This is a genomic window from Mucilaginibacter sp. RCC_168, from assembly GCF_041355315.1.
Lineage (GTDB): Bacteria > Bacteroidota > Bacteroidia > Sphingobacteriales > Sphingobacteriaceae > Mucilaginibacter.
Genome location: NZ_JBFUPN010000026.1, coordinates 1 through 57671 on the forward strand (window position 1 = coordinate 1; position 57671 = coordinate 57671).

The following is a 57671-nucleotide window of genomic DNA, read 5'->3' on the forward strand; positions in this document are numbered from 1 at the left end:
CAGGGTTCGAATTTATAGGTTCATCCATTTCGCAAAAATCGAACTTTTATAGCATACTTGTGTCCACACAGTAGCCCAACGGGAGGGTGTAGGGAGGGGTTTATTTGCCATACTTGTCGCGGAAACCCCTCCCTGCCATTACACATCCCCGCTGCACCCCTCCCGTGGGGAGGGAACAAAAACGGAAAGTTTACGCCGCGTTCGAAATATATTTTACCAGGCATCTTTTGGCTATCGGTAACAAGGTTTGCTCCAGCGGAAAAGTAATATCGCAATGCATATAATATACCGCCGGATTGGGTAAAAATTTGTTACGGTTGATCAGGCTCAGCTTCATAGCCTCGGGCGTGTTAGTGATGCTGTGCTCGTAGGTGTCAATAAACGATATGTTGATGCCCCGGTACTTATCATCTTTATCCTCGAAAATAGTAAGGTGATATTCATATATCCGGTTGGTGCGTTCCTTGCCATTCCGTAACGAAAAATAACCATGATAGGGCATCAGGGGCACAATACCCACCGGGTCGATATTAAGGCGACTCTCCACAAAGTCATATATCTCTTTGCCGGTTTGTATCGCAGGATCCATTTTTGACAGGGCATAGGCAATAATCTGTTCAATCTCCTGCATGTTTTGATCGTCTTGAACGATCTTTTGGTAGGTGAGCTTTACCGCGTCGATATCTGCCTGCGTTAAGCGCTGCGGGAAGGCCTGTTGCAACACCGTTTTGTTCTTTCTAAAATCAATCAGGTTGTTGTAATGAAAAATAAGATCGGCCAGGTTGGGATACAGCCGGCTCTTATCAAAATGGCGGTTAATTTCCTGTAAGTAACTTAGCAGGACATACTTTTTTTGCTCAAAATCAATATATCCCTCAATAAACCAGTTTACGCCTAATGAATTCATTTTTTTCAGGCTCCTTTCAATAGCTTAAATTAAACAAAAAACACCAACTTTGCAATATGCCCTATGGAACCCTTTTTTTAATACCCGTACCGCTGGCCGAAGAAACGGCTGCCCAATCATTTACTCCTTACCTGGTTGATACTATTAACAGTATCAAAGAGTATATTGTGGAGAATGAAAAAACCGCCCGCAAATTTTTAAAGCTGGCCGGTTTAAAAACGCCGCAAAGCGAGCTACTCATTCACGACTACAGCAAACATAACCGCGATATGGGTAAGGCTGACTTTTTTAAAGGTCTGCAGGCCGGTAATGATGTGGGGCTAATGAGCGAAGCAGGCTGCCCCGGCATAGCCGATCCTGGCGCTGAAATTGTTGATAAAGCACACCGCATGGGTATTAAAGTGGTGCCCCTGGTAGGCCCAAGTTCTATTTTGCTGGCACTGATGGCTTCTGGCTTTAATGGGCAAAGTTTTACTTTTCACGGCTATTTGCCCATTGATAAAGTGCTACGCAGCAAAAAGATCAAAGAACTGGAAGCTGCAGCCATTAAACTTGATCAAACGCAGTTGTTTATTGAAACGCCGTTCCGCAATAACCCTATGCTGGAAGAAATATTAAAGACCGCCAACCCTAAAACAAAACTCTGTATAGCCACCGATTTGACAGCTCCTACAGAATTTGTACAAACCAAAACCATCGCCGAGTGGCAGAAAAAAGTACCCGAGTTGCATAAACGGCCAACAATTTTCCTGCTTTTTCATCCATAAATAAACAATGACGGTTACGCAGCAGCATACCAGCGTATTGATAGTAGGATCGGGCCCATCGGGTTTAATGATGGCCGCCCAGTTATTGCGTTATGGTGTGCAGCCGGTAATTATTGATAGTAAACAGGGGCCAACCACCCATTCCAAAGCCTTGGCTGTGCAGGCCCGTTCGCTGGAGATCTACCGGCAAATGGGCGTTATTAATACCATTATAAAAGGGGGCAAACAAGCTTCAGGGGTTGCATTCAACCAGGAAGGTAAAGAGGTAGCCTCCTTATCATTAAGTAATGTGGGCCAGGGGCAAACCGCCTTCCCATTTGTGCATCTGTATCAGCAAAACAAGAACGAACGCCTTTTGCTTGATTTTTTAACATTGAATTGTTGCCCGGTTTACTGGAATACATCGTTATTTACGATTGAACAGCAGTCTGGTAAAGTGTTGGTGCAATTACAAACTGGTGAGGAAACCCGGTACATGACCTGCGACTGGCTCATCGGCGCCGATGGGGCACATAGCTTGGTGCGTAAACAATTAAACATACTATTTAATGGCGATACCTATCAGCACCAGTTTTACCTGGCCGATGTGAAAATAGCCAACCCTTTTGGCGATAAGGTGAATTTGTTTTTAGCTCAAAAAGAGTTCGCGGCGTTTTTCCCAATGCCCGAGGAGCCGTGCTATCGCATTGTTGGCCAGTTACCCGTAGGACTCGATCAACATGAAGATTTACAGATAGAAGAGATATTGCCCTTTCTGAATACTATTACCGGGCAAACTATCGAAGTAGAACAAACCAACTGGTTTACTACCTATCAGTTGCATCACCGTATGGCCGATAGTTTTAAGAAAGACAGGTGCTTTTTAATTGGTGATGCAGCGCATATCCATTCGCCGGTAGGCGGGCAGGGCATGAACACCGGTTTGCAGGATGCCTATAACCTGGCCTGGAAACTGGCAGGCGTAGTAAATAACCAACTGCAGGAAAAAATATTGGACAGCTATGCCGTCGAGCGGATGCCTGTAGCCAAAGACCTGCTGAACACCACCGATCGTATTTTTAAATTGATACTATCGCGAAATTGGTTTGTGGGCCTGTTCAAAAAATGGGCATTGCCGGCTATTCTGAAGAATGTTTGGGGCAAACCTGCCTTACGTGAAGCTTTTTTTAAGCGGATATCTCAAACCGGTATCAACTATCGCGAAAGTCAGATCAATTTACACCTGAGTCATGACTCACCCGTAAAAGCAGGCGACAGGCTGCCGTACCTCAAAGTGTTCGACGAAAAGAAACAGCAGGAAACCGATCTGCATGAGTGGTGCAGTAAGCCTGGTTTTACCATGATAACCTTGGGTAAATTACAAGAGCTCGATCTGTTTACCCTGGCCAAATGGATCACCCAAAACTATACGGGAACCCTTAACTTTTTTTACCTGCCGCCATCAGCTAAAAATCAGCACGTATTTGACGCCTTTGGTATTAAAGAGAAACAGAAGAAAGCCATCATCGTTCGCCCGGATATGCATATCGGCTTTATTAATGATGTGGTAGATATTGATATGATGGATAACTACCTGCAGAACGTGGTAGGCTTTGTAAAAGCATAACAAAAAAGCGCCTGCATGTAAACACACAGACGCCAACCTGACATGATGAAAAAAGGGGATAAATAAGATTAAACCTGTTGAAAAGTATCTTTAAACATAGGCTCGGGTTGATATTCCTGGTAGCTGGTGATGGAAAGCCCCTGCTGCATTTTTAATATAAAGGTATCGGTCACAAACTTTTCGGATACATCACCCTCCGCCAATACCATAAACTCCGCCAGTTGATTGACCAGTGTTAAAATACCGGTGGTATAAATGATAGCCACCTTGTGCGATGAAATATCATCGATGTGCGATTCAATCAGTTCAAATTGCGGCTGCTCAAATTTGACTGGATTACCCAGGTTATCGGTCAATTCGGGTATCTTATTATCCAGAGCCTGTATAAAATGTCCAACCGCGAAACTCAATTTATAATGCAACGAATTGGCCCGGCCATCATGTGCCTTTAACGCGGTAAAAGTTTTAAACTCCCGATTGGGGTTGTAAGTCTGCATTTTGAGTAAAAACTCCTGATATGATGCCTGTAATATGCTTTTTTCAAACCGGCCCTGCGCCGATGCATCAATGATCTGTTTGTATGCTAATTTGATGAGTGCCATTTTCTTTTAGTTTGAGTTATAAGTGATGAGTTTTGAGTTGGGTTTGTTGGAGATTGAGTAGAAATTTCTTTTTATACTCAAAACGCACTACCCACAACTCATTACTTTAAAGTGCTACACCAATAGTATAGGTTCCGGAATAGCCGGCAGAGACACTACCTGTTAAGGCGATGGTTTCATTGGCCAGGTCGGTCGCTGAATCACCGAAAACCTGATCGGTAGCATTTCGGGTGGTATTTATACCATGCGCGGCGTACAGCGTTGAGACATGTACCGCGTCAGATATGGTTTCTGAAAAAGCCATCTGCGTTATTTTCTTGAGCACGTTATTGATAAATACCTCCATGTGGATGTGGGTGGCCCGCCCGGAGTACCATCCCGGGTAAATGGTGGTAAATTTGGCCACACCAGAAGTATCAGTAAGCTGATAACCCCTTAACCAGGTTTCGCCAATGTAACTTTTGGTGCCAAGTACACCGGGTTGGTTACCATAACCAGAATAATAACCATCTTTATTACAATGCCATATGTCGATACGTGCCCCGCTTACCACGTTACAATTGTCATTGGTGTTCACCACCACAAAGCTGATAGATAAGGGCACACCGGTTTGCCCGCCGGTAACATCTACCCGGTTAAGCGGATTGTTGATCTCACCGCTTGGATAAGGAAAGGGGCCTTCTTCCTCTGTTGCCGTAGTAATGCACGTAGTGCCATTAGTTGATGTGGTAGTTGTGGTGGTTTCTGTTTGGGTTGATGAGGCGTCTTTTTTACAGGCTTCAATAAGCAAAGGGCCAGCTGCTGCGGCTACTGCAAAGGTGCGAAGAAAGCTTTTACGTTCCATGATCTACAGGGATTAATAAGGGGTTAAACAATGTGTTTTATTAACTCCAGTAAATGTAGGTGACGAAGCTATCTGGAGGCGAAATGTATCGGTAAATGGAGGTTTTGTGCCGATAGATACGTTTTTTTCATCTGAATTTCATCCAGTTACGGATGGTTTCATGATAGCTGTCGCTTACGGGAAGCTCTACGTCGGTTAGTTTAATTTTGCGGTTCTGGATAGAACGGATCTTACCGAGCGGTACAATATAGCTGCGGTGTATGCGCTGAAATTTATCGGCAGGCAGTTTTTCAAGTACTTTTTTTAATGACAATAGTGTAAGTACCGTTGGTGCATTGGTTTGATGTATCTTGATATAATCTTCCATACTTTCAATATATTCAATGGCGCTCAGGTCAATTTTTACCATGCGGTATTCTGAATATACATACAGGCTCTCCTCGGGCTGTCCGGTGTCTGTCTGACTCTTGTAACGGTGATAATCAATGGCCTTTTCTACTGCTTTTTCAAAGCGTTTAAAATCAATGGGTTTCAGGAGGTAATCCAACGCTTCCAGTTCAAAGCCTTCGTAAGCAAAGTTTTTATAAGCGGTGGTAAATATTACCATGGGTTTTACCTGTAGGGACCGCACCAGGTCGATACCAGTAATATCGGGCATATTAATATCGATGAAAAGCAGATCGATTGGTTTGGTCTTTAAAAACTCGGCGCCGGATATGGCATCATCAAATGTTTTGATCAGCTGCAATGCCGGAAAACGTGATACATATTCGCTTATGAGCCGTAAGGCCAGTGGTTCATCATCAATAGCTATACATTGCAATGTCATAACTATATTTGATTAATTATTAGCTGTACCGAATACTCATTATCCTCATTCCAAATATTGAGTAAATGCTTGTCTGGGTATAAATGATTTAAGCGCAGTTGCGTATTCCTGATGCCTATTCCACCACGCTGATTTGCCTCTCGATGCACAAAAATGTGGTTTCTGCAGAAGAAAGAAATATCCGTATCACTTACGCCGATCTTAATATCGATGGTTGTTTTTTCATGTTTACTTACACCGTATTTAAATACGTTTTCAATAAAGGTCATCAGAACAAGTGGCGCTATTTTTTTGTTCTCAACATCGCCCGTCACAATAAAATTTACCCTGGTATTACTACCAATACGTAAACGCTGTAATTCAATATAGTCACTGATACAATCCACTTCGTTTTGCAGTGGTACCTGATCGGCCACTACATCATCGGTTACGTAACGCATAATGTTTGATAGTTTCATGATGCTATCGGCAGCATGATCATCCTTTATAACGGCAAGCGTGTAAATATTGTTGAGCGTATTGAATAAAAAGTGCGGATTGATCTGGGCCTTTAAAAAGGAAAGCTCGGCGGTGGTTTTATCGGCCTCGGCTTGTATGGCGCGTCGTTCGGTGAGCCGCCATTGCTGTATGATCCTGATAGCGGTACTTAGCGCCATGATCATCATAAATATGAACAGACTGATGCTATCCATTGGTCGTAAGTGCAGTAAACGATGCTTACCGGGGCCTTGCCCATTGAAGGGTGTGGGTGGAGGGAACTGCCCCGGCCTATCGGCCTGAGATCTTGCGCGCGGCTCCATTTTTCCATCAGGGGGCGGAGTCCCGGGGTCTGGATAACCTGGGGCTAATGATTCAAATGGTGGTCGGTTGTTTCTGTAAAAGCCTCTTTCCCGGTTTCCTATACTGTGCAATAGCTTGTCAAATGGTTGCAGATAATACACCGCGCCAAATAGCAGCAGTACAATAACGCTGTATAACACGTACTTCCTTTTTAAAAAGAACTGAGGGATAAAAAAGTAAGCGTTGCTGTAAAAAAGAAAAATATAGGTATAGCAAAACAACCAGTAACTGTGCTTTTGCAACAACGACCAGGTAATATCATTTTGCCCACGGTTATTTAGGAACAACAGCGGGAAGGCCATGAACAGCAGCCAGCCGGCAATATGTATAATAACAGAAAAAGCTTTAAAGCGCGACATACATAAAGTAACGCATTCAAAGCCAGTAATAAAAAATGTATCGGTATTTAGCCTGTTTGTATAGATGAATTACCCGTGTATGGTTTCACTTTTACCGTAATTCTGAATTACTTGTGCTTCATATTCCAGAAATTCTTTCCAGCGTTTTTCCACATCTATCTCAACAGCATATTTTTTAGCCAGGCGAATAAACATGGCATAGTGTGTGGCTTCGCTTACCATCAATTCGTGATAAAACTCAGATAAATAAGCGTCGCCTATATTTTCTGATAGTACCTTGAACCGTTCGCAACTACGGGCCTCGATCATGGCCGAAAATAATAGCCTATCGATCAATTGAGCTTCACGACCGCCACCTATGATGATGAATTTACGAAGCTCGTTCACATAATTATCTTTGCGCTCGCGGCCCAGCACAAAACCGCGTTGTAGTATAATATCGTGTACGCGTTTAAAATGATCCATTTCTTCCTGAACCAACAGGGCCATTTCCTGGACCAGATCATTCAGGTTGGGGTTTTGCACAATAAGGGTAATGGCATTGCTGGCTGCCTTTTGCTCACAAAAAGCATGATCGGTCAGTAGCTCCTCAATATTGCTTTCCACCACGTTTTTAACCCAAAGCGGATCGGTAGGCAGCTGTAGTTTAAGTATGGTTTTTTCGCTCACGGAGCAAAGATAGGGGGAAAAAGCTTAAAGCTGAAGGCTCAAAGCCGAAAGCGATAAAAAGACAGGAAAAAGCTTAATACAGGAAAAAGCTTTAAGCTTTCTGCTTTAAGCCTTCAATTCATCTATATAGTCCCTTGCTTTCAATAAAATTTAAAACTGGGTCTGGTACAAAATATTGCACGTTCTTTTTTTCGGCGATAGATTTGCGGATAAAGGTTGCCGATAGCTCCATTTGCGGTGTCATGGTAATGGTGACCGCGGGATGATCGGCCAGTTCGGCATTTTCATAGCCCGGGCGTGGGTACACAAATATTTTGTAATCGCGCAATATCAGCTTATAATTTTTCCATTTGTGCAGTGTTCCCAGGTTGTCTGATCCCATAATGAGGGCAAAGTCATGTTCCGGATACTTTTCTTTCAGATGGGCAAGGGTATCAATGGTGTAGGATGGTTGAGGCAGTTTCAGTTCTACATCGCTTACGCTGATATTGGTAGCATGGTCTGTAGCCAGTTTAGCCATTTCCAGCCTGTCGTAAGTATTAATCAGGTCGCCATACTTTTTAAGCGGGTTTTGCGGCGATACCACCAGCCAAACTTTATCCAGTGTGGTATGGTTGGCCATATAATTGGCAATAATCAGGTGCCCAATATGTATGGGATTAAATGAACCAAACAGTAAGCCTATTTTCATAATGTGCCCCTTAACCCCCTGAAAGGGGAATAATTAAAAGTGTTTTTGTAGGGCCCCGCCCTGAATGAGTTATCCAGAACTCCCCCTTTAAGGGGCTGGGGGGCTAATAAAATCTCTTACCAGTTGTTCAGCTTCCTTGCAAGCCGTATCAAGATCGTAATTTTTAAGGATAATATCAAACTGAGGGGCGTACTTTAGTTCTTTTTCGGCTTTGGCAAAGCGTTCTTTTAGTTTTTCTTCACTATCAGTACCCCGGCCGGTAAGGCGTTCTATCAAAACCTCCAATGATGGCGGTTGTACAAATATAGCCAGTGCCTGCCCGTCGTATTTACGTTTCAGGTGCATGCCGCCTTCAACGTCGATATCGAATATCACGGTTTTGCCTTTTTCCCAGATGCGTTCAATTTCTGTACGCAGTGTGCCGTAAAATGTACCGGAGTAAACTTCTTCAAACTCCACAAACTGCTTTTTGGCAATACGGTGCAAAAACTCTTCTTTGCTGATAAAGTAGTAATCTTTCCCGTTCACCTCTTCGCCGCGGCATTCGCGGGTAGTTGCCGAAATGGAAAATTCCAACTCGGGCATTTTGCCAAGTAAGTGATGTACTATAGTGGTTTTACCCGCTCCGGACGGGGCTGAGAATATAATGAGTTTACCTTCTTTGGCCATTAGTTCATTAGTTCATTTGCTTATTAGTTCATTGGTGCAGTTTTCCATCAGCATGAAACCAATGAACTAATGAACCAATGAACCAGTAAACTATAAAACGTTTAACAGTTGTTCTTTAATTTTTTCGAGCTCTTCTTTCATGCCTACTACCAGCTTTTGAATGTTGGCATCATTGGCTTTGGAACCCAGAGTATTTATTTCGCGACCGATTTCCTGTGAGATAAAACCGAGTTTTTTACCATTGGCGTCGGCATTTTTCAGGGTTTCGATAAAATATTCACAATGTGTTTTCAGGCGTATTTTTTCTTCGGTGATATCCAGTTTATCAATATAATAAATCAGCTCCTGCTCAAAGCGATTTTGGTCGATAGCTTCCCTGTCGGCAGCTTCACTTAAAAAAGTATTCAGGCGCTCGCGTATAAGGGGTACGCGTTTAGGGTCTTCCAATTCTACCAGTTCCAGGTTTTTCAGAATGATATTGATGCGGTGTTTTACATCGTTTTCGAGCACATTTCCCTCATCTGCGCGGAATTGCTGAAAAGCAGCCAAAGCCTGCTGAAAGGTTTTTTCAACCAACTTCCATTCATCTTCTGATGCGGTTTCATCATCATATTTTACCACTTCTGGTAAGCCCAAAGCAAGTTGCAACAGGTTGGTGGTGGGTTCATTAAGCTCCTGACTTACCTCTTTTAACTGCAGATAATATTGTTTAAGCAGATCTTTATCAATACCTGCAGCCTTTACCGCGGCATTTACCTGCTCAATATTGATAGACAGGTTTACTTTACCACGCTCAATTTGCTTACTGCAATCATTACGCAGCTGAAACTCCTTTTCGGAGAATATTTTGGGCAAGCGGAGAGATAACTCAAGAAATTTGCTGTTCAGGGATTTGATCTCAACGGTATATTTAGTATTACCGGAGTCAAAACTGGCAATTCCATACCCTGTCATGGATTTTATCATGTGCAAAGATAGGGTTTTTGTTTTGAAGTTTGAAAGGGGAGGGAGAAGTCCGAAAGTCGGGAAAGCTGAAATATATTTAGCTGGAATAATACCTAAATGTTAAAACTTCCGGACTTTACTGACTTTCCCGACTTTCGGACTCCTTCTATCACAGAACTTTAACACTTTTTTACATTTGGTGTAAAATACTGTTGGTATCTTTGCGTTCAATATCACACATGCATTATCGTTTTCCCCTGCTTCTTATTGCCTGTATTTGTTCTGCTTTAATAGCCTCAGCTCAGGAATTTACGCTCAAAGGAGTGATCTCAAAAAAGAACACGCCCGAACGTATGGGGCAGGTTTTGATCAAAAATCTCAAAACAAGCAGCCTGATGATCAGCGATGACCTGGGTTGGTTTTCGATAAAGGCCTCTGCCGGCGATACCTTGCTTTTTACTAAAGATGAGTTTACCCCGCAAAAAATTGTAGTGTTGAATAACAGCGATATGCCGGTATATATGCAGCCGGTTATTAAGCTGGCCGAAGTAAAAGTGCTTGGCCAAACCAAAAAGCAGGAACTTAATGATGTGATGAAGGATTACCGTAAACAGGGTACTTATTACAATGGTAAGCCCCCTGTACTCTCATTTTTAAGCAGTCCGATCACGGGGCTTTATGAACTTTTTGGCAAAACCCCGGGCCGTGCACGTCGTTTTGCCAACTTTGCCAAAGGCGAGGCCGAGCAGGCCGAAATTAACAGACGGTACAATATTTATTTTGTGAAACAGTATACCAAATTGCCAACTGACAGCGCTGCCCGCCGGTTTATGAATTACTATACCCCATCATACGAAGACCTGAAAGGCTGGACTGATTATGACTTGATCAAACACATGCAAAAGTCGTATGAGTATTATAAAAACAGCGGCGAAAAAGATATGCTTGAAGGATTGAACTCACCAACATTTATCAAAAGGGACAGCACACTGCAACTGTCACAGCCCGGTGAAACCTTGAAAAAAGAAAAACATTGATTTTGGGAGTAAGGATTTGGGAACAAAGAGCAAGGATGCGATAGAACAAAGATCTTTAGAGCAAAGAGTAAGGATAGAAAAAGAAGAGGAATAATTAATTAAAGGTTTTTAGACGAGGGTTTCTTAATCCTAAGATTGATCTAAAAGTCCTTAATCCCAAAGTCTTTGCTCCCAAGTCCCTTAAATCCCCAAGGATTCACAGGCTTTTTCTGCGGCCAGTTTTTCGGCGTTCTTTTTACTGAATTCCTTGCCTTCACCTACTACTTCGCCATCAACACTGGCTTGTACGGTAAAAAGTTTGGCACTTTCGCCAAACTGGTTGGTCACTAATTCAAAAAGAATGTCGCGGCCATGGCGCTGGCACCATTCAATCAGCTTACTTTTGAAATTAGTTTCAGTTTGCTCCAGTTTATGAATATCAATATGCGATTTGATGATGTGGTTAATCAAAAAGCTTTTGGTAAAATCATACCCTTTATCCAGATAAACGGCACCAACCAGTGCTTCAAAGGCATCGCCCAGCAATGATCCCTGCCGACTTGAGTTAAGCATGCGGCTATCATACTCAATCAGTTTATCAAAACCCAGTTTTCGGGCAAGCTGGTTAAGGTTTACCCGGCTTACTATTTTGGAGCGAAGTTCGGTCAAAAAGCCTTCATCTTCATAAGGATACAGCTTAAAGAGCACTTCGGCCACTACACTGCCCAGCACGGCATCACCCAGAAACTCCAGGCGTTCGTTACTGTTTTTTACCCCTTTTTTTACATTTTGGGCAACCGACTTATGCCGGAAAGCCAAACGGTATAAAGACAAATTGCCCGGCACAAAACCGAGCAAATTCTTTAAAATCTTAACGTATTTCCTGTTGGGGGATAGATATAGCTTATAAAACTGACTGATAGGCATTCACAACCACAATTAATCTTCGTACTTTTTAAATATAACAGAAGCATTATGGCCACCAAAACCAAATCCGTTGCTTTGAACTATCCTTATTTCGCGCTTTTGGGCGGTGTTAAAGGTAAAGTTGATTTTGGGGTCAAAAGCAGGATCGTCTGTAAAATGGTTAATAGTAGGGGGGATGATACCATTTTTTAAAGCTAATATTGACGCTATCGCTTCAACTGCGCCAGCCGCGCCTAACAGGTGACCTGTCATTGATTTGGTTGAGCTGATATTGATACGATAAAGATCATCGCCAAAAACATCATGTATAGCCTTAATCTCCTGCGGGTCGCCAATTGGTGTAGATGTTCCGTGAACATTTACATAATCAATATCTGCAGGGGTAAGGTTGGCATCTTCTAAAGCGGCACGCATAACCAACGCGGCGCCAAGCCCCTCGGGATGTGGTGCTGTCATGTGGTAAGCATCTGCGCTCATGCCTCCGCCCATCATTTCGGCATAAATTTTAGCGCCACGGGCTTTTGCATGCTCCAGTTCTTCTAAAATTATGGTACCTGCACCTTCGCCGGCCACAAAACCATCCCTGTCCAGATCAAACGGACGTGATGCCGTTGCCGGATCATCATTACGGGTTGATAAAGCGTGCATGGCGTTAAAGCCTCCGATACCCGCTTCGTTAATAATAGCTTCAGAACCACCACTGATGAACATATTGGCTTTACCCAGACGGATATAGTTAAATGAATCGATCAATGAATTGTTTGATGAAGCACAGGCAGAAACGGTTGAGAAATTTGGCCCGCGTAAACCATATTTGATAGAAATATGGCCTGGAGCAATATCTGCTATCATTTTAGGGATAAAGAAGGGGTTAAAACGGGGTGAACCGTCGCCTTTGGCAAAGTTAACTACTTCATCCAAAAACGTTTTTAAACCACCAATACCTGACCCCCAGATAACTCCTATACGGCTGGTATCTAATTTTGTAAAATCCAATCCCGCGTCTTTTACGGCTTCCTCAGTTGAAAAAAGAGCGTATTGAACAAAGGGATCTAATTTACGGGCGTCTTTACGGCCCAAAAAACCATCCGCATCAAAGTTCTTTACTTCGCATGCGAATTTAGTTTTGAACTTTTCAGTATCAAAACTTTTGATTAAGGCAGCGCCACTTACCCCATTGATCAAACCGTTCCAGTACTCTGAAACCGTGTTACCAATTGGAGTAAGTGCTCCAAGCCCGGTTACTACAACTCTTTTAAACTCCATTTAATCCAGTTAGGGAGTCTTATTTAACGTTTTTTTCAAGATAAGCAACTGCCTGGCCAACAGTACCAATAGTTTCTGCCTGATCGTCAGGAATAGCCACGTTAAATTCTTTTTCAAACTCCATGATTAGTTCCACGGTGTCTAACGAGTCGGCACCAAGATCATTGGTGAAACTCGCTTCTGGTGTAACTTCACTTTCGTCAACACCCAGTTTTTCTACGATAATAGCTTTTACTCTTGAAGCGATATCAGACATAGTCTTTATAGTTTAATGATTAATAAAAATTCAGTGCAAAGAAAAATAAATTCTGTCAATTATCAAATCTAAAACTTTTACAATATATTTCGGTAACAAAATTTTATTCAAACGGTTTGTATTCGTAATTTTGACGTTTGTAAAAGTAATGATTTTGAACAGGAAATTTTTAAAGTTTGAGATCGATTTTGATTTTGTGCTTATCGCGATAACCACATCATTAAAAGATTACCGCATTTGTTACCTTATCAACAAATCTTTAAATTTTAATTTCACCAGGTCAAACGATCTCGCCGTTGATATTTATCAAGGGGCCGAACCTGTATTGTTCTCCCTGTTCCATTACCAGTGGGAAACCACCGAAACCGACTTCTATTTTATTGGTAATAAGGGATCTGATGGTTATCTGGTGCCCGAGATAAGGAGCGCCGATTACTTTATCATGATCCGCAATTACATTGACGACGACGACCTGGACAACCTGATATCAACCATTAATAAGATACCCGAAGTTGTGGCCGCCGTAAAGATTGATCCGAAAAAAATAAAATCACGGGAAAATCTGTTATTTTAGCGCAAAATTTAAAAAAAAGAGTGTTGGTTTTACACTAAATATATAATGTAAGCCAGTTTAACCCGAACAATATGAAACTATACTATAATCGTACTAAAATTGTAGCCACCATGGGCCCGGCCTCAGCTAAAAAAGATGTTTTATTAGCCATGATCAAAGCCGGTGTTAATGTTTGCCGCCTTAATTTTTCGCACGGAAGACCGGAGGATCATAAAGCCGTAATTGACATCATTCGCGAAATTAACGAACAATACAAAACCAACATTGGCATCCTGGCTGATTTGCAGGGCCCTAAAATCCGTATTGGTTTGGTAAAAGATGGGGGCATACACCTGGTTAACGGAACTCATATTAAAATTACCACTCAGGAATGTATCGGTAACGACGAGCAGATCTACATTACTTATGATACCTTCCCTCAGGATGTACAGGCCAATGAAATTATTTTATTGGACGACGGCAAACTGCAGTTGCGCGTTATTGAAACCAACAAAAAAGACACGGTTATCTGCGAAGTGGTACACGGCGGTATCTTAACTTCACGTAAAGGCGTTAACCTGCCCAACACCAAAGTATCTATCCCAAGCTTAACCGAAGAAGATCTTATCAATCTGCAATTCGCATTGAAATATGATGTGGAGTGGATAGGTTTATCATTTGTACGTACCGGTCAGGATATTATAGAACTGAAACGTATTATTGCTCAAAGCGGCAAAGCAGCCAAGGTTATAGCTAAAGTGGAGAAACCGGAAGCTATTGATAACATTGACGAAATTATTGCTGCTACCGACGGTGTGATGGTAGCCCGTGGCGACCTTGGCGTGGAAATGCCATTGGAAGAAGTGCCATTGCTGCAAAAAATGATCGCTACTAAATGTCGTGCGGCTTCAAAACCGGTAATTGTGGCTACCCAGATGCTGGAATCTATGATCACTACCCCGCGCCCGACACGTGCTGAGGTAAATGACGTAGCCAACTCTGTACTGGATGGCGCCGACGCGGTGATGCTTAGCGGCGAAACCTCGGTTGGTGAGTTCCCGGTTATTGTTATTGAAACGATGGCCAAAATTGTGCGTAACGTAGAAGAATTTGGTTACAGCTTTAATACCGCTAAGGTAAATGATACCGACCCATCATCGCCAGATTACCTGAGCAACGCGGTTTGCGAATCGGCGGTTCACCTGGCGCAGCATACTAATGCGGTAGGTATCGTATCCATGACTACATCGGGTTATACCGCTTTCCAGATCTCGAGCCACAGACCACAGGCAAGTACCTATATATTTACATCCAACAAGCAACTACTAAATGCTTTGAGTTTGGTTTGGGGTGTACGTGCTTTCTTCTATGATAAACTGGAAAGTACCGACCAAACCATTGCCGATGTAAACGCTATGCTGAAATCAGAAGACCTCATCAAAGCCGGCGACGTAGTGATTAACACTGCCGCTGTGCCTATTATTAAACAAGGTAAAACCAATATGCTTAAAGTAAGCATTGTTGAATAACCTTATTTAAATATACTTTTAATGGAAAAAGGCTCGCCGTAAAGGTGAGCCTTTTTTGTTGGTTGATATGCTAATCAAAGCCCTCTCCTTTGGAGAGGGTTGGGAGAGGTCTTACTTCGCCTTTTCGTAAGTTTTAGGATCAAGAGCGGTAGGCGACCAGTCTTTCAAAAAGTCCATCACCTTTTCTTTACTATGGCCCTTACCCTCTTCCAGGTAGCCTGAGTTTTGGGTATGCAGGCGGGCGCCCTTACCATCAAGCACCACAAATACCGGGAAACCGAAACGCTGTGGATAGCCCAACCCGGCCAGTACAGCTTTATTCTCGTTTTCTTTGCTGTAGTTTACATGCAAAACCACGTAATTATCATTCAGGTATTTATTCAGATCGGCATCTTTAGTCACCAGGTCGTTAAAGCGCAGGCACCAAACGCACCAGTTACCGCCAATTTGTAAAAGCACGTTTTTATGCTGCTGCGCCGCCTGTTTTACGGCGGCTGTGATCTCTGCTTTGGCATCGGCATCTGGGTTGTATATTTTTGGTTGCTCCTGCGCGTAGGCGCTCAGCGTAAAAGCGGAGATAAATGCTATCAGAATTAATTTTTTCATGTGTAGGGATTGGTAATTTAATTGACAGTTTAATATAGCTGACCAATACCCTGTAAGCTACAAAAAAATGATATAAAATGGTAAAAATTTAATTATTAACACGTATAAATTATTGATAATTAGTTATTTAAAAATAAATATACAATGTGAAGGCCTATTAACTGACATGTGTGGAAAACTCTGAAATAAAAGATAATACCTATACTAATAGCTTTGATTAAAACACCCTTAGTGTTTTGGAAATACCAACACTTATCTCCAATCTATTATACTATGGCCAAAAACATTACCTCCAAAATGTCCGCCACCAGCAGCGGGAAAGGGCTTAAAACAACACGCTACTTCACTAAAGAAGGAACTAACGTATTTGATCTGTTTAAATATGATAAACGATCGTCGGTGATCCGTAATCCATCAGGCGATGCCGTGTTTGAAATGAACGATGTAGAAGTGCCCGCCACCTGGAGCCAGGTGGCAACTGATATCCTGGCGCAAAAGTATTTCCGCAAGGCCGGTGTTCCACAGGCCGATGGCAGCATCGGATCCGAAAAAAGCATTAAGCAGGTGGCCCACCGCATGGCCAACTGCTGGAAAGATTGGGGCGTACGTTACGGCTACTTCGCTACCCCAAAAGACGCTGATATTTTTTATGATGAAATAGTTTACACCATTGTTGGGCAATTGGCTGCACCAAACTCGCCGCAATGGTTCAATACCGGCTTGCATACCTCGTATGGCATCACCGGCAAGCCGCAGGGGCATTATTTTGTGGATCCGCTCACCGAAGTGCTGAGTAAATCAACCTCGGCTTACGAGCGCCCGCAGCCGCATGCCTGCTTTATCCTATCTGTTGATGACGACCTGGTGAATGAGGGCGGCATCATGGATTTATGGGTTCGTGAGGCCCGCATATTTAAATATGGCTCGGGCGTGGGTACCAACTTCTCCAAAATTCGCGGCGAAACAGAAAAGCTGGCCGGTGGCGGCTATTCATCGGGCTTAATGTCCTTCCTCAAAATAGGCGACCGTGCTGCTGGTGCTATCAAATCAGGCGGTACAACCCGCAGGGCGGCCAAAATGGTTTGTCTTAATCTGGATCACCCCGAAATTGAGGGTTTTGTGAACTGGAAAGTAGAGGAAGAAAAGAAAGTGGCCGCGCTGATTGCCGCCGGTTATTCATCTGATTATGAAGGCGAGGCTTATCGTACGGTATCGGGCCAAAACTCTAATAATTCGGTGCGTGTACCCAATAGCTTTTTTCATGCCCTCAAAGGTGGAAAGCCCTGGGAACTCACCAGTCGCATTACCGGGAAGGTGACCAAAACCGTAGCCTCGCAAAAACTATGGGACGATATCGCTTTCGCGGCCTGGGCCTGTGCCGATCCGGGTGTGCAGTTTGATACCACCATTAACGAGTGGCATACCTGTCCGGAGAGTGGCCGCATCAATGCCTCCAATCCCTGCTCCGAATACATGTTCCTGGATAATACGGCCTGTAACCTGGCCTCTATAAATCTGGCGCATTTCTTTGATCCGCAAACCCGGGTATTTGATGTAAAGGGCTTTGAGCATGCCTGCCGCATGTGGACTATTGTACTGGAAATTTCGGTACTAATGGCGCAATTCCCATCTAAAGAAGTAGCGCAGCTATCCTATGATTACCGTACGCTGGGTCTGGGCTATGCCAACCTGGGTTCGGCCTTAATGGTGAACGGTATCCCTTATGACAGCGACAAGGCCCGCGCTATTGGCGGAGCCATCACGGCTATTATGACGGGTACAGCGTATGCCGCATCGGCAGAAATGGCCCGCGAGCTGGGGCCTTTCCGCAAATACAATGATAATAAACAGCATATGCTGCGGGTAATGCGCAACCATCGTTACGCGGCCTATAACTCTATCGAAAATTACGAGAATTTAGAGATCGCTCCTCCGGGCATCGACCCTAAATATTGTCCCGATTACCTGTTGTCTGCCGCCTGCAATGCCTGGGATAAGGCAGTGGAAATGGGGGAGAAATATGGTTATCGTAATGCCCAAACCACAGTTATCGCCCCAACCGGCACCATTGGTCTGGTGATGGATTGTGATACTACCGGCATCGAACCCGATTTCGCGCTGGTAAAATTCAAAAAGCTATCGGGCGGCGGTTATTTCAAGATCATTAACCAGGCCGTGCCCGAAGCGCTGCGCAACCTGGGCTATCGGGAGCACGAAGTTACCGCCATTGTAAACTACGCCAAGGGCTCAGCCAGTTTAAAAGGAGCGCCGCATGTGAATACCGACAGCCTGAAAGCTAAAGGTTTTACCGATGATGAACTGGAAAAGCTCGACAAAGGTTTGGTATCAGCCTTTGAGATCAGCTTTGCGTTCAATATCTGGTCGCTGGGCGAGGAATGCCTGAAACGCCTGGGCATTACTGCCGATCAATACAACGCGCCCGACTTTAACGTATTGCGCGCGCTCGGTTTCAATAAAAAACAAATAGCCGAAGCCAATGAATACATCTGCGGTACCATGACCATTGAAGGAGCCCCTTATTTAAAAGAAGGGCATTACCCCATATTTGATTGTGCCAATAAATGCGGTGCCAAAGGCGAGCGTTACATCCATGCGCATGGCCACATCAAAATGATGGCCGCCGCGCAACCTTTCCTTTCTGGCGCCATATCAAAAACCATCAACCTGCCCAATGAGGCCAAAGTTGACGAGATCAAGGATTGTTATCAGCTGTCATGGGAACTGGGCCTGAAAGCAAATGCACTTTACCGTGATGGCTGCAAGCTGAGTCAGCCGTTATCCACCAAATCCGACGCAAAAGAGGAGGCCGATGATAAATTGGAAACTGTGGAAGAGGTATTGGGTGAAGCTGCCAATGTAAAACTAAGCGACCTGACTCCCGAGCAGGTGATCGAGGCAGCTATGGCCATCATGGAAAGATCCAAGGATACTAACTTTATGCGGCAGCTATCACGCGTGGTAGAGAAAAAGAATCTGCCCTTTAAACGTGGTGGATTTACGCAGAAGGCCATTATCGACGGACAAACCGTATTTGTGCGCACCGGCGAGTATGAGGATGGTACCCTGGGTGAAATATTTGTGGATATGCACAAGGAAGGCGCTACCTTCCGCTCGCTCATGAACTGTTTTGCCATTGCCGTTTCGGTGGGCTTACAATACGGTGTACCACTGGAAGAGTATGTAGAAAAATTCACTTTTACCCGCTTTGAACCCGCCGGTATGGTATCGGGACATGCCAATATCAAAAGCGCCACCAGTATTATCGATTATATTTTCAGGATGCTGGGCTATGAATATCAAAACCGTACCGACCTGGTACACGTGCTTACCGAAAACAATGCTACTCTCGGCAACCCGCAAATGGGCGATGAGGATTTTAATACCGACGAAAGTAATGTATATGTACCGGTTAATAACCCGGCTGGTTTTAACAACGGCAAAAAACAAGGCCTTTCCGTCGATTTGAGTATGGGTGTACAAAGCGATGCCCCCAGCTGCAACGTATGCGGGCACACCACCCTGCGTTCGGGCACCTGTTACAAATGCCTTAACTGCGGCAACTCCATGGGTTGTTCGTAAGTTGGGTTAAACCCATGAAGTTTTTGTTCAGTATAAATAGTTAAATGTGCGAACCCTGTCGTAAGGCAGGGTTTTTTGTTTAAGCACCATCATCCTATAACTACCTTGTCATTGCGTAGCGGGTAATCTCCTCACGAAGCTCACCATTACAGAGGCGCTTTACCTGGCGTATACCCGCTCTTGGCCGCGGGAGGCCAGTCACTTTGTAGCCACAAAGTAACCAAAGGGCTTTCAGCAGAAATGCTTCTTTGCCGCACAGGCCTCTACGCTGCAAAGCGGGCAGAACCACAGGCTGCTAAACCTTACCTCTACTTCATTCGCTCATCATCCTTCCTTCAGGTAAGGTTCGCAATGCCCCTGCAGCCGCACAATCCACCATCGTTCTGCCCGCTTTCGCCCGAAGCTGTTCTGCTGGTGGGGAAAAGAAGAATTACTTTATAGCGTAAAAATCAATAATTCACTAAATCAGTAATTCAATAATTAAAAAGCACCCGAAGCTGTTCTGCTGACGGAAGAAAAGAGGAAAGTAAATTAAAATGGTTGTCATCTCGAACGAAGTATGAGGAGAGATCTTTTACGCAAAGCAAATTAGGCTTTACTGGATTTACCGCTGATGTAGAAGGGCGATGGCAGTTGTAACATCACAGTAATTGTTGAGCATACGGTTCAATGAATTTTTTAAAGCTTTCTGGCTCTGCGTTTGAAAGGATCAACGTAGCCGTCTGCCGTTGGCGGCTAAAGGCTATCACCGAGCCAAAACCAGCGGTACCGCCTCCATGCCAAATATTTCAGGTTCCTGAAGTGCCGAAGATCTGGCCCAACCCATACACATACTTGCTCCAGGTCTTATCTCTGCGAGAACCTGTAACTGTAAATTGTCAACCTTTTTTGGCTTTAGCATTTGCAAGGCAAATTTCGAAAGATCAGAGGAGGTAGAAAGCATACCCACACAACCGCTTAACACGCCGCCATCCCAAGAAGAAGCAATAGCACCCTGACTATCCATTCCTTTTACGATGCTGGTTTTAATGCTTTTCCGGTTAAACCCGGAATGGTGCATTTTAAGTGGCAATAAAATATATTTTTCAATCAGTTTTTCAAACAACTGATCATTGAATATGGTCAGCACATAGCTTAATAAACCATAACCTAAATTGGAATAACTGAATTGTTCACCCGGAGAGCTTTCAAGTTCAATATATTCAGATAAATAGGTTATCAGCCGTTGCTCATTATAATTCAGGTACGGATTTGAAGCTAAGTAGTCTGGATGTGAAAAAAAATCAGATGGCAATCTGGGCAAGCCGGAAGTATGACTTACCAGGTGTTTCAATGTAATTGCCGGTTTTCCCTTGATCGTGAAAGGAAGAAACTTTTCAATAGGGTCATCAAGGCAGAGTTTTCCACTTTCAATCATCAAAGCAAGCAGGGTTGCTGTAAAAACTTTAGTAATTGATCCTATTTCAAATGCAGCTTCAGCATTATTGATAACACTTGTACCATCGCTATTTTTAACAAACCCGTAATGAATAACTTTTTGATGCTTGATTACGCTAATGGCCAGTTGTGTTTGTTCTGGAAATAAAAGTAGTGCATCCTTTATCTGTCTGATTACATTATTCATAGAAAGCGGATTCACAGCTATGCAGATTAATAGGATTGTTTGCTTTAATCAATTTTGAAGCAAGGATATTTCAAATATAGATTTTTATTACGCTATCCCTAACGTATGCTGATTTAAGCTTTCAGTGCTTTACTACCACAAACTTTTAATTCGTGGTACTAAAAATTCAGCTTTCAACTGAACTTAAGTCGAAGACGTTATTCATGTTACCCACAAGGTGGGTTATCCAGCATCTCTCAAGAATCAAGAATTTAAAACGCTTTCTTGCAACGATGTATTTTAATATCCGCCCGATGGTGCGCAGTACAATGTCTGGCTTTTTTGTTCACGATGGGTGACGGCGGTGCTAATATCAGCGGCACAGTTGCCATTAGGAACACGATTGCGATATAGATACTTTTCATGGCTTTGGTTTTTGATGGTGATTAAATATCGGAAATTTTTAGCCATCAACCACCAATATTTCAATCAATTACCTCATATTTTAAACCATCTTTAACACTTTACCATATACTTTTCCTATACGAAGCGTTGGCCTGGTGCGGCAACATAAACCACCGCAGCATCCCAATGGGAGGGAATTTAACCGCCATAAGTTAAAAAACGTTAAACTAATTTCATCAACCACGCATGGTAGTTATGTTTGTAATGATTTGATTATCAAAACATATAAACTAATGCGCAGCCTGCTTACCCTGCTCCTGATATATGTCTGCTTATGCTCCTACGGGCAAACAGTTAACGGTGTTGTGACCGATGAAAGAACAGGACGGCCACTTACCGGCGCCTGGATAGCTACATCTAAAGCGAATGTAATTACTGGTATACAAGGTGAATTTAGCGTTGTTGGAGCCAAAACAAATGATACGCTCAGGGTAAAAATGCAGGGGTATAAATTATATGTACTGCCGCTTAATCCGGCAAATAATAAAAATATCCGGATCGGTTTAGAAGCCGCGATTATTGAACTCAATGAAGTTCATGTAACCGCCAAAAGAGACCGCGTTAAAGATTCATTGAATAACCGTAAAATGTTCGCGAAGGAGTTTAATGCCTCTGCGCCAAAGTTGAAGGACATCATCGTAGTATCTGGCAGTAATGCGGGACTTTTACCGGTGCTGGTGTCACGATTGTTCCCTCCCAGTTTATCCGGGCCTTAACTTACAAACACAGCCGGGAGTATAAATTTAAAAAAGTACTGATCAGGGACGAACAAAACCGGTATATCGACAGCCGCTTCAGCGAAAGCCTGGTCGGCGCCATCACCAACCTTAAAGGCGATTCCCTGCTGGATTTTATGGATAAATACCGTCCGGGTATCGAACAGATCAAAAAGATGTCTGATTATGATATCAGGATATATATCAAAACCAGCCAGCAAAAGTTTATGGACGATAGTTTGGGAAAAACTAAGTAGGCCTCCCTTCCCACCCAGCATTTTTAAAAAGGTTTCCAGGCCAAAGGATCCCAATAGACCAGCGTATTTCATTTTCAAAATTTTCTTTAAATTTTTGGCGAAGTATAATTGCTGCTTTTTTAAATTTATTTTTACCATCAGGATGCTCCAGCCATTAAAGCTGTTGTTTCGCTACTAATTCTAAAAACCTATGAGTAACATATTGCATATTTTAAACGGAGATGCCGCCCTGTCGGGATTTAACGAAACAGGCCTGGATGGTGATGTACTGGTATGGCGCGAAGTGCTTTCTGAGGGGCCTTTGCAGGAAAATATCCTCTCGGGCAGTTTCTGGAGCGCGCGTGCCCAATGGATCAGCCAAACCTTCAAAGAGGACATTGATACCTATCAGCATAAAGTAATTGAGGAATTGGGTAAACTCAATAGCGACTATACTGAAATTAATCTCTGGTTTGAGTTCGACCTGCATTGCCAGGTGAATTTACTGGGCGTTTTACAGATGCTTAGCCGCAAAACTGATATGTCGGCACCGGCTATTTATTTGATTTGTCTGGCCGATTGTGTACAGTTTAATTTTGCCAAAGGCCTGGGCGAACTCAACGGAGAGCAGTTTGAGGAGCTATATGATGGCCGTGAACGCCTGAACGAGTGGGAGTTTGAACTGGCTACCGAAGCCTGGCAGCTATATGTGCAGAGTGATGCCGCCGAACTGGAAAAATGGCTCAACAAAAATAATTTTGGGGGCGGCATACCCTTACTAAAGCCTGCTTTACAGGCCCATTTAAAACGCTTGCAGGTAAATGAAGCTGGCCTGGGTTATATTGAACAACGACTGCTGGATATTTACAATAGCGGTGCTAAAACGCGTTCGTCCATATACGCCACCTTTTGGAACGAGGATAAAATATTCGGTATGGGCGATGCGGAGATAGATATTTACCTTGATCGTTTGCAGCAAAAACAACTCATTAGCCTATAAAATAGGGTAATGAACAGCTGCTTAGCGAACCGTTACCGCGATAGTTGGCGATCGGTCGCTCTCGTTTTTTAACCTGTCGAGCGCGGTGATCACATACATATAGGTTTTGCCTCTTTGTACCGTGGCATCCTCAAAGGCTAAGCCATTATTATACTGAATACGCAGTATGTTCTTGGGATCGTCGATGTTGATCTTTTCGCCATCGGTAAACCGGTAGATCACGTAGCCATAGACAGGCTGTTCGTCGCGGGCCAGCGTGGGTGTCATCCATTTTAATTGTACATGGCCCTGTACAGATTTTGCGGTGAATTCCCGGGGTACATTAGGGGCAATGGAGTCGCGCCAAAGCATCACGGGCGGCAGGGCTGGGTACTTGTAATAATTTTCGCGAAGTGAATCCGTAAAACCCAAAGGATTATTGGTTAATGAATTGGAGCTAAAGTAAACACTACCCTGAACCCTCGGATTCTCACGCATCATATTAATCTGGTCGGGCAGTTGCTTAGGGTTTTTAAAGGCAGCTGTTTTACGCTCATTGATGCGATAAGCCGCCTGCCCGATATACAGGTGCCTGCCATAGGTATTGTCGCTCCACCAGTCGAGCAGCTTTTCAAAATCGGCCGCCCGGTTCCCGATGGGCCAGTAAAGCTGCGGATTGATATAATCTATCCAGCCTTGTTTTACCCATTCACGTGAATCGGCGTAATTTTCATAAAACGAAGAACCACCACTGGTTTCAGAGCCCTCGTCGTTCTGCGCCTTATTGGCCCATATACCAAACGGACTGATACCGAATTTGATGTCAGGGTTGTGCGCGTGTACGCTGTCGCCTATCATTTTTATCAGCAGATCTACATTGTGGCGGCGCCAGTCTTTAATATTATCATACCCCTGGCCATACTGCCTAAAAGTTTCCTCATCATTGATCTTTTGACCGGCAATAGGGTACGGATAAAAATAATCGTCCATGTGCACACCATCTATATCATAATTATCAACCACGTCGAGTATAACTTGTACAATATATTCGCGCACTTCCGGCAAACCAGGATTAAAAGTTTTGATACCGCCATAAGTAAAAAACCAATTAGGCTTTACTTTGGTGATGTGCTGCGGACTCAGAGCAGCAAAATTGCCATCAAACGTAGCCCGATAGGGATTAAACCAGGCATGCAGTTCCATCCCACGTTTGTGGGCCTCGGTTATGGCAAACTCCAGGGGGTCATAAGCAGGAGTGGGCCCCTGACCCTGTTTACCGGTTAAATATTTCGACCAGGGTTCGCGGCTTTTGGCATAAAAAGCATCTGCGGCAGGCCTTACCTGCAGCATTACCGCGTTGATACCTGTTTCCTGATGCGAGTTGAGTATATCTATCAGTTCCTGTTTTTGCTTGTCGGTTGTAAACTTAGTGCTTGTGGGCCAGTCGATATTGACTACTGTTGCTATCCATACTCCTCTGAATTCCCGTTTGGGCTCGGTTTTAACTATTGGTTCATCAGAAGCAGGTTCGGCGGGTTGCGCGTAAACAGTTGCGATGGTAAGCAGGGGTATGATCAGTAGTATAAAGCGGCGAAATATATGCATTAATGGGTATTAAAGTAAAAGTTGCAAAGATATAAAACTCATAACGTTGCATTTTTATTATGAAGTATAAAATTTGATGGTTTATTGTGATTTTAGCATATTGTATTTACTTTTAACTGTTGCCAACTGTATTTGTTTACCTGAAATTCTTTTAAAAATCATATTTTTAGTGTTTCAACGTTTAAATATCGTTGGGCATGAAAGTGCTGATAAAGGGTAAATACAGGTAAAGCGCGCAATATCTATCTGTTTAGATTTGCTTGTAAATTAATCACAATAGTTAAATAGCTGCATTTTTTTAAAACAGCTTTGCTTTTTAACTGTATTAAAACATTAAACATTTAATTGCTATGGAAAATCAATCCGGTCAACCATCTAAGAAAAACTCCAACGTCATTTATTTCCTCATCGTGGTGGTATTGGCTCTATTGGGTACTGATGTGTATCTGTACTTGCAAAAAAACAAGTCGGACACTAAAATTGTGTACCAGCATGATGAACAAACCCGTCTGCAAACGGAATTAGATAGTCTGGAGTCGCAAATTCAGCAGGTAAATTCAGGAAAAGCCAAGCTATCACAGCAAATGCAGGCCAAAAACGATTCGCTGGTCGCCAAGATCAAAGTATTACGAACCCAATTGGCTAAAGGTAAATTAACTAAAGCCGAATTATCTAAAGCTCAGGAAGATGTAAAACAACTACGTTATTTTGTAACCAAATATACCGCTGATATAGAGGAGCTGAAAAAACAAAATCAATCATTAACAACCGAAAGGGATACGCTAAAAACCAACCTGGCTACGGTAGCCAAAAAGGCCGATACGCTCACTAAGCAAAACCAGGATCTGGATGCCAAAGTGAAAGTGGCGCAGGCGCTCAAGCTGGCTCAGGCAAATGTAGTTGCCTATAAGGTTAAAAACAGCGGTAAGGAGGTTGATGTTACCCGCGCAGGCCCCGCTAAAAAGATCAAGATCAACTTTACAGTGGCCAGCAATAGCATTGCCATAAAGGGCCTGCATGATATTTATGTGCGTATTATTGACCCAACCGGCAACCTGATAACTCCTGCTGATGGCGGAACTTTCAGCGCCGATAACCAGGATCTGCAATACACCTATAAAACATCTATTGACTTTAAGGATGATGGTAGCCAGTACACTATTGATTGGGTGAACCCAAACCTGCCTTTCCAAAAAGGTACTTACACCGTATTGCTTTATGCAGATGGCGGTACCATGGGTAAAACAGGTTTTACACTTAAATAAGCTATTGTATCAACCGACATATAAAGCCCCGTTCCGGATACCGGAGCGGGGCTTTTTACTAATAAAATACAGTTTTAAAAATGGAAAACACATACTTTGATCAGGAATCATACGAAAATGATATTGAGCTTGAAGTCAACGAGGATGTATTGGATAGAATATATCGAGACGGAGTTACTCCAATTGATAAACTACCAATCGAATTTTATTTTCTTACGGATACTGAAGTTAAGGCCATTCATTTTAAAAAACATCTTCAAGATCAATTTCCTGATTACAATGAAATAGTAATTCGGGATTATAACGGAGATTTTGAAATCTCTGGTTTTACTGATCCCAAAGAAATGAAATTAAATAATATTAATAACTGGAATAAGGTTATGTGGGATTTAGGATACAAATATGATTGTAAGCTTGATGGCTGGCAAGTAGGTACCTAAGTTATCATAATGAAAATGCAAAAGCCCTGCTTATATCTAAAACAAGACCTTTGCATTTTATCAGATCAGATCATAGATTAAAAAAATTATACTCCAGCCTTACCAGGTACATATTCTTGCTATTGCGAATCATATCGTTGTAGAGTGGGGCGCGGTATGAAAGATCCAGGCGGCAAACGCTGTTAAATATAAACTGGACTGCCGGTGCCACATCCAGGTAGCTTTGCCCGTGACCTGGATTAGTTTTACCCAGTAGCTCGGCATACAGGTTAACATTGGTTTGCTGATAGTCCTTATAATTTTTAGGGAACAGCAGATATCCGGCCGATAAAGTATAGGCTACCGCGTTGCGGGCCTGTAAGGGTGTAAGGTCATATCCGCCACGATTATCAAAAGCACGCAGATAACTTGCCGAGCCGGATAACGCCAACTTATGCAAAAGCTGAGTGAATACCACACCGCTTTGCAGGCCGGAGTTATCACCTTCTAACGTTATTTCCTGGTTAACGATAGGATTATTGATGCTGGATGCTTTCAGGAAAAAAGCTCCACGGAAATGCTTCTGTACGGTATCTATTGATAAAAAACGGTATTTAGCATATACGCTGCCACCTTCAAAATGCTGGTTATTGCTATAGTAATCAGATGCGTACAACGATCCATGCACCATTAAATGCCTGCTTACACCGTACATCGCTTCAAAACTTGTACGGTTTTTATAATCGGGTTTAAAAAATCCCTGGTTTTCTAAACGGAGGCCCAATGAGCCGGTGGCCATGTTGCTGGCCGGTTCGGTATTTACATACAGCTCCTGCGAAAACCCGGAGCATGCCAAAGCGATGAGGCCGATAGCCAATATCAATTTCTTCATGATCGTTTTACTTAATGAAGATTATATAGCTAAATGATAGATGCGGCCGCTTGCCGGAGCAGTATCAGTAACCTGACCCAGATATTTTTTGGATACAGATTTTGGGGCAAAGCCATTATCAACTATAGTGAAATTTACATTGCCTGTGATGGCTTTATCTGCAGGGTTCAACAGCCTGTAGGTATCGCCTCCATAGCTGAAAACGTTATCCGCAATTTTGGTATTATCAAAGTTAAAGGTGGCTTTTAAGCTATTTACCGAAAATCCTGAGCCCTGAACTTTTTTGCTGATCTGCTCAAAATTTACTGGTACATCACTTTTAAAAGTAATGAGGTATAAATTATGCATCAGATCTGTTTTGATCTCGCTTACAAAAGGAAGAGTACGCAATGCTTTTTCGGTTGATTTTGCACATAGCGCGCAGGTAAGACCGCTAACTTGCAGTTCAGCTTTGGTAAACTGAGCTTTTGCAGCTGTAATAGTAAGTGCAAAAAGTACGATGAATATTTTTAGAGTTTTCATTTTGATCTTTTAATTAATTGTTGGAAAAATAAACTACCGGTAGTTTTTACCGGGTAAGCAGTATACAATTAATGTTGATCAAATACGGAAAATGCAGTTTTTAATAAATGTGGCTATATTTTGCCAGGGCATGCCAGGTGGCCCACGCTCAAGGGATGGGCTGGCGAATGATTGCCTGGATGGTGTAAATAGTCCATTAAATGATAAACGGGGTACATCAAATCCAAAAAGCTTAGAGAGAATAGAAACCGGTTCAATCTGGTGTGCATCCTTTACTTTGATCTGTAGTTGCTTGTTCTTGCAGCATTTTGTTTTGCCGCAAGCCTGATCCATTTTGCAACTAATGGCGGGCGAATCAATTTTAACAGAAGCTATCTGTGTACCACAATAATGCAGATTAAGAGCAAAGCCCAGCACTGTAACGGTGTACAGTAAGGTCAATAATAAAGCTCCTGATCTTTTTATCATAATAACAAAAATAATGGATTAACTCCTTGATTACAAATTGTTTTTAGATATTATGAAAATATGACCAACCGGTTGGTATAAACACAAAGAACCCGGCCCTCGCGGCCGGGTTCTTTAATAAATTAACTTGATCTTATTATATGGTTATTATTGGGCAGCTTGTTTAGCTTGCTGTTTCATTTGATCATTGGCTACAATTACTATCTCCACCCTGCGGTTTTGAGCACGGCCCTCAACTGTTGTATTATCCGCAATAGGTTCGCTTTCGCCTTTGCCGGAAGTGGTTAGACGTGATGAGCTCACATTATTTGCCACAATGTATGATTTTACAGATTCGGCCCTCTTCACAGAAAGATTCATATTATAGGAATCAGAACCGGTATTGTCGGTGTGGCCTACTATTAAAATGTTGGTATTAGGATTGTTTTGTAATGAAGTAGCCAGTTTTTGCAGGTTGGCTTGCGCGGCTGGTTTAACGTCAGACTTATCGGTGTCAAATAATATACCTGAATCAAACTTAACCAAAATACCTTCGCCCTCACGCGTAACAGTAGCGCCAGGAACGGTTTGTTTTATTTCGGCAGCCTGTCTGTCCATGTTACGACCTATAAACGCACCCGCAGTACCACCTACAGCGCCACCAATAATGGCTCCCAGTGCGGTATTACCTGCTGCTTTACCAATAAAAGCACCTATTGTACCACCAGCACCTGCACCAATTGCTGCACCTTTTTGTGTTTTGGTCAATGAATCGCAACCTGAGCCTAAAATACCGACGGTGGCTAAAGCCAAACTCAGGGTGGCTACCTTAATTCTAAGAGTTTTCATATATAATTATGATATGTTTTATATATCATTGGCAAAGCCAATGCCAAAAACAACAAAAAACCGGGATTGTTTTTTAAAGCACGTAAAAGCACACTATCGCTATATTTTTTTAATGTTTAGGAAAGTAATTTTCGACCAGGCGGCGGCCATTTTGGCTAAAGCCGAAAAAATGGCTTATTTTTAGTACAAGGAATGTAAAATTGTCGATACAAGCATCGTAGCCGGAGTAATTTAACCAATCACAATGAGCGTAGTTGGAAATATCAATTTAAATGTACTGCCGGTATCTTTAACAGAGGTTACCTCGATATCGATATCATGAAAAGTTGCTATGGACTTTACGATGGGCAAACCCAAACCAAAACTATCCTGCTGAAGCGATTGCCTGAATTTTTTAAAACGGTTAAATATAAAAGGAATGGCCTCTGCGTTGATGCCGATACCATTATCGGCTATGCTAATGATAAAGTTATTGTGCCCCGCTGTTCCGGTTATTTGGATATAGCCGCCTTCGTTATTGTATTTAGTGGCATTGTTGATGAGGTTAAAAAATAGGTTGAATAATAGGAACTTGTTAATATTTACCAGGTTCCAATTTTCAGGAATGTCGATACTGTAATCGATGTTTTTATCCTGCAGGCGTATAGAAATTTCGTCATATACGTCTTGTAGTAATTCAACTACTGTAACCTTGTCTTCTTTTAAAAATTGTTCGTTTTCAATTTGTGATATCAGCAACAGGGTTTTGGTGATGCTTTTTAAACGGTTCAATATTTTTTGCATCTCGATTAAACGCACCTTCAGGTCGTCGCTGATGTCCTCTTCTTCAAACATGTTTTCGATCTTCGATTGCAGGATAGATATCGGGGTCATCAGTTCATGCGAAGCGTTGGATATAAACTCACGTTCTTTTTGGAACTTATCGGCAATGGTTTCCACCATTTTGTGGATACTGATATCCAGGTATTCAAAATCGCTTGTAGTAGTTCGCACCTTTCGGTAGGAGTTAAAGTTGGGGAACTTTTGACCAACAAGCTTGGTTTTAATAATGAGCCGCAATGGTTTGAGTACATAGTTTGAATAAAACTGATCGGCCAGAATGGTTAATAATATCATACCCAGCAATACCTGGAACGCGATATTTTGTAACGGGGCACTGGTTTCATCAAGCGTATCAACACTTTTACCTATCTCCAGCAGGTAGTTGTGGCTTTTAACTTTAAAAGTATGGCTTAGGATACGATATTCCAGTGTATCACCTTCGGTAAACTTGCGTTTGCCCAGTTTAATGGTATCTAAAAAAAAATCGGGTTCAACTTCATCCAAGCTGATGAACTCTTCTTTAAGAGGAAGGTAGCTGCCATAAGCTTCGCCGTTTTCGATGTAGGCTTCAATTCCCCGGCTTTTTACTATTTGCAGCAGCTTGTTTTTTTGTTTAATGAGTTTATTGTCAACATAATTACTGCTTATATTTTTGATCAATACGGGTAACAGCAATACAAACAGTACTACAATAACCAATTTTGATATGGCATTAAAAAGCGTAAGTTTTGTTCTGAGTCTCAATGCTTAAGCGTTGATCTTTATTTTATAACCTAAACCCCTTACAGTTTCCAGCCAATCAGGAGAGCCAAAGGCGTTTAACTTTTTCCGTATGTTTTTGATATGTGCATCAATATAATTGGAGTCGTAATCGTTATTTACCACGCTGCCCCAGATATGCTCACTTAACTGCATACGGGTTAAGGTCCTGTTTTTGTGTAAAATTAAATAGGCTATCAGGTCAAATTCTTTTTTGGTGATCGTATTTACAACGTTGTTACCATGCGATATAGTACGATTAGTGAGATCAATCAGAAAATCTCCCAGTTCAATGGTGTTATTTTTTACCCCAAATTTGCGGCGGATAATGGCCTGCATGCGGCTCTGAAGCTCAAGCAGCGAAAATGGTTTGGGTAAATAATCGTCGGCTCCCAGATCAAGCCCTGTAATACGGTCATTAATTTCGGCACGGGCGGTGAGTATGATGCATGCGGCTTCGGAATCTATCTTTTTGGCTTCTTTTAACAGGTCCAGGCCGTCATAATCGGGTAATCCCAGATCTATCAGGATAAAATCATACAGATTAACCGCGATTTTTTCAGAAGCCGACGAGCCGTCAAAACATACATCGCAGATATAGTTATAATTGGTTAAAAATATTTCCAATTCCTGTGCAAGTGCCCGCTCGTCCTCAATAATCAGTACATTCATGCGCCGTTAATAAAAAAGGTAGTAAAATGTAAAGTTAAAAAATGATTCGCGTCTGTTTTCGAGCGTTCCCTCCACATTAACAGGCATAGAATATCGCCAGGAGGCCTCCAGCGTATAATGCGGCCGGTTATAGGCAACCGGTACCTTAAAGCTATAATTGAGTACGTTAAATACCCTGTTCCGGCGCGCGGCGCTCAGGTTGAGATTCTCTAATACAGAAGGGGGTAAAACATGCTGGTAATTGTGGTCGACTTCATAACGCTGTACAAAATTCTGTGTTCCCAGGATCACATTGAATGAAGGGTTGAACGATAGATAGTCATTATCGTCAAAAATGCTCCAGCTGCTTTCGAAATATTTAGAGGTGCTTACAGTGGTAAAAAAGTCGTTCGATTTTCCAAAAAGATAGTCCAGAACAACGGTGGTTTTGAAGAGTTTCCAGTCGTAAGCGTTTTTGAAGTTGATATCATTTGATGATGCCGACTTGATCACATTGGCATTTTTGTTAAATATAAACCGCGTGTAGCTAACGGCGCCCGAAAATGATTTTGAAAACTTGTAAAAGTAACCACCGCCCAAATCAACCTCATCAACCGGTGCATAGCCTAATACTTTGAGCACCGAACCGTATACAAACACGCCCGATTTACTATTATATATGGCATCACCCGTAACAAAAGGATACTTAATAGGCCCTGTGCGACCGAAAAACAAAGCGTCGCTGCCATAACTTACACCTACAGAAACCGATTTTTTTCTGACAATGGTATCGGTATCGGCAGTAAACCGGTAGTCGCGACCTGTCGCCAGAAAGTTCCGGTCAATACCTGCAGCGTATAAGGCATTGCTGCAGGCGATAAAAAAAAGTAAGCAAAGGTACTTCATCAACAATTGAAATTTTTTATTAACCTGTTAATTGCCATTTCTTCGGGGTATCTCCGGCGGGCGTTCCATGCCCTCGGGCCGGCGTTGTCTTTTGGGTTTGGGTTTAGAGGTAACGGGTTCCCCTGAATCATCAACCTTTGTGGGCTTAGCCTGCTTTTTTGGTTTTGCTACCTCTTTAATTTTATTTTTTTCATCCTTCGCGTTTTTTGCCAATATCGTATCTACAGGAATTTTATTGTGCTGAATGATTACGATTTTACTATAAACGGGGTCTGACAGACTGTTTTTAGCGCCGGCAAATGATAAACATGGTGCAAATATTAATATCAGGACAATATACGCAAACCACTTTATCATTGAGGGGAAGAAAAACTTAAAATTGTTGTCAAATATCGGTCAATTTAAACAGTTAAATCCAAGGGGAGGGGATGCTGTTAATAAAAATAACATCTGCCTTAATATTTTGCACACAAAATGTTAGGGCAGATGAGTAATGAAGCTGTAGGTTGGCCAGAATAATTATGATATGTTTTGTATAAATGCTTGTATTAGATACTAACATCCTTTGACGTATAAATACGGTTTTGGTCGTCAATAATAATACAGGCAATTTGATTTAGCTGGTTGATCATATACAGGCCCGCGTTAACACCAATGTTGATCAGTGGTGAAGCCATGGCATCTGATAGTTCGGCTGTTGGGCTGATGATGCTTACGCTGGTGATCTCACTTACGGGAAAGCCTTTTTTGGCATTCATCACGCTTACAAATTTTTTGTTGCTGATGCTGGCATATTTTTCGGCATTCACCGATGTAGCAAAAGCCATATTGCTGATATCTAAATGGGCAAATGGTTGTTTCTTTTGTTCAGGATCAGCTGCAGCCACCGTCCATGGTTTTTGGTTAGGCTGTGTGCCCCAGGTTAGCAGATCGCCGCCCACATTAATAACCCCGCTGCTTACACCGTTCATTTGCAAAATATATTTGGCACGGTCGGCGGCATAGCCTTTACTGTTGGCGCCAAAGCCAATACGCATACCCTTTTCCTTTAAAAAAACGGTTTGTTTAGCGGCATCAATCACCACATTTTTATAGTTGGTAAGCATTACCGGCGATGGTGCTATTTTAACATCGGCATTTTCGGCAAACGCGGTCTCATCACCGGTATAGCCAGTGCCGGTAAAGTAAGTCATATCAAATGCTCCGTGTGTAAGCTCTGATATTTGAAGCGCCCTGTCAATCAGTCTGAAAATTTCAGCGTTCGCTTTTACGGGTTCAACACCCGCGTTACGGTTGATCTGGTTAATATTACTGTCTTCGCTAAAAGCCGACAGCAATTTTTCAACGCGGTTAATTTCGTTAATGGCAATATCAATTTGTTCATCGGCCAGTAGAGGATCATTCCCAACTACACTAATTTCAAATTTATCACCCATTAAGCGTACACTACGCCTGTAAGTGGTTAAATTATTGGTTAAAGTTTTTACTGCCAGCATAAATAAAATTTAGTTATTGTCAAAAAAATAAACAGTGTTACAAAGCGCTAAAAGCAATACGAACATGTTCTTAAAAGCGCTACATTATCGCTGTACAAAAACTAAAGTAGCCCCCTTATATGAAAATAAGATGAAAAAGGGAGCGTAATTATCGCACCGCGATAGTTTTCACATTTTTTAACAATTGGATTACAATTGGTTAGATGGAAGAAATTGCCTGTAAATTAAAAATGCCATAAGTAACACACTTATGGCATTTTATATATCGTCCAAAGATTAGCCCCGGCCTTGAAAAACCGGATAGGGTCTTTAAACTACTGTTCCTTCTTTTAACTTTTCGGCATTCTCTGCAAACTGTAAAGCTTCCATAATTTCCTGCAGGTCGCCGTTCATTACGCCGGGCAGATTGTATATGGTAAGGCCAATGCGGTGCTCGGTTAAGCGACCTTGCGGATAATTATAGGTACGCACTTTGGCAGAGCGGTCGCCGGTTGACACCATGGTTTTACGTTTTTTAGAAGTTTCTTCCAGGTGTTTTTGTAATTCCATTTCGTAAACACGTGAGCGCAATACCTGCAAAGCCTTATCGTAATTTTTTAACTGCGATTTTTGATCCTGGCATTGCGCCACAATACCGGTAGGGAGGTGGGTTAACCTCACCGCGGAGTAAGTAGTATTTACCGACTGTCCGCCTGGTCCCGATGCGCAGAAAAGGTCCTTGCGGATATCGCTCACCTGCAGATCGATATCAAACTCATCTACCTCGGGCAATACCACAACCGTGGCAGCGGAAGTATGCACCCGGCCCTGAGTTTCGGTATCCGGTACGCGTTGTACCCGGTGAACACCCGACTCATATTTTAGGTTGCCGTAAGCGTCTTCGGCGTTTACATTAAATACAATCTCTTTATAGCCGCCGCTGGTACCTTCGGTATAATCAACGAGTTCAGTTTTCCAGCCGCGTTTTTCGCAATAGCGCATATACATGCGGTAAAGGTCGCCGGCAAAAAGGGCTGCCTCATCACCGCCGGTACCACCGCGGATCTCGACGATAGCATTTTTGCTGTCTTCGGGATCTTTAGGGATCAGCATCAGGCGAATCTCTTCTTCTTTTTCTTCGCGCCGGATCAATAACTCATCCAGTTCGGTTTTGGCCATTTCACGAAATTCTTCGTCTTTTTCTGTAGCCAGGATCTCTTTATTTGTATCAATATTGCTGATGATGTTACGATAGATGTGGTACTCATCAACAATTTTGGCAAGGTCTTTATATTCCTTATTCAGCTGGGCAAAGCGTTTCATATCCGACATTACTTCCGGATTGCTCAATTCGCCTTCTACACTCTTCCAACGTTGAAATATCAGTTCTAATTTCTCTAACATATATTATCCTCAATATCTTTAGCTTATTACAGTGGTGGTCCGGACAGGAAAGTTGTTTATGTTTTTCGTTCGGGATACAGACTTACTGCAAAAAGCGCACAAAAGTACATATTTTCAGGCATATATAATTCAGTGTATTGTAAGTATTGTGCGGTGAAAAATGAGTGGGCGAACAGTGAGTGGGTGAATAGTAAAGTGGTGAGTCAAAACCGCTATGCAAATAATAATATGTGGATTGGCAAGTCAAAATTCACCAATCACTATTCACCACCTTACTACTCAAAACTTTTCAAACTCAATGTAACTCCGTCAAATTCGGCGTAGGTATTGTAGTTTACCCATTCGCCCAGGTTAATGTAGCGGCTGTTGGGGTTTAGCTGTATATCAAGCGGTAGGTGCCGGTGACCGAAAATAAGATAATCGTAAAAATTGGTTTGAAGTTCTTCGCGGCAAAAAGTAACCAGCCATTCCTGTTCGCCTGGTTTGGGGTTTTCTTTCTTTTGATTGCTGATACGGCTGTTGGTCGACCAGTAATTGGCGATGCCGACCCCCAGGTTGGGGTGTATACGAGCAAAAAGCCATTGGCAAAAGCTGCTCCTGAAAAAGTTTTTCAGCACTTTATAAAAGCCGTCACCAGGCCCAAGTCCGTCGCCGTGATGCAGGAAAAACTTTTTGCCATTCCGTTCTATCTTCAACTCATTACTGATGATGGTTGCTCCCAGTTCCTTTTCAAAATAATCAAACATCCACATATCATGATTGCCTTTAAAAAGGTAAAGCTTTACGCCAGCATCGGTAAGTTCGACCAGTTTACCCAAAAAACGGATATAGCCTTTGGGCACTACCGTTTTGTATTCAAACCAAAAATCAAATACATCGCCCATTAAAAACAGTTCCGCGGCATCGGCTTTTATGCTGTCCAGCCAGCGAACTATCCGGTCTTCGCGTTTACGGCTTTCGGTATAACCGCCTGCGCCTAAATGAAAATCAGAAGCGAAGTAAAGTTTGTTACGGATTGGCATACCCGGCAAAAATACATTTTAAGCACGAAAGCAGAAAACCCGGCCCGCCGCTATGTTTAGCCAAACAAACATCCGGGCCCGTTTATCGTTGTATAACTATTAACCCACAAAATTATGGTAAACCCAGAAAACCCAAACCTCGACGACGCTCAGAAAGATAAAAACCCCGGCAATGAATTTGAACAGGGCGAAGAACATGATACCGGCAACCAACTGCTTGATGCCGACGAGCCTAATATCAGCGGCCTGGAAAGGGCAAGCCGTGCTTCGGAATCGGCCTTTACCCTGAATTTTGAAGATGGGATAGCTCCCAGGGCAGATCAGCAGGCTGCTAAGAATAAGGATAGCAAACCGGCGCTTAATAGTAATAAGCATCCCAAAAGCCTCATCCCAACCCTTCTCCAAAGGAGAGGGGCTTAAATAGCTGTTTATTCATTTTGTTAGTCAAAATCCTCTCCTCTTGAGAGGATGAGTGAGATTGAATATTTGTAAATATGTTATGACTCATGCCATAACTTCGATGCTTTGAATTATAATTACAGGTATAAAACCATCGAACAAATAATGCTCATGAAAAAGATATTAACCTTGGCCGCTTTGCTGTTCGCTTTTGCAGGCGCGGCAAATGCGCAGCACGCGTTTAACGCGGCAGATTTTAAAAACAACCTGGGTAAAACCGGCACCCTTTGCGATACCGTTTATTCCATGAAAATGGTAAACGATACATTGACCCTGCTAAATCTGGGCGGGGCTTATCCACATCAAAAGTATACCGTCGCGGTAAAAGGCAAAACAACATTGGATCTGCCGCATATTAAAGGCAGGCAGGTATGCGTAACCGGCACTTTTGAGATGTTTAAAGAACAGCCCGAAGTAGTGGCCAGCCAGCCTCAACAGATAGAGGTTCATTAAAATAAAAAAGCTGTATCATGATTGATGATACAGCCTCTTTTTATGCTAAACAGATCTTGTCTGTTTTATTTCAATTAAAACTCTTTTACTAAACCAAGCACGATCTGACCTTCGGTCATAGGTTGTTTGGTAACTATACGGCCCAGGTTGCTGGTACGGCCAGTGGTAGAAATATTTGGTCCTTTGGAGTTAATATAGTTGCCTTTCAGCAGCAGATCCCAGCCAGAACCCATATCAAAGCGAACATCGGCACTACCACCGTAAGCAAAGGCTGTACCTTTTGAGCTTTGTTGGGTAAATGTGCCGGTTTGTGCCGGTACCCCGGTAATAACAACCGCTATACTTGGTGTGGCGGTGTTTTTAATAGCGCCGGCCGATGCCCTTAGGTCAAATTTGAAATGGTGATATACGAATGTATACTGCGGGCCAAGCAAAATATTATAACTTCTGTACCGCTTATCGGCAGTAACGGTGGAACCGTCGGCTTTAAAATCATCCGTATACCCCTGTGAAATTATTTGATCGTCATCAAAAGTTAAATTACCCTGATCTTGTTTTGACACGGTAAAGCCTATGGCAAAATGTTTATAAAAATAAACAGCTCCATCAATACCCATTACAAAACCATTTTTAGCAAAACCCGCTTTCAGGTTACTGTAATTAGTGCTTTTAAAGTCGCTCATCGGGCGCGACTGACCACCAAATATGCCAACATAGCTTTTAAGCTTGGCCGGGGCGTCGCCATCATTCTGACTATCCTGGGCTTTTGCGTTCAACACTATCAGCATCATGAGGGCTGCCGTAAGTAATGTAAAGATTTTTTTCATGTTATAAATTTGTACTAACAACTTGTATACGTTTGTCGCTTATTATCCTGTTCGGTTTAGCAAACGTGTAAAAAAAAGCATTATTGTTAATAAGAAGACAGATAGTAAAAATCCATTTGTAAATAAATAATTACGCTCAGTATCTGTTATCAATATAAACCGGATTAAATGACCCGGTTTGAGCTTATTTTCATAATCGGGGGCTAATATAGCTCGCCCCGTTCAATTAAACAGCAGGATTGGCTAAAATTAACAACTTTTAACTTTCATTAGTTCATTAGTTCATTAGTTCACTGGTTCATTAGTTCATTGGTGCAAATCGATAAACTTGCAGCTCCAGTTTGCTAAGATTAATGAACAAATGAACCAGTGAACTAATGAACGAACTAACAAATGAACTAATGAACCAAATTCCTACCTTTAGTTTTCCTGTAATTTAAAATCAACATGAAACTAAATACCTGTTTATTTGCAATGGCTGTTTTATTTTGCAGCTATACTCATGCACAACAAATGACTATAAAAACGCTACCCTACCCCCAAACCAAAAAAGTTGATACCGTTGATACTTACTTTGAAACCAAAGTACCAGATCCATACCGCTGGCTGGAAAATGACCAGGCCGCGGATACCAAAGAATGGGTGAAAGCCGAAAATAAGGTTACCCAAAACTACCTGGACCAGATCCCATACCGCGAAGAAATACGCAAACAGCTGGAAACTTTATGGAACTATGAAAAATACAGCGCGCCGTTTAAAGAAGGTAAATACACCTATTTTTATAAAAACGATGGTTTGCAAAGCCAGTCGGTATTATACCGGCAGATAGGTGATAACGGTACGCCCGAGATGTTTTTAGATCCCAATAAATTTTCGGCCGATGGTACTACCTCGCTGCAAGGGATAGATTTTACCAAAGATGGCGACCTGGCCGCTTACCAGATCTCCGAAGGCGGATCTGACTGGCGCAAGGTGATCGTGATTAAAACCGCCGATAAAAGCGTGGTGGGCGATACGCTCACCGATATCAAATTCAGCGGCCTGGCCTGGAAAGGTACCGATGGCTTTTATTACAGCAGTTATGATAAGCCCAAAGCCGGCAGTCAGCTATCGGGCATGACGCAGTATCACAAGCTATACTACCACAAGCTGGGCACGCCGCAAAGTACCGACAAGCTTATTTTTGGTGGCGATAAAACACCGCGTCGCTATATTGGCGCTTACCTTACCGAAGATGAACGTTTTCTGGTAATCACCGCCGCTACATCAACCACCGGTAACGAACTATATATCCAGGATCTGAGCAAGCCCGGCAGCAGTATTGTCAATATTATTGACAATTTTGATAATCAGCATATGATACTGGATAATGTGGGCAGCAAACTGTATATCCTTACCAATATATACTCGCCAAATTTTAAAATTGTTACCGTTGATGCCGCAAACCCAACGGTTACCCACTGGCAAAACCTCATTCCTGAAACTAAAAATGTATTGAGCGCTACAACCGGCGGTGGCAAGATCTTCGCGGAATATCTGCAGGATGCAACCTCCTTTGTGCAGCAATATGATATGAGCGGTAAGCTAGAACGAACCATCTCCCTGCCATCGGTGGGTACAGCCTCTGGTTTTGGCACCAAAAAAGCGGAGAAAGAAACCTATTATACTTTTACCAGCTACATATACCCAACCACTATTTTTAAGCTGGATATTGCCACGGGCAAATCAACCCTGTATAAAAAATCGGGGGTGAAATTTGATCCTGAACAATATGAATCGAAACAGGTGTTTTATACATCGAAGGATAAAACCAGGATCCCGATGATCATCACCTATAAAAAAGGTACTGTGCTTAATGGCGAAAACCCTACCTTATTATATGCCTATGGTGGTTTTGGTATTAGTTTGACACCGGCTTTCAGCACATCGAACATTATATTGCTGGAGCATGGCGGTATATATGCGGTGCCTAACCTGCGTGGTGGCGGCGAATATGGCGAAACCTGGCACCGTAAAGGCATTAAAATGAAAAAGCAAAACGTATTTGACGATTTTATTGCGGCTGCTGAGTATCTCATCAAAAATAAATATACCTCTAAAGAACATCTGGCGGTATCTGGTGGTTCCAACGGCGGCTTACTGATAGGCGCCATGATCACCCAGCGGCCCGACCTGTTTAAAGTAGCCTTCCCGGCGGTAGGCGTTCTGGATATGCTGCGTTATAACAAATTTACTGCGGGTGCCGGTTGGAGCTATGATTATGGCACTGCCGAAGATTCGAAAGAAATGTTTGAATACCTGTATAACTACTCGCCTTATCATGCCTTAAAGCCACAGGAATATCCTGCTACTATGGTGACTACGGCCGATCATGACGACCGTGTAGTTCCAGCCCATTCCTTTAAGTTTGGCGCGCGTCTGCAGGAGTATCAAAAAGGCGCGGCCCCGGTACTGATCCGTATCGAGACTAAGGCAGGCCATGGTGCAGGGCAAAGTACAGCCCAGGTGATCAGCGGTCAGGTTGATAAATGGGCATTCATGTTCTGGAATATGGGCGTGAAGTGGTAAGGGTTGTGATTAGTGAATTGTGAGTTGTGAATGAAAAAGCCGGGCATTGTGTGATCCCCTCTCAAGAGCAATAGCCCATGAAAAGGCGGAGTTTAAACTTACAAGGTTAAAAACAAGTCGCATAGCCGACCGGTCTACGCTTCGCTGGACCACCCTCTCTGCGGCTTGCCGCAAAGAGGGTAAAGAAAAAAAGAAAACCCCTCTATGCGCGAAGCGTAGAGAGGGGTGACGAGCGCAGCGACGTCGGGGTGAGTCGATACCGCGTTCGATTCTTGCTGTATGCTTTTTCATGAGCGGGAAATTTGAAAAAACGATATTTGAGGAACTAAATAAGTTTATGAAACATTTCTTTATTGCTGCACTATTACTATGCAGTATTTTATCAACCTTCGCCCAATCCAAAAAAACAAACATCAACGTTGTTTTTATAGGTAACAGCATTACACAAGGCGCGCAACTGAGTGACCCGGCTACGGAAGCGCCGCCTGCTACCGCCATAGCCTGGCTGCGTCAGCAAGCAAACCTGGGCACGGTTGAATTTAGCAACCAGGGCCACAGCGGCTATACCACGCTCGATTTTTTACCCGGCACTAACACCTTTGCCCAGGTGGAACAAGCCGCTGGTGCCTTTACGGATAAAGAAGCCCTGTTGATATTTTCCATGAAACTGGGTACTAACGACAGCGCTATACAGGGCCCTCATGGTGCGCCCGTATCGCCAGCGGATTATATCCAAAACGTAAAAACCATTACGGAGAAGCTCCTGGCCGATTTTCCAAAAGCTATCGTTATTTACCAGCACCCCATCTGGTATAGCGCAAACACCTATAATGGCGCTAAATATTTGCAGGAAGGTTTATCACGTCTGCAAAGCTATGTGCCTAAACTGGATAGCCTGGTAGCTGCTTACGGCGCAACTAACCCTAAGCATGTTTTTGCAGGCGATAAAAAGGCATTCAACTATTTTAAAAAACATCACCTTACCGATCTGATACCTGAAAAGGGTAACCAGGGTACATTTTACCTGCACCCCAACAAGCAGGGAGCCTTGGCTTTAGGTGAATTTTGGGGTGGGGCGATTGAGAAAGTGGTGAGAAGAATAGCTAAGTAATGGATATCTTCAATAATAAATACTATATCATGTCATTGCAAGCGCAGCGTGGACAACCGACCAGCGGGAGCTCATTAATATCTTAAAAAAACGATTAACAGCATTAATAATCTCCTCGCGTTAATTAGAATAGCTACGAGATTGCTTCGTTCCTCACAATGACATATTTGAGGTTTAAGGTAATCCCAATGGGATACTGGAGTAATTCGGCATGACCTGTGTGTTATAATTTTACAAACCATTTTTGCTTTTTAACCAAAGAGTACCCAACTTCGCAGTCCAAAGTTTACTATGATATCGCATTATAAAAAAATAGCCCAGGAGCTTTCCATTGCCGAAAAGCAGGTGAGTGCCACTGTTGAATTGCTTGACGGGGGTGCTACCGTTCCGTTTATTTCCCGTTACCGTAAAGAGGTTACCGGCACACTCGATGAAGTGCAGGTAACCGAGATCCGCGACCGTGTGCAACAACTGCGCGACCTGGATAAACGCCGCGAGGCCATCCTGAAATCGCTGACTGACATGGGTAAATTAACACCCGAACTGGAAAAACAGATCAACGAAGCCGAAACCATGGTATCGCTCGAGGATATTTATCTGCCTTATCGCCCTAAACGCAAAACCCGTGCTACCACGGCCCGCGAAAAAGGCTTGCAACCACTGGCTGATCTGTTATTGGAGCAAAACAAAGTTGACCTGGAAACTGCTGCTGAAACCTATATAGATGCAGAAAAAGGCGTGAACAGTATAGAAGAGGCCCTGGCCGGTGCAAGGGATATTATTGCCGAAACCATCAGCGAAAATGCCGAAGTACGTACCCGCATCCGCGAATTGTTTATTGAAAAAGGAACTTTTCAATCGAAAGTGGTTGATGGGAAGGAAGTAGAAGGTATCAAGTATAAAGACTATTTCGACTGGACAGAAGCCGTGAAATCGGCGCCATCACACCGCATCCTGGCCATGCGCCGCGGCGAAAAGGAAGAGATCCTGTGGCTGGATATTAAGCCCGAAGAGGATGAAGCCATTGCCATACTGGAAGATAGTTTCGTAAAAGGCATCAACCCATCTGCCGACCAGGTAAAACAAGCTATTGCCGATGGTTACAAGCGCTTGCTGAAACCATCAATGGAAACCGAGGTGCGCCTGTTTACCAAAAAGAAAGCCGACGAAGAGGCTATTCGCGTATTTGCCGAGAATGCCCGTCAGCTGTTATTGAGCGCTCCGCTGGGCCAGAAACGTGTGATGGCTATAGACCCGGGTTTCCGTACAGGATGCAAACTGGTTTGTTTGGATGAGCAGGGAAAACTGTTGGAAAATACCGCCATATACCCGCATACCGGGGCCGGGCAGGCACGTGAGGCCGAAAAAACAGTTCAGCACCTGTTCCAAAAATATAATATTGAAGCTATTGCTATTGGCAATGGTACCGCCGGTCGCGAAACAGAAGTGTTTGTACGTAATCTGAATTTGCCGGGCGTAGTGATCGTCATGGTGAACGAAAGCGGGGCTTCTATCTACTCGGCATCTGATGTGGCCAGGGAAGAGTTTCCGGATAAGGATATTACGGTGAGAGGAGCAGTGTCTATCGGCAGAAGACTGATGGATCCGCTGGCCGAACTGGTAAAAATCGATCCCAAATCAATAGGCGTAGGGCAATATCAGCATGATGTGGATCAGAACAAACTGCAAACCTCGCTGGACGATACCGTAATGAGCTGCGTGAACGCCGTAGGTGTGGAGCTGAACACCGCATCTAAACAAATACTGGCTTACGTATCGGGTCTTGGTCCGCAACTGGCGCAAAACATTGTGGAATACCGCGATCAGAATGGTGCCTTTAAACGCCGTGATCAGCTGAAAAAAGTTCCCCGCCTGGGTGATAAGGCTTTTGAACAAGCCGCCGGTTTTTTACGCATCCACCAGGCCGAAAACCCGCTGGATTCGAGCGCGGTGCATCCCGAGCGTTACAGCCTGCTGGAGCAAATAGCTAAAGACATGAATTGCACAGTGAAAGATCTGATGAGCAATGCTCCGCTGCGCAAAAGCATTCCGCTGCAAAAATATACCTCGGAAACCGTGGGCTTACCTACGCTGAACGATATTATGACCGAGCTGGCCAAACCAGGCCGCGACCCGCGCGAGCAATTCGAGGCTTTCAGCTTTACCGATGGCGTAAATGCCATTGGCGACCTGAAGGTAGGCATGAAACTGCCCGGCATCGTCACCAACATTACCAACTTCGGCGCTTTTGTAGATATCGGTGTTCACCAGGATGGATTGGTTCATCTGAGCCAGATCACTAACCGGTATATCAAAGATCCTAACGAGGTACTGAAAGTACACCAGAAAGTGGAAGTTACCGTAACCGAGGTTGATGTAAACCGTAAACGCATAGCTTTATCCATGAAAGAAAATGATAAAAGCGCCCCGCAGGAAAGACGGAATGACGACAGAAGGCCCGCCGGTAATAGCAATAATAAACCTACTTATAACAAAAAACCGGCACAGGAACCGGAAACAGATATTGCCATAAAATTGGCGGCGCTGAAGAACAAGTTTAAGTAGGGGAATAAATTAAAGGCTGTCATGCTGAGCTTGTCGAAGTATGTGGGTAGGGCCTCTGCGCCCTATCCTTCGACAAGCTCAGGATGACAGCCTTCGCTTTTTATAATCGAGTAAAATTTTATTCCAAAGTGATCTGCCTCCTGATGCTTTCTTCAAGCGAGATGAAAGTTTCGGTACGTTGAATGCCCTTAACACCCTGGATCTGTTCGTTCAAAACCTCGCGCAGGTGGGTGGTATCATGACACACTATCTTGGCGAAAATACTCCATTCGCCGGTGGTATAATGCAGCTCAACAATCTCTTTTATGGTTTTTAGTTGTTTAACCGCTTCGTTGTACTGAGAGCCCTTTTCAAGGTATATACCCAGGAAGGCTGTAATATCATACCCTAATTTCTGAGGATCTACTTCCAGGCTGGCTCCCTTTATTACACCCATCTCTTCCAACTTTTTCATTCTCACGTGTATGGTTCCGCCAGAAACGATTAACTCTTTAGCTATCTCGGTGTACGGAGTGGTAGCATTCTTCATTAATATTGATAAAATCTGGATATCAAGATTATCAATTTCTAAATTTTGAGCTTTTCTGTGGGACATAAATTTGAATATCTATATTGAAATACAAGTTTAATTAAAATTTGAATAAAAATAAAATATTTTTGTTGAAATATTTGCAAGGAATTGATGGGTCTATTAAATTTGTATCAAGCAAATGACAATTGCTTTCTGTTCTTTAAACAAAAAAACAATGTTGGGTGGTGAAATTTTTGGCAGACACACCTCCTTGTCCCGGTGGCGGAGATCATGGAAAACCCGAAGCGGGCTAACCACTCTGTGGAGGTTCGAATCCTTCCCCAACAGCGATTAAGTACAAAGTCAGAAGCCGAAAGTCCGAAGTCAGTAAAAAGACTAAAGACTTAAAACTTCGAACTGAAGACTTAATACTTTACTGTAGGATGGTGAAATTTTGGCAGACACACCTCCTTGTCGCGGTGGCGGAGAAATTGGGAAACTTTTAGCAATAAAAATAACCACTCCGTGGAGGTTCGACTCCTTCTCCTACAGCTCTTCTCATAATTTAGGTTTATAATTGGTTAGTAAAGGCCCCTGCCCATCAGGGGCTTTGCTGTTTTTAAGACTTTTTTGGAATAGAGCCAAGAGATTAGAATCAAGAATTAAGACAAAAAAAGCATACTTCACTTTTTTATTCTTGCGTTTAAAGCACTTTCTCTCTTGATTCCTGACTCTTATTTCTTGATTCTTTCTTTAATTGTGTCATTTTTACGCATTGATATTATTATCTTAATAATTTTATGATAAATTTGATTGATTACTTATTATTGTAATCGATTGCGAAGCGCCCCATTCCTGATCATTAAACCCAAAAAAACCAATTGTAATAGCATCATGAAAAAAATCCTACTTCTGTTTCTTACGGCTTGTTGCTGCATCACATATCTTGCATTCAATATAGCCGGGCGCGGTAAACCCCGTGTGCTTATATTTTCAAAAACAATGGGCTACCACCACGCCTCTATTGATGCCGGTATTGCAGCCGTTCAGAAACTCGGTAGCGAAAACGGGTTTGATGTAGATACTACCAAAAATGCCGACATGTTTACCGATGAAAATCTTAAAAAATACGCCACCGTTATTTTTTTAAGTACCACCGGCGATGTGCTTAACTATCGCCAGAAAGCTGCCTTTGAGCGTTATATACAGGCGGGCGGCGGTTATGTTGGCGTACACGCCGCTACCGATACCGAGTACGATTGGGGTTGGTATGGCCGTTTAGCTGGCGCCTGGTTTTATGACCATCCGGGTATTCATGATAAAAGCCCTAACGTACAACCGGGTGTTTTAAACGTAGTTGATAATAATAATGTCGCCACCAAACACCTGCCCAAAGTATGGAAACATACCGACGAGTTTTACAGTTTCAAAAAGGCGCTCGCTCCCGACGTGCATGTACTGGTTACTATCGATGAAAGCAGCTATACCGGCGGTAAAAGAATGGGCTATCACCCTATGGTGTGGTATCATGATTATGATGGCGGACGTGCCTTTTATACCGAATTGGGCCACACCGACGAAACCTATAAAGATGCCGACTATCTTAAAATGCTGCTTGGTGGTATAAAATATGCCATTGGCGATAACAAAGACCTTGATTATTCAAAGGTTAAAACACAGGTTGCGCCAGATGAGGACCGCTTTAAAAAAACGCAGTTATCAACAGGTAAGTTTTATGAACCTACCGAAATGACCATTTTGCCAAACCTGGATATCCTGGTATTGCAACGCCGCGGCGAAATTATGCTGTATAACCACAGCACCCAGAAAGTAAAACAGGTAGGCGCTTTTGATGTATATTATAAAACGCTGCACACCCCCGGTGTAAATGCCGAAGAAGGCATGCTGGGCCTGGCTAAAGACCCCAACTTTGCCAAAAATCACTGGATCTATATTTATTACAGCCCTGCCGATAGTTCGGTTAACCGCCTGTCGAGGTTTACTTTTGAGGGCGATACCATCACCAAAAAAACCGAGAAAGTAATACTGGAAGTAAAAGCCCAGCGCGAGATCTGCTGCCACACCGGCGGCTCTATCGCTTTTGGTCCGGGGCCCGATAAGATATTGTTCTTCTCGGCAGGTGATAATTCTACGCCATTTGACGAGAAAAAACAAAAATATGTGACCAGCGGTTATGCGCCTTTAGACGACAGACCTGGTCACTACCAGTTTGATGCCCGCCGCTCGGCCGGTAACACCAATGATCTGCGTGGCAAAATCATGCGTATCAAGATCAATGATGATGGTTCTTATGATATTCCCGAAGGCAACCTGTTCCCGAAAGGCACACCAAAAACCCGTCCCGAAATTTATGTAATGGGCGACAGGAACCCTTATCGTATTTCGGTCGATCAAAAGAACAGCAACCTGTACTGGGGCGAGGTTGGACCCGATGCGCACAACGATAGTTTAGATACCCGCGGCCCAATGGGTTACGACGAAGTGAACCAGGCCCGCAAAGCCGGCAACTATGGCTGGCCGTATTTTGTGGCCGATAACAAACCCTACCATGTTTATGATTACGCCACCGGTACTTCCGGCGCCGCATTTGATCCGGAGCATCCGGTTAATGAATCGCGCAACAATACCGGTTTAAGGGATCTGCCGCCGGCGCACCCTGCATTTATATGGTACCCGTACGGGCCTTCGGCCGATTTTCCGCAGGTAGGTACTGGCGGTCGTAACGCGATGGCTGGTCCGGTTTACTATACGGATATGTTCCCGGATTCAACACGCCTGCCCGCGTATTATAATGGTAAGTTCCTTACTTACGACTGGATGCGTGGCTGGATAAAGGCCGTTACCATGACCCCTGAAGGCGACTTTGACAAAATGGAGCCCTTTTTTCCTAAACTGAAAGTGAATTCCATGATCGATATGGAAGTTGGGCCCGACGGCAGGTTATATGGTTTAGAGTATGGCAGTGGTTGGTTCTCCCGTAACCCCGATGCCGGATTATTCCGCATTGATTATATCAGTGGTAACAGACCGCCGTCAATAGCTTTAGTGAAGGCAAATAAAACATCAGGTAATTTGCCATTTGCTATTAAACTAAGCGCTAAAGCGGTTGATCCGGAAGGTGACCCGGTTACCTACTCATGGAACCTGGGTAATGGTGTTACTAAAGAAACCTCAGTTCCGCAATTGGATTATACATACACAAAAGCAGGCAGCTATAACATTACAGTTACCGCAAAGGATAGTCACGATGCCAAAACCAAAAGCACACCTATAAATGTATACGCCGGTAACGAAGAGCCGCAGGTAACGGTAAAGTTTACTGGTGGCAACAAGTCTTTCTACCTGCCGGGTGTACCGGTTAAATACGCGGTTAAGGTAACAGATGGTACTAAAACCGCCAGTGTTGACCGCAGCCGCATTTTTGTAGCCGTTGATTATATTGAGGACTATAAAAAGCCGGTATCGGCAACGCAATTAGAACAATCCACTCCCGAAAGCAGCGGCAAAGCAATTATGCTAAGCATGGATTGCAAAAGCTGTCATAAAGAAGTGGGTAAATCAGTAGGTCCGTCATTTACCGAGGTATCTGCTAAATATAAAAAAGACGCCAAGGCGATGGGTAAACTAACCCAAAAGGTAATTAAAGGTGGCGCCGGTGTTTGGGGCGAGGTTCCCATGTCTGCACACCCAAGTATCAAGAAAGCCGATGTTGAGCAGATCATTACCTGGGTACTATCGTTAAATAACCAGGGCAGTAAAAAGAAATCATTACCTGCTGTGGGTAGTATCATACCAAAACCGGGCAAACAGCCAAATGCTACAATGGTATTATCAGCTGCTTATACAGATAATGGTGGTAAAAACATCAAAGCCTTAACCGGTCGCGGTGTGGCAACGCTAAAAAGTAATAGCTATTTATTTGCCGGCAATGAAAAAGTGAACGGCTTTACCGCGTTTAAATATAACGGCATCAATTTAATGATCATGCCACAAAACGGCGGCTGGTTTGAAGTGGATGATATTGACCTGACCGGCGTACGTTCGGTAGACATGACCAACTTCTGGCAGGCGCCGCCAAGCACCAGCCTTGATTTTGAGGCCCGCTTAGATGCACCCGATGGGGAACTGGTAGGTAAAGGAAGCATGCCGGTACCTGCGGCTGATCAGAAAGCTGGTCTTACCCATGTAACCATTAACCCGGTAACAGATGGTAAAATGCACAAGCTGTACTTTATTTACAAACCGGTAAAACAAGTGGCTTTAGTGGCTGGCGTAACCGGGTTGCAGTTTAACGCTAAATAAGTAAAAGGGCTGTCAAGGAATGTGAAATAATAAAAACGTCATTGCGAGGAACGAAGCAATCTCTATGCTGTACAGGGCGACTCTGCTGATCGGGGATTATTAATATTTTGATTGTTTTATATCTGTATTAATGAGCTCCCTGCGGTCGGTTGTCTTCGTGCCTCGCGATGACGTGATGGATAAGACAAAGCCCCGGAAGGTTATCTTCCGGGGCTTTTGTTGTTATAAAAATAGGTCATCCTGAACTTGTTTCAGGATCCCACGGGACAGTTGTCCGTTAGGTAGTTTACCTTGCTAATGGGTTGCCGAAACAAGTTCGGCATGACTTAATATTATAGATTAGTTGAAAGGGGCTGTCACCCTGAGCTTGTCGAAGGGCGCGCGTAGAGGCCTGCCCACCATACTTCGACAGGCTCAGCATGGCAGCCTTTTTTAGTTTTAATGAACCCTTAAAGTATCTTAAACCCTACACTAAGCGCCCAAAGATTTTGGCGTTTGGCAAAGCTGTCGCTTACCTTGGTTAAGCCGCCTTCGTAGCGAAGATCAGCAGTGATAGATCCAATATCAACACCGGCGCCTACCTGGTAGCCAATGTTACTTTTGTTAAAGTTATTGGCGGCTCCGCTGATATTACTGCCTAAACTTACGCTGTTATCCAGCTGGTAGGTATAAATAGGTCCACCCATTACGCGGAAATTCAGATCCTTTTGACCAAATGATCTGCCAATTAATAAAGGCACATTGAGGTTGGTGAACCTAACTTTACCGTTAAACGCGGTATTGTTATCGCTCGATTCAAATTTACCGCCTGTACCGCTCAAGTAAAGCTCGGGCTGAAAATACCAGGTGTTGCCTACACGGGCAAATAAACCGGCCTGGTAACCTGTAAGGGTTGATTCTTTTACATTATCGGTGCTGATCCTCGAAAAGTTGACACCGCCTTTAATACCTAATGAAACCTGTGCTTTGGCCCCGATGCTTACCGCTATCAGTAATGCCGCACTTAATAGTAACTTTTTCATAATTGTTGATGTTGGTGATGCCGCATGAGTTTTGACTTACACAGGCGGCTGTTTTAAAATAAATTTGTTATAAAACGGGTTTTGTAACAAATGCGTATACATAACCTATCAATTGACACGCCAAAAATTTGGATGTTGCCCTCCATTTATGTTCTTATGGGTAGTTCTGGCCAGTAAAAGAGCATGATAAATAATATCATAAAAGAAAGGCTGTCACCCTGAGCTCCGTCGAAGGGTAGAGCGAAGAGGCCTGCCCACCATGCTTCGAAAGAGCTTAGCATGACAGCCTTATGAGCAAAGACTTATTAATAGGTCATTGCCGCAAAAACGGATTTCTTATTTTAAAGATTGTTGAGCAATTTGACCAGAATTTCTACACAAAGCTGCAATTCTTCAACGGTAGATGACGCAAAGCCAAGCCGGATAGCGTTAGTACCAGCACTCTCGCCACCAAAGTACAGGCCTTGCTTTAAGGCTTTTTGGGATAGCGCGGTCAGGTCGATACGTGCATCAAACTTTGTCCATACGGCCAATCCCCCGTCGGGTACTTTAAATTGTACATAATTGTGCAGCTGGCTGGTCATCAGATCGCAAAAAACATCGTGCCGTTGCCGGTATACCCGTAATGATTTACGCAAGTGCCTCTGAATGATGCCGTTTTGGAGCAGCTCGGCTACCGCGTTCTCCAGTAGGGCATCACCCTGGCGATCAATAATACGCCGCAAACGTGCCAGGTGCCCGATCACGTTTTCGGGACCGACAAGGTACCCCACCCGGATGACGGGTGATATGCTTTTCGAAAACGAGCCGCAATACAATACCATACCTGCTTCGTCGGCGCTGGCCAAGGGCATCAGCGGTTTGTTCTGATAGTGGAAATCGTAATCGAAATCGTCCTCAAAAATAATAAAACCATGTTTCTGGGCCAATGCCAGCAGTTGTATCCGGCGATCGGCCCGCAAGGCTACGGTGGTGGGGTAGTGGTGGTGCGATGTTACATAAACCAAGCGTACCGGCTGCTGCCGACAAAGACGGTCGAGCTGATCGATATCCAAACCGTGATCGTCAACAGGTATTTTGACCAGGTTGGCGCCTGCTTGTAAAAAGTTCATTTGCGCGCCCGCCCAGCCAGGTTCTCCAGCCACTACCGTATCGCCGGGCTGTAGCAAGCCGGTGCAAGTCAAATACAAACCCATCACTGTTCCGCGTACAATAAGGATGTTGTTGGGCGTAATACGTAAACCCCGTGTTTGGTTCAGGTATGTCGCCAGTTCTTCGCGCAGCCAGGCTGTACCCCGGGTGTCGCCATAACCTAAACGGGTGTAAGGATTACCGGTTAACAACTGGGTGCGGTATGCTCTTGACAGTTCGGTTACCGGCACCAGGCGTGTATCCGGAAAGCCATCATCAAGATGTAATGATGTACTCAAATCGGCCACTTTGCGGTTTAGGTGCGGGGCGCCTTGAATGGCAAAACCGGCCACTTGCGTGGTATTTGCAGAAACGGCGACTAAAGGCTGCGGCTTAACGGCGGGCAAGTGCCGGGCTACAAATGTACCGCTACCGGTTTGGCTTTCCAGCCAGCCCTGCGCCAGCAATTCATCATAAGCCCGTATTACCGTTTTGCGATGAACATTTAAGGAAAGTGCCAGCTGGCGGGTGCCTGGCAGCCGGTAACCAGCTGGTAAGGTACCTGCCTTGATCAATGCCATTAACTGATTGCCAATCTGTAAATAAACCGACAAGGCAGCGTTTTTATCGATATTTAAAAGAGACGAAAGTATCTGCATCGTAAACTGGACTACCCGTTTTATAAAAATTGGATGATTTGTGTGATCCAATAAACACATAATTTTATAAAAAACAAAATGGCGGCAAGGGTAATGTATAGACTCACCCCGACATCGCTACGCTTGTCACCCCTCTCTGCCCTTTGGGCAAAGAGGGGGATTTTATTCTTTTTTCTTTACCCTCTTTGCGGCGAAGCCGGAGAGAGGGTGGTCCAGCGAAGCGTAGACCGGGTGAGTCGCCTTCGACGATATTTAATTACAACAAAAAACAAAATTATGGCAACTCAGGAATCACATCTCGTTCAATTGCCCTTTTCAGGTCTTCTGAAAGTGATCAAGAGGCTTTTAAATCGGGTTATAACCATGGGTAAGTGCATACTGGGAGAGCCCCCATGTGGACGAAATAGCATTAATCATATCCTGGCGTTCACTCACCGGTAAGAGTAGTCACGCGATTATTAAGCGCAGATATATTTAAATAAATGATCATTAAATACATAAACAAATAGAAACAATGGCAACCCAAAAATCACATCTCGTTCCGAGCCGCTCGGCCAAGAGGGCCAATTATGAACCGGAAACCATCCATAGTATATTAGATGAAGCGCTGTATTGCACCATCAGCTATTCGTTTGAGAATAAGCCGTTTTCTATTCCCACCGCGTTTGTGCGGTACGGGGATAAAATTTACATCCATGGTTCGGTCGGCAGCCACTTTATCCGCGAACTGGAAAAAGGTATCCCGGTTTGTATTACTGTAACGCTTATGGATGCCCTGGTGGTGGCCAAATCAGCTTTTCACCATTCGGTTAATTATCGTTCGGTAGTGATATTTGCGCAGGCCGAAAAGGTGGAAAGCCTGGAAGATAAAATAGAAGCCTTTAAATGGCTCACCGATAAAATTGTACCAGGCAGTTGGGATTATCTGCGGCCTATTAAAGAAAACGAAGTGCGTAAAACAACCGCCTTAGCTTTCAAGATCGACGAGGCATCGGCCAAGATCCGCTCAGGAATGCCGGTTGATGAGGAGGAAGATGAGGCACTCCCCATCTGGTCTGGATTGATCCCCCTGCAAAATGGACGTGGAGTGCCGGTACCGGATTCTTTTAGTGAGAAAATACCTTTGCCGGAGCACCTTGTTGGTGTGGGGCTTTAGTTAGAAGTCATGAGTCCAAAGTCATGAGTCTATAGGAAAAAAGCAAGGGTACGTGCGATTCCTTCCCAAGGGAAGGGGCAATGTCATTAAGTTAAGGATACTCCGTGGGAGTAAAAGCTTTGTAGAAAGCAAAAATAAGTATTCAGCATGCCGTAGTATGCAACCTGAGTGCAGTACCTACGGCACTGAATTGGAAATTGCCTTTTTTCTACAAAGCTTTTACCCCCATGGGGTTTGCAAAATTCCTTAACTTAATGACATTGGGGAAGGGGAGGAGGGGGGTTAGCCAGGCGACTCGAAGCCTGCCGCAGACGAGTCGATACGCAGGATTTCCATTTCCGCCAAAATTTTCGTATATTTATATCAATCAGCAGCCCGGGCGTCTTTTTACCAGACATCCGGGCTGTTTGGTTTAAAGGAAAACAGGACCAAAAACAGACGGTTTTAAGTGCAGTTATTTGAAAGTCAAGAAATTAGTACTTTTTAAAGTTTTAAAAACACGCTAAAACCGTGTTAGAATTTGTTAAAAAGTGTTAAAATCGATGGTTATGAATAAATTTTGAGCTGTTTTTATGCCATTTTCGACCAGAAATTTGTTAAAATTTAAGGTTTAAAAAGTTTTTTGGAGACATGTATAAGGCAGCTGATATTTTAAAATAACGCTGCGATGTATTTTTTATATTTTTGCTGAAAATAATTAGTCATGGCTGAGATCAGTATCACCAACAAAGATTGGGAGCGCATCAAAATAAAAGTACAACGCAAATATAACCACCTTACCGACGAGCAATTACAATATGCCGAAGGTCAGGAAGAAAGCCTGATAACCAAATTAATGGACCTGGTGAACCGCGACAGGCAGTATGTAGTGTTCACTTTAAAGAAGGCTTTGGTAAATATTGACAATAACCGATTGTAAATAAGGCCCGGTTTGTAAAAAACAATAAGCTTTTTTGTATTTTTATAGGCTTAATGACGTAACAGGGTATGGCGATCAATAAAAGATACAAAAAGATAGGTTTATTTGCCGGTATAGCATTGCTGGCAGGCGGCGGGCTGGCTTTTAATGACGACCTGTTCCAGATATCCAAAAACCTGGATGTTTTTGCCTCGGTATATAAAGAGGTGAATATCAATTATGTAGATGATATCAATTCGGCCAAACTGGTAAAAACAGGTGTTGATGCCATGCTCGATGGGCTCGACCCCTACACCGAATTTGTTCCCGAATCGGAAATTGAAGATTATAAGCTGCACTATGTAAGCACCCAGTACGGGGGCATCGGTTCCAGCATTTTCGCACGCAACGGTAAAGTATTTGTATCTGATGTTTTTGCAGGTTTTCCTGCCCAAAAGGCCGATATTCACCCCGGCGACCAGATCCTGAAAATAAATGACATTGATTTAACAGGAAAAAATAACGACCAGGTAAGTCAATTGTTGAAAGGATCCAAAGGAGCGCCTATAAAACTGCTCATCAAACGCGACAATACGCCGCAGCCCTTTGAAAAGAACCTGATCCGCGATGAGATCAAACAACCCAACGTATCCTACTTTGGTATGGTTGACGGTAATATGGGCTATATTAAGCTGGATAAGTTTCTGGAAAATTCAGCCGCCGAGGTAACCAACGCGCTGGTAACACTCAAAAAGAGCAATCCCAACGGCATCATATTGGATCTGCGCTCCAATGGTGGCGGTATACTACAGGAAGCGGTGAAGATCGTGAACCTGTTTGTGCAAAAAGATGTGGAGGTTGTATCGCAAAAAGGGAAGATCAAGGACAAAAACTTTACCTACAGTACAGTAAGTACGCCATTAGAACCTAATCTGCCCCTGGTGGTACTGGTTAATAGTCATTCGGCTTCGGCTTCAGAAATTGTGGCGGGCTCCCTGCAGGATCTTGACCGTGCTATTATTATTGGGCAACGTAGTTATGGTAAAGGCCTGGTACAGCAAACCTTTAACCTGCCTTATAACAGCCTGGTTAAAATAACCATCGCCAAATACTACGTGCCATCGGGCCGTTGTATACAGGCGTTGGATTATACGCATCGCAAGGATGATGGCAGCGTGGTAAAAGTTGCCGATTCACTGATCCACGAGTTTAAAACAAAAAATGGCCGCTCGGTTTTTGACGGCAGCGGTATTTATCCGGATATTTTCATCAAACAGGAAAAATTTGCCAATGTAACCCAGGCCCTGGTAGGTAAATTGCTGATATTTGATTATGCCACCGTTTATCGCGACGCACATGCTAAAATAGCTGAACCAAAGGAATTTGCCCTATCGGATGCCGATTACGGCGATTTTGTAAAGTACCTGGCCGATAAAAATTACAGCTATACCACCACTGCCGAAAAAGTGCTGACCAGTTTAAAAACGGAAGCCACCAAAGAAAAACAGTTTAATGATATTCAGGGTGAATATGATATTTTAAAGGCGAAACTGCTGGCCAGCAAAAAGAACGATCTGCAGCAGCACAAAGCCGAAATAAAACAGGTACTTGAAAATGAGATAGCTTCCCGCTATTATTTTGAACGTGGCCGTTACGAAACCAATTTTAAATACGATAAAGAGCTGGCCCAGGCGGTAAAAACCATGCAGGACAAAGCCCAGCTGGCGTCGATATTAAAGGGTGAAGGTAACTATAAAGTGATCGGAAAACCCGTGCTGGCCATGGCCGGTAAAAAGGCAGCGGATAAAGATACCGATGACGATCAATAGCCTAATGAATTGTTAATCATATTGTTGTGTATTTGTAACTGATTAGTTACTACGTAGGGCAGTGCACTGGCTAAACTTTTGTTTAAGCCTGTTGTCATACATACAAACAACACGAAAAACAATGAAAAAGATCATTTTAACAGCTGCTATATTGCTAAGCTGTTTATCAGTAAAAATAGCCAGCGCTCAAATAAGTTTAAGTATAAACATTGGTAACCAGCCAGAATGGGGCCCTACAGGTTATGATCATGCCGATTATTATTACCTGCCCGACGTAGACTCTTATTACGATATTAATGCCCATCAGTATGTTTACCTAAATAATAATGTATGGGTGCATGGCGCCGCTCTGCCTCCTCGCTTTGGCAATTATGATGTTTACCACAGCTATAAAGTAGTAGTAAACCAACCAACTCCATGGGTTCATAATGATGTGATCAGGAAGAAATATGTAAGCTATAGAGGCCGTCGTGGCCAAACCATTATCCGCGACAGCAAAGAGGTTAAATACACCAACCATTGGAGAGGTGACCGTGGAAATGGTAGGAGGGTTGTAGTACACAAAACCGTTAAAGAAGATCACCGCGACGATGATCACCGTGACCACCATGGCGATGGGCACAGGAACTAATTATTATTGTTACATTTTTATATCACGGGCCTGCCTTGATAGCAGGCCCATTTTTTGTACTAATGTTATCTTAAATGAATGTACAAGCATTATATTTAAACTTTTTGCGGTAAATAATGTCATACATTCAAACAACGTTATAAAATAGGTGATCATGGCCTGCTAATTCAGTTAAATGAAGTTTTACCATGATCCTTATCAACACTTAAAAGATCTATAATGAAAAAGCTCATTTTATCGGCAGTATTGTTATTAAGCTGCTTTGCAATTAAAACCTCCAGTGCCCAGGTAAGCGTAAGCTTAGGCGTAAACATTGGCAGTCAGCCGGCCTGGGGCCCTGTAGGTTACGATTATGCCAACTATTATTACATGCCCGATATTGATACCTATTATGATGTACCAACCCATCAATATGTGTACTTTGACAACAATATATGGGTACACCGTGCTTATTTACCGGTGCGTTATCGTCACTATAACTTATATAATGGGTATAAAGTGGTGATCAATGACCGTAACCCATGGTTAAGGCATGGATATTACAGAGATCATTATGCTGGCTACCGTGGCCGTCATGACCAGGTGATCATCCGTAACAGCCGTGATGCACGTTATGCCAATTACTGGCATGGTAACTATGCCCGCAGAACAACTTATGCCCGTCCACACTACAATAACGGCAACCATTGGGGCAACCGAGGGGGCAATTGGGATGGTAATCGCGGACATGGTAATGGCAACTGGGGGGGTGGAAATCACGGTGGCGGACGCCCGGGTGGTGATCATGGAAACCACGGTGGGGGACACGGTCCCGGCGGAAACCATGGCGGTGGCCACGGAGACCATGGCCATCATTAATTAAAAATATTGAATATATAAAAACGGGCTCTCCATTAATGAGAGCCCGTTTTTTGGCTTTGATTAAAAATGCAGGATAACCTTAAAGCTCAGATTCCGCCCCATATTGTAAATACCCATATGCCCATTGGGCGATGCCTGGTAATATTCAA

Annotated in this window: 54 protein-coding genes and 1 tRNA gene (1 of these 55 running past the window's edge); 23 read left to right on the forward strand and 32 right to left on the reverse strand. The window is 43.4% G+C overall.

From position 1 onward, the window contains the following. Nucleotides 1-190 precede the first annotated feature (190 nt). Complete coding sequence (locus AB6735_RS22665; RefSeq protein ID WP_370998364.1) at nucleotides 191-907, reverse strand: hypothetical protein; 717 nt, start codon at nucleotides 905-907, stop codon at nucleotides 191-193. A 56-nt stretch (nucleotides 908-963) separates the two neighbouring features. On the opposite strand from AB6735_RS22665, the gene AB6735_RS22670 reads away from it, so the two are divergent. Then, nucleotides 964-1674 (forward strand): SAM-dependent methyltransferase, encoded by a 711-nt coding sequence (locus AB6735_RS22670; protein ID WP_370998365.1) that lies wholly within the window; start codon nucleotides 964-966, stop codon nucleotides 1672-1674. A 7-nt stretch (nucleotides 1675-1681) separates the two neighbouring features. Then, nucleotides 1682-3280: an FAD-dependent oxidoreductase gene (locus AB6735_RS22675; protein WP_370998366.1), complete on the forward strand. Its 1599-nt coding sequence runs from the start codon at nucleotides 1682-1684 to the stop codon at nucleotides 3278-3280. A 68-nt stretch (nucleotides 3281-3348) separates the two neighbouring features. Here the strand turns inward: AB6735_RS22675 and AB6735_RS22680 are convergent, their stop codons facing one another. From AB6735_RS22680 to AB6735_RS22715, 8 genes are all read right to left on the reverse strand, one after another. Continuing rightward, on the reverse strand, nucleotides 3349-3882 hold the full coding sequence (locus AB6735_RS22680) for a hypothetical protein (RefSeq protein WP_370998367.1): 534 nt from the start codon (nucleotides 3880-3882) through the stop codon (nucleotides 3349-3351). 106 nt (nucleotides 3883-3988) lie between these two features. Continuing rightward, complete coding sequence (locus tag AB6735_RS22685; protein WP_370998368.1) at nucleotides 3989-4726, reverse strand: hypothetical protein; 738 nt, start codon at nucleotides 4724-4726, stop codon at nucleotides 3989-3991. A gap of 127 nt (nucleotides 4727-4853) precedes the next feature. Next, entirely contained in the window at nucleotides 4854-5555 is a 702-nt protein-coding gene (locus tag AB6735_RS22690; protein ID WP_370998369.1) for a LytR/AlgR family response regulator transcription factor, read from the reverse strand. A gap of 2 nt (nucleotides 5556-5557) precedes the next feature. Continuing rightward, nucleotides 5558-6754 carry a sensor histidine kinase gene (locus tag AB6735_RS22695; RefSeq protein ID WP_370998370.1) on the reverse strand — a complete coding sequence of 399 codons (1197 nt, stop codon included), beginning with the start codon at nucleotides 6752-6754 and terminating at the stop codon, nucleotides 5558-5560. A gap of 69 nt (nucleotides 6755-6823) precedes the next feature. Next, nucleotides 6824-7423 (reverse strand): tRNA-(ms[2]io[6]A)-hydroxylase, encoded by a 600-nt coding sequence (locus tag AB6735_RS22700; protein WP_370998371.1) that lies wholly within the window; start codon nucleotides 7421-7423, stop codon nucleotides 6824-6826. A 118-nt stretch (nucleotides 7424-7541) separates the two neighbouring features. Beyond that, the gene (gene nadD, locus AB6735_RS22705; protein ID WP_370998372.1) at nucleotides 7542-8114 is read right to left on the reverse strand and encodes a nicotinate (nicotinamide) nucleotide adenylyltransferase; all 573 of its coding nucleotides are present in this window, start codon (nucleotides 8112-8114) and stop codon (nucleotides 7542-7544) included. 87 nt (nucleotides 8115-8201) lie between these two features. Then, the gene (gene gmk / locus AB6735_RS22710) at nucleotides 8202-8783 is read right to left on the reverse strand and encodes a guanylate kinase (RefSeq protein WP_370998373.1); all 582 of its coding nucleotides are present in this window, start codon (nucleotides 8781-8783) and stop codon (nucleotides 8202-8204) included. A gap of 90 nt (nucleotides 8784-8873) precedes the next feature. Next, the gene (locus AB6735_RS22715) at nucleotides 8874-9749 is read right to left on the reverse strand and encodes a YicC/YloC family endoribonuclease (protein ID WP_370998374.1); all 876 of its coding nucleotides are present in this window, start codon (nucleotides 9747-9749) and stop codon (nucleotides 8874-8876) included. A gap of 218 nt (nucleotides 9750-9967) precedes the next feature. On the opposite strand from AB6735_RS22715, the gene AB6735_RS22720 reads away from it, so the two are divergent. Beyond that, entirely contained in the window at nucleotides 9968-10765 is a 798-nt protein-coding gene (locus AB6735_RS22720; RefSeq protein ID WP_370998375.1) for a hypothetical protein, read from the forward strand. Nucleotides 10766-10945: 180 nt separating this feature from the next. Here AB6735_RS22720 and rnc read toward each other — a convergent pair whose 3' ends face one another. The 3 genes from rnc to AB6735_RS22735 are packed head-to-tail and all read right to left on the reverse strand — an operon-like array spanning nucleotide 10946 to nucleotide 13193. Further along, a complete protein-coding gene (rnc, locus tag AB6735_RS22725; RefSeq protein ID WP_370998376.1) occupies nucleotides 10946-11671 on the reverse strand; it encodes a ribonuclease III in 726 nt (241 codons plus the stop codon). 12 nt (nucleotides 11672-11683) lie between these two features. Further along, nucleotides 11684-12937: a beta-ketoacyl-ACP synthase II gene (fabF, locus tag AB6735_RS22730; protein ID WP_370998377.1), complete on the reverse strand. Its 1254-nt coding sequence runs from the start codon at nucleotides 12935-12937 to the stop codon at nucleotides 11684-11686. A gap of 19 nt (nucleotides 12938-12956) precedes the next feature. Next, nucleotides 12957-13193, reverse strand: coding sequence for an acyl carrier protein (locus AB6735_RS22735; RefSeq protein ID WP_031266521.1), 237 nt, complete (start codon nucleotides 13191-13193; stop codon nucleotides 12957-12959). A 148-nt stretch (nucleotides 13194-13341) separates the two neighbouring features. On the opposite strand from AB6735_RS22735, the gene AB6735_RS22740 reads away from it, so the two are divergent. Together AB6735_RS22740 and pyk are read left to right on the forward strand one after the other, a co-directional pair. Then, the gene (locus AB6735_RS22740) at nucleotides 13342-13767 is read left to right on the forward strand and encodes an IPExxxVDY family protein (protein ID WP_370998379.1); all 426 of its coding nucleotides are present in this window, start codon (nucleotides 13342-13344) and stop codon (nucleotides 13765-13767) included. 71 nt (nucleotides 13768-13838) lie between these two features. Beyond that, nucleotides 13839-15275 (forward strand): pyruvate kinase, encoded by a 1437-nt coding sequence (gene pyk, locus AB6735_RS22745; RefSeq protein WP_370998380.1) that lies wholly within the window; start codon nucleotides 13839-13841, stop codon nucleotides 15273-15275. A 111-nt stretch (nucleotides 15276-15386) separates the two neighbouring features. Here the strand turns inward: pyk and AB6735_RS22750 are convergent, their stop codons facing one another. Further along, the gene (locus tag AB6735_RS22750; protein WP_370998381.1) at nucleotides 15387-15881 is read right to left on the reverse strand and encodes a thioredoxin family protein; all 495 of its coding nucleotides are present in this window, start codon (nucleotides 15879-15881) and stop codon (nucleotides 15387-15389) included. 273 nt (nucleotides 15882-16154) lie between these two features. Between AB6735_RS22750 and AB6735_RS22755 the strand changes: the two genes are divergently transcribed. Beyond that, nucleotides 16155-19481 carry a vitamin B12-dependent ribonucleotide reductase gene (locus tag AB6735_RS22755; RefSeq protein ID WP_370998382.1) on the forward strand — a complete coding sequence of 1109 codons (3327 nt, stop codon included), beginning with the start codon at nucleotides 16155-16157 and terminating at the stop codon, nucleotides 19479-19481. A gap of 745 nt (nucleotides 19482-20226) precedes the next feature. Here AB6735_RS22755 and AB6735_RS22760 read toward each other — a convergent pair. Beyond that, nucleotides 20227-21105: a serine hydrolase domain-containing protein gene (locus tag AB6735_RS22760; protein WP_370998383.1), complete on the reverse strand. Its 879-nt coding sequence runs from the start codon at nucleotides 21103-21105 to the stop codon at nucleotides 20227-20229. 677 nt (nucleotides 21106-21782) lie between these two features. Here AB6735_RS22760 and AB6735_RS22765 point away from each other — a divergent pair. Continuing rightward, on the forward strand, nucleotides 21783-22265 hold the full coding sequence (locus tag AB6735_RS22765) for a carboxypeptidase-like regulatory domain-containing protein (RefSeq protein ID WP_370998384.1): 483 nt from the start codon (nucleotides 21783-21785) through the stop codon (nucleotides 22263-22265). Here the strand turns inward: AB6735_RS22765 and AB6735_RS22770 are convergent. Continuing rightward, the gene (locus tag AB6735_RS22770; protein ID WP_370998385.1) at nucleotides 22262-22594 is read right to left on the reverse strand and encodes a hypothetical protein; all 333 of its coding nucleotides are present in this window, start codon (nucleotides 22592-22594) and stop codon (nucleotides 22262-22264) included. The genes AB6735_RS22765 and AB6735_RS22770 overlap by 4 nt on opposite strands. A 118-nt stretch (nucleotides 22595-22712) precedes the next feature. Between AB6735_RS22770 and AB6735_RS22775 the strand changes: the two genes are divergently transcribed. Then, on the forward strand, nucleotides 22713-23501 hold the full coding sequence (locus AB6735_RS22775) for a DUF1835 domain-containing protein (protein ID WP_370998386.1): 789 nt from the start codon (nucleotides 22713-22715) through the stop codon (nucleotides 23499-23501). A gap of 21 nt (nucleotides 23502-23522) precedes the next feature. Here AB6735_RS22775 and AB6735_RS22780 read toward each other — a convergent pair whose 3' ends face one another. Further along, nucleotides 23523-25085, reverse strand: a complete 1563-nt coding sequence (locus tag AB6735_RS22780) for a glycoside hydrolase family 10 protein (protein ID WP_370998387.1) — start codon at nucleotides 25083-25085, stop codon at nucleotides 23523-23525. Nucleotides 25086-25435: 350 nt separating this feature from the next. Here AB6735_RS22780 and AB6735_RS22785 point away from each other — a divergent pair, with 350 nt between their 5' ends. Continuing rightward, on the forward strand, nucleotides 25436-26350 hold the full coding sequence (locus AB6735_RS22785; RefSeq protein ID WP_370998389.1) for a hypothetical protein: 915 nt from the start codon (nucleotides 25436-25438) through the stop codon (nucleotides 26348-26350). 80 nt (nucleotides 26351-26430) lie between these two features. Continuing rightward, on the forward strand, nucleotides 26431-26790 hold the full coding sequence (locus tag AB6735_RS22790; RefSeq protein WP_370998390.1) for a ribonuclease E inhibitor RraB: 360 nt from the start codon (nucleotides 26431-26433) through the stop codon (nucleotides 26788-26790). A gap of 70 nt (nucleotides 26791-26860) precedes the next feature. Here AB6735_RS22790 and AB6735_RS22795 read toward each other — a convergent pair whose 3' ends face one another. From AB6735_RS22795 to AB6735_RS22810, 4 genes are all read right to left on the reverse strand, one after another. Next, nucleotides 26861-27661 (reverse strand): hypothetical protein, encoded by an 801-nt coding sequence (locus AB6735_RS22795; RefSeq protein WP_370998391.1) that lies wholly within the window; start codon nucleotides 27659-27661, stop codon nucleotides 26861-26863. Between the two features lie 21 nt (nucleotides 27662-27682). Further along, the gene (locus AB6735_RS22800; protein ID WP_370998392.1) at nucleotides 27683-28183 is read right to left on the reverse strand and encodes a heavy-metal-associated domain-containing protein; all 501 of its coding nucleotides are present in this window, start codon (nucleotides 28181-28183) and stop codon (nucleotides 27683-27685) included. Between the two features lie 78 nt (nucleotides 28184-28261). Further along, nucleotides 28262-28651 (reverse strand): hypothetical protein, encoded by a 390-nt coding sequence (locus AB6735_RS22805; protein ID WP_370998393.1) that lies wholly within the window; start codon nucleotides 28649-28651, stop codon nucleotides 28262-28264. A gap of 147 nt (nucleotides 28652-28798) precedes the next feature. Continuing rightward, a complete protein-coding gene (locus AB6735_RS22810; protein ID WP_370998395.1) occupies nucleotides 28799-29479 on the reverse strand; it encodes an OmpA family protein in 681 nt (226 codons plus the stop codon). Between the two features lie 40 nt (nucleotides 29480-29519). On the opposite strand from AB6735_RS22810, the gene AB6735_RS22815 reads away from it, so the two are divergent. Then, nucleotides 29520-29663 (forward strand): hypothetical protein, encoded by a 144-nt coding sequence (locus AB6735_RS22815; protein WP_370998396.1) that lies wholly within the window; start codon nucleotides 29520-29522, stop codon nucleotides 29661-29663. A 47-nt stretch (nucleotides 29664-29710) separates the two neighbouring features. On the opposite strand, the gene AB6735_RS22820 is transcribed toward AB6735_RS22815, so the two are convergent. The 7 genes from AB6735_RS22820 to AB6735_RS22850 all read right to left on the reverse strand — a co-directional run bounded on the left by AB6735_RS22820 (nucleotide 29711) and on the right by AB6735_RS22850 (nucleotide 36518). Next, the gene (locus AB6735_RS22820) at nucleotides 29711-31045 is read right to left on the reverse strand and encodes a sensor histidine kinase (protein WP_370998397.1); all 1335 of its coding nucleotides are present in this window, start codon (nucleotides 31043-31045) and stop codon (nucleotides 29711-29713) included. A gap of 3 nt (nucleotides 31046-31048) precedes the next feature. After that, nucleotides 31049-31732: a response regulator transcription factor gene (locus AB6735_RS22825; RefSeq protein ID WP_370998399.1), complete on the reverse strand. Its 684-nt coding sequence runs from the start codon at nucleotides 31730-31732 to the stop codon at nucleotides 31049-31051. A 6-nt stretch (nucleotides 31733-31738) separates the two neighbouring features. Next, complete coding sequence (locus tag AB6735_RS22830; protein ID WP_370998400.1) at nucleotides 31739-32617, reverse strand: hypothetical protein; 879 nt, start codon at nucleotides 32615-32617, stop codon at nucleotides 31739-31741. Between the two features lie 27 nt (nucleotides 32618-32644). Further along, nucleotides 32645-32974, reverse strand: a complete 330-nt coding sequence (locus tag AB6735_RS22835; RefSeq protein ID WP_370998401.1) for a hypothetical protein — start codon at nucleotides 32972-32974, stop codon at nucleotides 32645-32647. A gap of 191 nt (nucleotides 32975-33165) precedes the next feature. Continuing rightward, complete coding sequence (locus AB6735_RS22840) at nucleotides 33166-34113, reverse strand: FAD:protein FMN transferase (protein WP_370998403.1); 948 nt, start codon at nucleotides 34111-34113, stop codon at nucleotides 33166-33168. A 309-nt stretch (nucleotides 34114-34422) separates the two neighbouring features. Next, complete coding sequence (gene prfA / locus AB6735_RS22845) at nucleotides 34423-35496, reverse strand: peptide chain release factor 1 (protein ID WP_370998404.1); 1074 nt, start codon at nucleotides 35494-35496, stop codon at nucleotides 34423-34425. A 275-nt stretch (nucleotides 35497-35771) separates the two neighbouring features. Continuing rightward, entirely contained in the window at nucleotides 35772-36518 is a 747-nt protein-coding gene (locus AB6735_RS22850; RefSeq protein ID WP_370998405.1) for a UDP-2,3-diacylglucosamine diphosphatase, read from the reverse strand. A 114-nt stretch (nucleotides 36519-36632) separates the two neighbouring features. Here AB6735_RS22850 and AB6735_RS22855 point away from each other — a divergent pair, with 114 nt between their 5' ends. Next, nucleotides 36633-36938: a hypothetical protein gene (locus tag AB6735_RS22855; protein ID WP_370998406.1), complete on the forward strand. Its 306-nt coding sequence runs from the start codon at nucleotides 36633-36635 to the stop codon at nucleotides 36936-36938. A 150-nt stretch (nucleotides 36939-37088) separates the two neighbouring features. Next, on the forward strand, nucleotides 37089-37430 hold the full coding sequence (locus tag AB6735_RS22860) for a hypothetical protein (RefSeq protein WP_370998408.1): 342 nt from the start codon (nucleotides 37089-37091) through the stop codon (nucleotides 37428-37430). A 74-nt stretch (nucleotides 37431-37504) separates the two neighbouring features. Here AB6735_RS22860 and AB6735_RS22865 read toward each other — a convergent pair whose 3' ends face one another. Next, complete coding sequence (locus AB6735_RS22865) at nucleotides 37505-38257, reverse strand: hypothetical protein (protein ID WP_370998409.1); 753 nt, start codon at nucleotides 38255-38257, stop codon at nucleotides 37505-37507. A gap of 447 nt (nucleotides 38258-38704) precedes the next feature. On the opposite strand from AB6735_RS22865, the gene AB6735_RS22870 reads away from it, so the two are divergent. From AB6735_RS22870 to AB6735_RS22880, 3 genes are all read left to right on the forward strand, one after another. Continuing rightward, entirely contained in the window at nucleotides 38705-40825 is a 2121-nt protein-coding gene (locus AB6735_RS22870; RefSeq protein WP_370998410.1) for a prolyl oligopeptidase family protein, read from the forward strand. Between the two features lie 337 nt (nucleotides 40826-41162). Then, the gene (locus AB6735_RS22875) at nucleotides 41163-41936 is read left to right on the forward strand and encodes a GDSL-type esterase/lipase family protein (protein WP_370998411.1); all 774 of its coding nucleotides are present in this window, start codon (nucleotides 41163-41165) and stop codon (nucleotides 41934-41936) included. 291 nt (nucleotides 41937-42227) lie between these two features. Continuing rightward, nucleotides 42228-44501 (forward strand): Tex family protein, encoded by a 2274-nt coding sequence (locus tag AB6735_RS22880; protein ID WP_370998412.1) that lies wholly within the window; start codon nucleotides 42228-42230, stop codon nucleotides 44499-44501. A gap of 118 nt (nucleotides 44502-44619) precedes the next feature. On the opposite strand, the gene AB6735_RS22885 is transcribed toward AB6735_RS22880, so the two are convergent. After that, nucleotides 44620-45096 (reverse strand): Lrp/AsnC ligand binding domain-containing protein, encoded by a 477-nt coding sequence (locus tag AB6735_RS22885; RefSeq protein WP_076373882.1) that lies wholly within the window; start codon nucleotides 45094-45096, stop codon nucleotides 44620-44622. Between the two features lie 152 nt (nucleotides 45097-45248). Between AB6735_RS22885 and AB6735_RS22890 the strand changes: the two genes are divergently transcribed. Together AB6735_RS22890 and AB6735_RS22895 are read left to right on the forward strand one after the other, a co-directional pair. Continuing rightward, nucleotides 45249-45360: transfer RNA gene (locus AB6735_RS22890), tRNA-Asp, on the forward strand. A 546-nt stretch (nucleotides 45361-45906) separates the two neighbouring features. Continuing rightward, nucleotides 45907-49335: a ThuA domain-containing protein gene (locus AB6735_RS22895; protein WP_370998413.1), complete on the forward strand. Its 3429-nt coding sequence runs from the start codon at nucleotides 45907-45909 to the stop codon at nucleotides 49333-49335. Between the two features lie 449 nt (nucleotides 49336-49784). Here AB6735_RS22895 and AB6735_RS22900 read toward each other — a convergent pair whose 3' ends face one another. Both AB6735_RS22900 and AB6735_RS22905 read right to left on the reverse strand, forming a co-directional pair. Beyond that, entirely contained in the window at nucleotides 49785-50357 is a 573-nt protein-coding gene (locus tag AB6735_RS22900) for a porin family protein (RefSeq protein ID WP_370998415.1), read from the reverse strand. Nucleotides 50358-50698: 341 nt separating this feature from the next. Further along, on the reverse strand, nucleotides 50699-52147 hold the full coding sequence (locus AB6735_RS22905; protein ID WP_370998417.1) for a PLP-dependent aminotransferase family protein: 1449 nt from the start codon (nucleotides 52145-52147) through the stop codon (nucleotides 50699-50701). A gap of 514 nt (nucleotides 52148-52661) precedes the next feature. On the opposite strand from AB6735_RS22905, the gene AB6735_RS22910 reads away from it, so the two are divergent. From AB6735_RS22910 to AB6735_RS22930, 5 genes are all read left to right on the forward strand, one after another. Beyond that, a complete protein-coding gene (locus AB6735_RS22910; RefSeq protein ID WP_370998419.1) occupies nucleotides 52662-53303 on the forward strand; it encodes a pyridoxamine 5'-phosphate oxidase family protein in 642 nt (213 codons plus the stop codon). A 703-nt stretch (nucleotides 53304-54006) separates the two neighbouring features. Beyond that, entirely contained in the window at nucleotides 54007-54222 is a 216-nt protein-coding gene (locus AB6735_RS22915) for a hypothetical protein (protein ID WP_090472749.1), read from the forward strand. Nucleotides 54223-54290: 68 nt separating this feature from the next. Continuing rightward, nucleotides 54291-56030, forward strand: a complete 1740-nt coding sequence (locus AB6735_RS22920; protein WP_370998420.1) for a S41 family peptidase — start codon at nucleotides 54291-54293, stop codon at nucleotides 56028-56030. A gap of 121 nt (nucleotides 56031-56151) precedes the next feature. Next, complete coding sequence (locus AB6735_RS22925) at nucleotides 56152-56661, forward strand: hypothetical protein (protein ID WP_370998422.1); 510 nt, start codon at nucleotides 56152-56154, stop codon at nucleotides 56659-56661. 219 nt (nucleotides 56662-56880) lie between these two features. Beyond that, complete coding sequence (locus tag AB6735_RS22930; protein ID WP_370998423.1) at nucleotides 56881-57519, forward strand: hypothetical protein; 639 nt, start codon at nucleotides 56881-56883, stop codon at nucleotides 57517-57519. A gap of 63 nt (nucleotides 57520-57582) precedes the next feature. Here the strand turns inward: AB6735_RS22930 and AB6735_RS22935 are convergent, their stop codons facing one another. After that, on the reverse strand, nucleotides 57583-57671 hold the 3' portion of the coding sequence (locus AB6735_RS22935) for a TonB-dependent receptor (protein ID WP_370998424.1). 2377 nt of this gene lie beyond the right edge of the window; only the last 89 of its 2466 coding nucleotides appear in the window; its start codon lies off the right edge, out of view; the stop codon is at nucleotides 57583-57585.

What these genes read in the sequence shown, in the direction of transcription:
- AB6735_RS22750 (WP_370998381.1), bottom strand. Translation starts at nt 15,881, where the DNA reads ATGAAAAAATTAATTCTGATAGCATTTATCTCCGCTTTTACGCTGAGC.
- AB6735_RS22850 (WP_370998405.1), bottom strand. Translation starts at nt 36,518, where the DNA reads ATGCCAATCCGTAACAAACTTTACTTCGCTTCTGATTTTCATTTAGGC.
- AB6735_RS22690 (WP_370998369.1), bottom strand. Translation starts at nt 5,555, where the DNA reads ATGACATTGCAATGTATAGCTATTGATGATGAACCACTGGCCTTACGG.
- AB6735_RS22930 (WP_370998423.1), top strand. Translation starts at nt 56,881, where the DNA reads ATGAAAAAGCTCATTTTATCGGCAGTATTGTTATTAAGCTGCTTTGCA.
- AB6735_RS22885 (WP_076373882.1), bottom strand. Translation starts at nt 45,096, where the DNA reads ATGTCCCACAGAAAAGCTCAAAATTTAGAAATTGATAATCTTGATATC.
- rnc (WP_370998376.1), bottom strand. Translation starts at nt 11,671, where the DNA reads ATGCCTATCAGTCAGTTTTATAAGCTATATCTATCCCCCAACAGGAAA.
- fabF (WP_370998377.1), bottom strand. Translation starts at nt 12,937, where the DNA reads ATGGAGTTTAAAAGAGTTGTAGTAACCGGGCTTGGAGCACTTACTCCA.
- AB6735_RS22680 (WP_370998367.1), bottom strand. Translation starts at nt 3,882, where the DNA reads ATGGCACTCATCAAATTAGCATACAAACAGATCATTGATGCATCGGCG.
- AB6735_RS22805 (WP_370998393.1), bottom strand. Translation starts at nt 28,651, where the DNA reads ATGATAAAAAGATCAGGAGCTTTATTATTGACCTTACTGTACACCGTT.
- AB6735_RS22760 (WP_370998383.1), bottom strand. Translation starts at nt 21,105, where the DNA reads ATGAATAATGTAATCAGACAGATAAAGGATGCACTACTTTTATTTCCA.
- AB6735_RS22875 (WP_370998411.1), top strand. Translation starts at nt 41,163, where the DNA reads ATGAAACATTTCTTTATTGCTGCACTATTACTATGCAGTATTTTATCA.
- AB6735_RS22775 (WP_370998386.1), top strand. Translation starts at nt 22,713, where the DNA reads ATGAGTAACATATTGCATATTTTAAACGGAGATGCCGCCCTGTCGGGA.
- AB6735_RS22755 (WP_370998382.1), top strand. Translation starts at nt 16,155, where the DNA reads ATGGCCAAAAACATTACCTCCAAAATGTCCGCCACCAGCAGCGGGAAA.
- AB6735_RS22855 (WP_370998406.1), top strand. Translation starts at nt 36,633, where the DNA reads ATGGTAAACCCAGAAAACCCAAACCTCGACGACGCTCAGAAAGATAAA.
- AB6735_RS22800 (WP_370998392.1), bottom strand. Translation starts at nt 28,183, where the DNA reads ATGAAAACTCTAAAAATATTCATCGTACTTTTTGCACTTACTATTACA.
- nadD (WP_370998372.1), bottom strand. Translation starts at nt 8,114, where the DNA reads ATGAAAATAGGCTTACTGTTTGGTTCATTTAATCCCATACATATTGGG.
- AB6735_RS22715 (WP_370998374.1), bottom strand. Translation starts at nt 9,749, where the DNA reads ATGATAAAATCCATGACAGGGTATGGAATTGCCAGTTTTGACTCCGGT.
- AB6735_RS22785 (WP_370998389.1), top strand. Translation starts at nt 25,436, where the DNA reads ATGGAAAATCAATCCGGTCAACCATCTAAGAAAAACTCCAACGTCATT.
- AB6735_RS22790 (WP_370998390.1), top strand. Translation starts at nt 26,431, where the DNA reads ATGGAAAACACATACTTTGATCAGGAATCATACGAAAATGATATTGAG.
- AB6735_RS22685 (WP_370998368.1), bottom strand. Translation starts at nt 4,726, where the DNA reads ATGGAACGTAAAAGCTTTCTTCGCACCTTTGCAGTAGCCGCAGCAGCT.
- AB6735_RS22895 (WP_370998413.1), top strand. Translation starts at nt 45,907, where the DNA reads ATGAAAAAAATCCTACTTCTGTTTCTTACGGCTTGTTGCTGCATCACA.
- AB6735_RS22925 (WP_370998422.1), top strand. Translation starts at nt 56,152, where the DNA reads ATGAAAAAGATCATTTTAACAGCTGCTATATTGCTAAGCTGTTTATCA.
- gmk (WP_370998373.1), bottom strand. Translation starts at nt 8,783, where the DNA reads ATGGCCAAAGAAGGTAAACTCATTATATTCTCAGCCCCGTCCGGAGCG.
- AB6735_RS22900 (WP_370998415.1), bottom strand. Translation starts at nt 50,357, where the DNA reads ATGAAAAAGTTACTATTAAGTGCGGCATTACTGATAGCGGTAAGCATC.
- AB6735_RS22675 (WP_370998366.1), top strand. Translation starts at nt 1,682, where the DNA reads ATGACGGTTACGCAGCAGCATACCAGCGTATTGATAGTAGGATCGGGC.
- AB6735_RS22795 (WP_370998391.1), bottom strand. Translation starts at nt 27,661, where the DNA reads ATGAAGAAATTGATATTGGCTATCGGCCTCATCGCTTTGGCATGCTCC.
- AB6735_RS22835 (WP_370998401.1), bottom strand. Translation starts at nt 32,974, where the DNA reads ATGATAAAGTGGTTTGCGTATATTGTCCTGATATTAATATTTGCACCA.
- AB6735_RS22915 (WP_090472749.1), top strand. Translation starts at nt 54,007, where the DNA reads ATGGCTGAGATCAGTATCACCAACAAAGATTGGGAGCGCATCAAAATA.
- AB6735_RS22780 (WP_370998387.1), bottom strand. Translation starts at nt 25,085, where the DNA reads ATGCATATATTTCGCCGCTTTATACTACTGATCATACCCCTGCTTACC.
- AB6735_RS22740 (WP_370998379.1), top strand. Translation starts at nt 13,342, where the DNA reads ATGATTTTGAACAGGAAATTTTTAAAGTTTGAGATCGATTTTGATTTT.
- AB6735_RS22765 (WP_370998384.1), top strand. Translation starts at nt 21,783, where the DNA reads ATGCGCAGCCTGCTTACCCTGCTCCTGATATATGTCTGCTTATGCTCC.
- AB6735_RS22905 (WP_370998417.1), bottom strand. Translation starts at nt 52,147, where the DNA reads ATGCAGATACTTTCGTCTCTTTTAAATATCGATAAAAACGCTGCCTTG.
- AB6735_RS22695 (WP_370998370.1), bottom strand. Translation starts at nt 6,754, where the DNA reads ATGTCGCGCTTTAAAGCTTTTTCTGTTATTATACATATTGCCGGCTGG.
- AB6735_RS22810 (WP_370998395.1), bottom strand. Translation starts at nt 29,479, where the DNA reads ATGAAAACTCTTAGAATTAAGGTAGCCACCCTGAGTTTGGCTTTAGCC.
- pyk (WP_370998380.1), top strand. Translation starts at nt 13,839, where the DNA reads ATGAAACTATACTATAATCGTACTAAAATTGTAGCCACCATGGGCCCG.
- AB6735_RS22815 (WP_370998396.1), top strand. Translation starts at nt 29,520, where the DNA reads ATGCCAAAAACAACAAAAAACCGGGATTGTTTTTTAAAGCACGTAAAA.
- AB6735_RS22910 (WP_370998419.1), top strand. Translation starts at nt 52,662, where the DNA reads ATGGCAACCCAAAAATCACATCTCGTTCCGAGCCGCTCGGCCAAGAGG.
- AB6735_RS22920 (WP_370998420.1), top strand. Translation starts at nt 54,291, where the DNA reads ATGGCGATCAATAAAAGATACAAAAAGATAGGTTTATTTGCCGGTATA.
- AB6735_RS22865 (WP_370998409.1), bottom strand. Translation starts at nt 38,257, where the DNA reads ATGAAAAAAATCTTTACATTACTTACGGCAGCCCTCATGATGCTGATA.
- prfA (WP_370998404.1), bottom strand. Translation starts at nt 35,496, where the DNA reads ATGTTAGAGAAATTAGAACTGATATTTCAACGTTGGAAGAGTGTAGAA.
- AB6735_RS22735 (WP_031266521.1), bottom strand. Translation starts at nt 13,193, where the DNA reads ATGTCTGATATCGCTTCAAGAGTAAAAGCTATTATCGTAGAAAAACTG.
- AB6735_RS22720 (WP_370998375.1), top strand. Translation starts at nt 9,968, where the DNA reads ATGCATTATCGTTTTCCCCTGCTTCTTATTGCCTGTATTTGTTCTGCT.
- AB6735_RS22670 (WP_370998365.1), top strand. Translation starts at nt 964, where the DNA reads ATGCCCTATGGAACCCTTTTTTTAATACCCGTACCGCTGGCCGAAGAA.
- AB6735_RS22830 (WP_370998400.1), bottom strand. Translation starts at nt 32,617, where the DNA reads ATGAAGTACCTTTGCTTACTTTTTTTTATCGCCTGCAGCAATGCCTTA.
- AB6735_RS22665 (WP_370998364.1), bottom strand. Translation starts at nt 907, where the DNA reads ATGAATTCATTAGGCGTAAACTGGTTTATTGAGGGATATATTGATTTT.
- AB6735_RS22770 (WP_370998385.1), bottom strand. Translation starts at nt 22,594, where the DNA reads ATGAAATACGCTGGTCTATTGGGATCCTTTGGCCTGGAAACCTTTTTA.
- AB6735_RS22840 (WP_370998403.1), bottom strand. Translation starts at nt 34,113, where the DNA reads ATGCTGGCAGTAAAAACTTTAACCAATAATTTAACCACTTACAGGCGT.
- AB6735_RS22825 (WP_370998399.1), bottom strand. Translation starts at nt 31,732, where the DNA reads ATGAATGTACTGATTATTGAGGACGAGCGGGCACTTGCACAGGAATTG.
- AB6735_RS22860 (WP_370998408.1), top strand. Translation starts at nt 37,089, where the DNA reads ATGAAAAAGATATTAACCTTGGCCGCTTTGCTGTTCGCTTTTGCAGGC.
- AB6735_RS22880 (WP_370998412.1), top strand. Translation starts at nt 42,228, where the DNA reads ATGATATCGCATTATAAAAAAATAGCCCAGGAGCTTTCCATTGCCGAA.
- AB6735_RS22870 (WP_370998410.1), top strand. Translation starts at nt 38,705, where the DNA reads ATGAAACTAAATACCTGTTTATTTGCAATGGCTGTTTTATTTTGCAGC.